The sequence below is a fragment of the Parasphingorhabdus sp. genome (assembly GCF_039939955.1).
In the GTDB taxonomy this organism is placed as follows: Bacteria; Pseudomonadota; Alphaproteobacteria; order Sphingomonadales; family Sphingomonadaceae; genus Parasphingorhabdus.
Map to the genome: position 1 here is coordinate 57,672 of NZ_JBDVHS010000002.1, position 56,923 is coordinate 114,594.

A 56,923-nucleotide genomic window follows, 5' to 3' on the forward strand; every position below is an offset into this window, starting at 1 on the left:
TCGTCTATGCAGGACGCAAAGGTGGCTTCGGCAATTATGTCAAACTAAAGCATAGCGGTGGGCTGGCTTCCGGCTATGCCCATATGAGCCGGATCGCGGTGCGAAACGGCCGGCGCGTGCGCAAAGGCCAGATTATCGGCTATATCGGATCAACCGGCCTGTCGACCGGGCCGCATCTTCACTATGAACTCTATCGCGGTGGACGGACGATCAATCCACGGTCGGTCAAATTTGTCGAACGCGCCAAATTGGGCGGCAGCGAATTGCGGCGCTTCAAGGCCGAACTTCAGAAATTGAAGCGCGTCGAACCGGGCGCAGCCTTGGGTACTCTGAAGAGTGTGTCGACGCAGGGCGAACCGGAACGCGAGATCAACCGCCTCAACAAACCGCTCGCAAGCTAACCGAAACAGTTTCACAGAAGAGTTGAGCGCCGCTGCTGGCTCCGCTAAGCCTTTCCCATGTCACAAAAAGCCTCTTTCCCGCACAGCCGATTGCGCCGCACCCGCGCCCATACCTGGAGCCGGGACATGGTCCGCGAGACCCATCTCTCGCCATCTGATCTTATCTGGCCGCTATTCATCACCGAAGGCACGGGTGTAGAAGAACCGATTGCTGCCCTGCCCGACGTTTCGCGCTGGTCGGTCGACGGCATTGTCGCGCGCGCAAAGGAAGCGCGTGACCTTGGCATTCCTTGTCTTGCCCTATTTCCCAACACCCCGACGGACAGACGCAGCGACGACGGCAAAGAAGCACTCAACCCCGACAATCTGATGTGCCGCGCGACCAAAGCGGTGAAAGACGCACTCGGCGATGAAATCGGCATATTGACCGATGTCGCGCTCGATCCATATACCAGCCATGGTCAGGACGGCTTGATCGACGACAAAGGCTATGTCGAGAATGACCGCACGCTCGATGTCCTGGCCAAGCAGGCGCTCAATCAGGCCAATGCCGGTGCCGATATCATCGCGCCGTCCGATATGATGGATGGCCGCGTTGGCGCGATCCGCGATGTGCTGGAACTGGCCCATCACCACAATGTCCAGATCATGGCTTATGCCGCCAAATATGCCAGCGCCTTTTACGGCCCGTTCCGCGATGCCGTAGGATCGGGCGGCCTGCTCAAAGGCGACAAAAAAACCTACCAGATGGACCCGGCCAATAGCGATGAAGCGATTCGCGAAATTGCCTTTGATATTGCCGAGGGCGCCGATAGCGTCATGGTCAAGCCGGGCCTCGCCTATCTCGACATCATCTATCGCGCCAAATCAGAATTCAACATTCCCGTTTTCGCTTATCAGGTGTCCGGCGAATATGCTCTGATCAAGGTCGGCGCCGCTGCCGGTGTGGGCGACCATGATGCACTGATGATGGAAAAGCTGATCGCGTTCAAACGGGCGGGATGTTCCGGCATCCTCACCTATTTCGCGGCCGATGCGGCGCGTCTTCTCAATGGCTGAGTTCAGGCTGGAAACCGAACGTCTGATCATGCGGGACTGGCGTTCCGACGATCTCGATGCTTTCCACGCCATCAACAGCGACCCCAAGGTCAGGGAAACATTGGGACCGATCATGACGCGGGATGCAGTCGCTGATCTCATTGTCCGAATGCAGAATCTGCAGCAGAAAGACGGCTGTTGTTTCTGGGCGCTGGAAAGAAAATCGGACAACCGCCTGATCGGATGGTGCGGGCTGATCCGAGGAGCCCATGCGCCTATCACCGATAAGCTGGAAATTGGCTGGCGGTTGGCATCAGATACCTGGGGCCATGGATATATCACCGAAGCCGCGAAAAAATGCATTCAGTGGGCCTCGGCCCAATATCCCGATGAAGATATCTGGGCGATCACCAGCGAGACCAACCGACGCAGCCGGGCGGTCATGGAGCGGCTGGAGATGAAATATCTGCCGGAACTGGACTTTGATCATCCCAGCGTCGAACCCGAGAGCGACCTGCTCCGCCATGTCACCTATTGTACAGAGAGAAACCAATGACCGAGCCCCTCATTTTGCCGTTCAACGGCAAGACACCCAAAATTCACCCTAGCGCCTTCATAGCGCCCGGCTGCAAGATCATCGGCGATGTCGAAATCGGCCCCGAATCGAGCGTCTGGTATAATTGCGTGATTCGCGGCGATGTGAATTTCATCCGAATCGGCGCGCGCAGCAATATTCAGGATGGCACCACCATCCACTGCGACAGCGCCACACCCGCAACGCCCAATGGCAATCCGACGATTATCGGTGATGACGTTCTGGTCGGTCATATGGTGATGCTGCACGGTGCGACACTAGAAGACCGGGCCTTTGTCGGCCTGAGTACGACAGTTATGGATAGTTGCGTCATCGAGGGCGATGCCATGCTCGCCGCCGGTGCGACCTTGACGCCGAACAAGCGCATCCCGTCGGGGCAGCTTTGGGCCGGATCACCCGCCAAATTCATGCGTGATCTGCCAGAACCCGCCATTGCCGGCATGCGAATGGGCGTTGCTCATTATGTCGAAAATGCCAAGGCGCACAAAGCGGCCATTGAGGCTTTGGCTTAGCGCAGCCGGCTCTTCATCGCGTCAATCGCGGCCTGCTGCTGGTCGACTTGCGCCTGCACCGCGTCCCGCTGCCCAATGATGAGGGCAGCACCGCCGGACCGGTTTTCGGCCGCATCGCGTTCCAGTTGGGCGGCATAAAGGGCATCAATATCGGCCATCGCTTCGACCGAAGGACTGCGTTCTGTTTCGAGCGCAGCCAGTTCCATTTGCGCAACGACCCATGGCTCGCTCAACACGTTGGAACCGCCAGCGGCATCGACTCGCGCTTGAACGGCCGGCAACATGGCCTGAAATTGATCATGCGCAGCACTGCTCGTCGCCACCGCTGCAGCTAATTTGCTACGCACATCGGCGGGCAGAGACGTAACGGCAGCAGTAGGTGTCGTTTCAACCACAGCCGATTCGGCTTCATAGGGACGCTTCTGCAGCGAAGGAAAATCGCCCTGCTGCATCGCGCAACCGGAAAGCGGAACCGTGATAATCGTCATCAAAGCGAGGAGTTTTTTCATTGCCCTGTCTTTAGGAGACGCTTATCTGCTCTGCAACGGCGAATATCCTAAGCGGAACTGGAGTCCGTCGCGCTATGTTGAATAGCCAAAATTCGCCTTAAGCTGGTTGACAGCGCCAGCTTCATCGGTTAGCTGCCCACTCTTTCCAGCGTGAGCCAAAAGACTCGCGTTTACGGCCTTGTGCGCTGGAACCACAAATTTGAAACGGAAAATAGCCATGTTCGCAATTGTGCGCACCGGCGGCAAACAATATCGGGTTGCCGCAGGAGATATTATCGCAGTCGAAAAACTAGCTGGTGAAGCTGGTGATTCGGTAACTCTGGACGACGTTTTGCTGGCCGGTGACGGTGGCGATATCAAGGACACCAAGGGTCTGACCGTTGCGGCTGAGATCGTTGCCCAGGAAAAAGGCGAGAAGGTTATAATCTTCAAGAAGCGCCGTCGGCATAATTATCGCCGGAAAAATGGCCATCGTCAGCAGCACACTGTGCTGAAGATCAGCGCCATCGGCTCTGAGAAAGCCCCTAAGAAGGCTGCTGCGAAAAAAGAAGCGGCACCTGCAGCGAAAGCTAAGGCTGCGCCGGCGAAAGAAAAGCCAGCTGCTGAAGCGAAAGCCGCACCAGCCAAAAAAGCACCTGCGAAAAAAGCGGCTGCTAAAACCGAAACAAAAGCTGCCGCCAAAAAGGCCCCGGCTAAGAAACCAGCGGCCAAGAAGCCCGCTGCTAAGAAAAAGGACTAAACCATGGCACATAAAAAAGCAGGTGGTTCATCCAACAACGGCCGCGATTCAGAAGGTCGTCGCCTTGGCGTGAAAAAATACGGCAGCGAAGCTGTTGTCGCCGGTAACATTATCATCCGCCAACGCGGAACCAAGACCCATCCGGGTCGCAATGTCGGTATGGGCAAGGACCATACTCTATTTGCGCTCATTGATGGCAAGGTGGAATTCCACAAGGGCAAACTCGGCCGCAAATATGTGTCCGTCGACGCCATGGCGGAAGCCGCCGAATAATCGGATAATCGATAAAGGGTTATCCACCAGAGGGATGACCCGGTAGGTTCAATAGAACCGCCAATTTTCAGGGAGAGGGTCATCCTCTCCCTTTTTTTTGTCTCTCCCTGTACAACGTCATGATCTTGTAATGGTCACCCTCTAGCGGGCTAATCAATCAAGACAGGGGCGTATACGTTTGATGGAGAGTCCCGATGTTTGCTGTAACACCAAGATTATTTTTGCGGCCCGGCTGGCCCGAAGATGCGGGCAACCTGTTCGCTATGATCAACGACGAAATGATCGTCCGTAATCTTGCGAACGCTCCGTGGCCCTACAGCTTGAAAGATGCCGAGAATTTCTTGTCATTGCCGACCGATCCTGTGGGGCCCCGCTGGCTGATATTCAGCCGGACAATCGCCCGTCCCCAGCTATTGGGATGCATCGGGATTGGCCGACTGGAGAACCGGGACATCGAACTCGGCTATTGGATTGCTCGCCCCCATTGGGGACAGGGCTATGCCACGGAGGCCGGGCAAGCCGTGCTGGAAACGGCCAAGGCTTTGGGGCATGAACATTTGATCGCCAGTCATTTCCTGGACAATCCGGCTTCCGGAGCCGTACTTCGCAAACTGGGGTTCAAGCCAACCGGGCAGACCATCCCGCGCTATAGCCTCGGTCGGAACCGTGAGGCCAAAACGTTGGAATATTCCCGCGCGCTGAGCGAGCCTAATGAATGTGAGGTCATGCGAAAAATCGCCGCCTAACCGTATCGGTCAGGCTACTTGTTTCAAACGATCCCGCGACGCCGAATCCGGGAACACAGAGACAGTGGTCGAGGCATCCTTGTCATCCATGATCGCGGCTTCATATTCGCTCTCGGCGAGCTGGATGAGGTCGCGGTCATCAATATCCCACGGATGAAAACCCGGTTTGAAAAACTGGGCCCACGGGCCGATCGTACGGCGAAATGGCGCTGGGCCGATGAGCGCATAATGCGCAAGCCCGATCCATGCGCGAAAGCCGGAAATACCATCTTGCCGCAGCAAGTCGAGAATACCCTTGGCCCGGTTCATCGTGAAACCGAGGGAGATTTTCGCAAAAAACATGCTCCGCACAAACCAACGTTTCACCGGATTCCAATCCTTGGTCATATATAACCAAGTATCATAGGCCACGCCTTTGTGCTCGATTTCCTCCGAAGCATGCCACAGCCATAATTTGCGCTGATGCTCATCGGCATCTGCAAAATGCTTCGGATTGGCGATTACCTCTGCGGCCAGAATTGCGGTGATATGTTCGATACACATGGTCGCTACCAGATGTGAAATTTCCGGCATCGTACGAATGCCATTCACGACATCAGCAATCGTTTGCTCCAGTCGCGAAATATCCAGATCACAACCTTCCAGATGTTGGTTGAAGCAATGATGTTCGCGACTATGGACCGCCTCCTGCTGGATAAAGGCTCGAATTTCACCCTGCAACTTGGGCGGCACCTGATTGCGAAACTTCTTGAGCGATTCGATAAAGAATATCTCACCTTTCGGAAAGGTAACCGACAAGGCGTTGAAAAAGGCAGATGCGAAAGGGTCACCACCGACCCAGCGCCGCCGTTCGATCAAAGCGCTGGCAAAATGCCGATTCCGGGATTGAATATGTAGATCCGCTGGGGTCGCGCTCTGACGGACCTGCTCAGCTTCGGTAGTCGCTTCAATATTGGATGGTGACCTGCCCATATTCGCTCGTAAACCCCTGTCCTAATTCGTATCAATATAGCCAATGATTTTGGTTAAGCGTTTTATAGAAAAGGAAGGTTAACAATAAGCACTACAACATGCTTAATTTTATGATTCAACTGCCGCCTTATGATGAGGGAAATGGCTGAATATGATAGTTAATTTGAATAAATGTGCAGCGCTAGCACCTATTTTCGCCGGTAGCGAAAATACCAAACGTCGTGGCCCTGACGGCGGGCCTTGGCTTCATAGCGTGTTTCGGGCCACCCACCGGGACGGATCATCCAGTCCTGCGGACTCGAACAGAGCCATTCAAACTCCTCGCGTTGTCCCATGATCATGCACGCCCATTCCAGATAGACCGGGTGATCGGTGCCGAAACGAAATTCTCCGCCGGGTTTCAACTTGGCCGCGATCATCTCCATCGGGCCATGGTTCATGAAGCGCCGTTTGGCGTGCCGCGCCTTCGGCCAGGGATCCGGATGAAGCAGATAGACGAAGCTCAGGGAGCCGTCGGGAATCCGTTCCAACACATCCAGCGCATTGCCCATATGCAGACGAACATTGGCCAAATGCTGGTCACGGACATGCTGCAATGCGCCTACCACACCATTGAGATAGGGTTCACAACCGATGAATCCATGATCAGGAAGCATATCGGCGCGGTTCGCTAGATGCTCTCCGGCGCCAAAACCGATTTCAAAATGCATGGGCCGCTCGCCACCAAAGAGCGATTGCGCACTCACCGGGCCTTCCGGATCGACTGCGATTTGTGGCAAAAGCTTCTCGACCAGTTCGACCTGCTGGTCACGCAAAGCATGGCCCTGCCGGCGTCCATAGAGTTGACGGATGGTCGTCGGGTCACCGTCTTTATAAGCAGTCATTTTACAATGCCTCGGCAAACAAGATCATTTAAGAGCGGCTTTCAGCGCATCCACCAGATCGGTTTTTTCCCAGGTGAAGAAATCTCCATCCGCCTTGCGACCAAAATGTCCATAGGCGGCCGTTCGACCATAGATCGGTTTGTTCAGACCAAGGTGGGTACGAATGCCTTTGGGGGTCAGACGCACGAGCTTGGGCAGAACTTCTTCCAACTTCTCTTCACTCACCGTACCGGTGCCGTGCAGGTCGACATTGATCGACAGCGGTTCCGCGACGCCAATCGCATAGGAGAGCTGGATCGCACAGCGTTTGGCGAAACCAGCTGCTACGATATTCTTAGCCATATAGCGCGTGATATAGGCTGCGGACCGATCAACCTTCGTTGGGTCCTTGCCGGAAAAGGCACCGCCACCGTGCGGACTGGCACCACCATAAGTGTCGACGATGATCTTTCGTCCGGTCAGACCAGCATCACCATCAGGTCCACCAATCTCAAACCGTCCCGTCGGATTCACGTGGATCACCGTATTATCGGTAATAAAGCCTTCTGGCAGAACCGAATGGAACACACCCATCACATAGTCGCGTAATTCCTGATAAAGCGCGGGATTATCGCTATCCTTATAATAGCCGGGTGCATGCTGCGTAGAGACCACCAGCGCAACGGCCTCTACCGGCACTTCATTGACATAGCGCAGGGTTACCTGACTCTTGCTATCGGGCTCAAGGAACGGCGCTTTGCCACTGTGGCGATCCGCAGCCATCTGCTTCAATATCTGGTGCGAATATTGCAAAGTCGCAGGCATCAGATCCGGTGTTTCATCACTGGCATAGCCGAACATGATGCCTTGATCACCGGCTCCTTCGTCCTTGTTGCCACTTTCGTCTACGCCCTGGGCAATATGCGCCGATTGGGGATGCAGGTAATTTTCGAACGTTAGATCCTGCCAATGGAAACCATCCTGCTCATAGCCAATTTTTTTGACGGTTCCGCGGACAATCTTCTCAATTTCCGCCTGTGCGCCGGGCGCCCAGTTGCCATCCGTGTCGATCATGCCTTTGCCGCGGACCTCTCCCGCAAGGATCACCCGATCAGTGGTAGTCAGCGTTTCACAAGCAACCCGGGCTTCCGGGTCTTTGGAAAGAAACAGGTCAACGACTGCATCAGAGATTTGATCCGACACTTTGTCAGGATGCCCTTCAGAGACAGATTCGGAAGTGAAAATAAATTCTGAACGCATGAGAAAATCCTAAGTTCGAGCCGGGGGATCATCGGTCTATTAAGACATAAGGAAAAGTTTATATGTGCACATTAACGAGGGCGAAGGCGAATGGCAATGGCAATGGCAGAAATCAGCAAAACCACGGCCAGACCAAGCGGTAGGGTGTTTCCATAGCGAGCGAAGACTGTCGCAGACTTGGCTGTGGGTAAGCGGCCATCAATCCGGCCTGCCTGCCCCATGGGAATGCTGTCCGTGACGGTGCCATTCGCGTCGATCACCGCCGATATGCCGGTCGGGGTCGAACGGATCACCGGTAGCCCCTCTTCGATGGCCCGTAAGCGCGCCTGCGCCAGATGCTGTGGTGGGCCCCATGATCCGAACCATGCATCATTGGATGGATTGAAAATGAAATTCGGACGGTTATCGCGGTCCACAACCTGTCCCGAGAAAATGATTTCATAGCAGACCTGCAAACCGACTTTGCCGAACTTGCCGAGATCAAGCGAGCGGGGACCGGGCCCCGGCCAGAAATCAAAATCGCCCGGAGCAAGACGCGATAGGCCGACGGCCGACAGCAAAGACCGCATCGGAAGATATTCGCCATAAGGCACCAAATGCGCTTTGTCATAGCGGCCGAGCAATTGCCGCTCTGAGTCCATAGCGAAGACACTGTTGCGCGCGCCAACTGCGCGGCCTTCTGCTTCGTCAAATTCTAGCTTTAGCGCCCCTAGCACCAGCACATCACCGGGCCGCATTAATGTTGCCAGTTGCTGACGCACAAATTCCGGCGGGCGTCCGTAATAATAGCGCGGCGGATAACCGGTCTCCAAATAGTCAGGGATGGCGGCTTCGGGCCAGAAGATGATACGCGGCCTCTCATCTTCGCGGCGCGTAAGTTCGGCCAGCTTCGCCAGATTCTGCTCCTCATAACCGGCCTTCCATTTGTCCTGTTGGCCAATATTGGGTTGAATCACGGTGATCTGGGCTTCAGCCTCGCTGCTATCCCCTCGATCCCACGTCATCGCCAGTGAGAAAGCAATATAGGCCAGCGCTGCCAAAGCCCCATAACGAAGACGATTCCGATTTCCGGTCTGCGCTTCGGCGGCGGCCCGGCGCATGATCTCGTAAAACACCCCGCCCGCCAAAAGCACCGCAAAACCGGACAAACCATAGGTACCGATCCATGCTGCCGACCAAGACAAGATCGGCAACTGCACGAGAACCGACCCAAGGGGATTCCAAATAAACCCGCTGAACACCCAACTGCGGAGCCATTCGGTGATGATCCACATGCCCGCCGTCGCCAGTATGAATGCCCAGGGCCGGTCCTTACCAATCACATAGGCGGCCAGAGCCACAATGGCGGGGAAAACGGCCAGATATAGCGACAGTAGGACCACGGCCACATAGCCGAGCCACTCCGGCATCGCCGCCTGAAAAGTGAAAGCCGTAGCAATCCAGTTCAAACCAATGACGAAATGGCCTACCCCGAACAACCAACCGATAAAAAAGGCGGATTTGCGGCTCTGTGCTTGAAACAGGACCGCCATCCACAAGCCCAGCATCACAATAGCCAAGGGCCAAAAGTTCAGCGGCGCAAAGCCTGTGGCGCTGATCCCGCCGGCGGCAAGCGCAATACCATAAGGATAGCGCGCGATCATTTCTTGGATTTTTGACACTCGCGGCTTTTGCCGTGTTCACGATCACCATTCAATTGCTAATTGCCGGGCCATGGATTTGATTGCTATTGCGTCACCATGAATTTTATATCTCTCCTGATCCTCGCGCTGGCACAACCAGCAGCAGACGAACCAGCCGCACTCAACGAAAATCAGATGCACGCGCTATCATGTGTTGGGGTCTTCGCGATCATCGCATCGGAACAGGAACGCGGCGTGACAAGTGCGCTCGCCTATCCCCTGCTCACCGAACGCGGCGCGACCTATGCCGGCCTGATCGGAGAACAAGTGATGCGCGAGAATGGAAAAACCCGCGAGCAGGTGCGGGAAGATATGTTGGCAGCGGTCGCGGCACAGCAAGAAAAAGCGCAAGATGCGGCGGACGTCGACACCGTTATAGAGACGGAGATGGCCGAATGCCTACCATTGCTCGACGCTGCCGTTCCTCCAAAACCAAAACCCGATCTGAAACAGTGCGCCGGGATGCTGCAACTGGCTTATGAAGAAGTTCATAGTCGCGAAGGCCTGTCCAAAACCGCACAGGACCTGAAAACCTTGGCCACTGTTCTGGACAGCCGCGCGCGCGATAAAATGCGCGCCGAAGGGCTGAGCGGAAATGAGAGTGATATATTGCTGACCCAGAGTCGCGAAGCCATGCTAGCCGATGCCAAACAGAAAGAAGCAACGGGCCAGGGTTCTGACCTGGATTTCGAACATTGCTTCACCCTTGCCGCTCCGGAGGATAAGCAGCGCAAATATGAACATTGACTCTCTCCAGCCATTACGGCCCTTCCATCTGGCATTTCCAGTGCACGATCTTGATGCAGCGCGCGGTTTTTATGGCGACGTGCTCGGTTGTGAGGAAGGCCGCAGCGATCAGCGCTGGATAGACTTCAACTTGTTCGGGCATCAGATTGTGACCCATTTGGACGAACAATTTGATCTCCAACAGTTGAAAAACCCCGTCGATGGCGAGCAAGTGCCCGTTCCCCATTTTGGCGTCATATTATCAATGACTGAATGGCAGATCTTGGCCGATCGGTTGACGGCGAAAAAGATGAAATTTGTTATCGAACCGACGGTTCGGTTCAAGGGGCTGGTGGGCGAGCAAGCAACAATGTTCTTCTGTGATCCCAGCGGCAATGCACTGGAGTTCAAAGCCTTTGCCAATGACGATCAGCTATTCGCCAAAGATTGATCCAACCTCGAACGTCTAGGCTTCTTGCTCCTGCCGCCATCGCCCAAGGGCATCATCCAATTGCCGTTCCGCCATGTCCCGCGCGGAATTGCGCGCCAGGTCCAGAGAAACGGACAGGCGCTCACCGATCAGAGCGTCGCCCAGAGCCATCAGCACCAGCGCCAGAGTATCTTCGTGCATTTCACGGTCTTCGTGCCCGCCCTCTCCGATATCGTCGACCAGAGTGTGAATCGCGTCCACAATCGGATCCAGCGCATCTTCGTTGCCGGTTAGCATCATCCAGGACCACAGCGCGGCTGCGCCCTGTTTATCAAACGCATCAAAGGTCAGGTCGACAATGTCGCGCACGGTCCCTTCGCCGGTACGGGATTTCAAAACCGCCTGACCGATCAGACCGCAGACTTCATCCGACAAATAGGCCGCGAGCGCTTTTTGGAGGCCGGATGCAGAACCGAAATGATGCAAGAGATTGGCATGAGTCCGGCCGATCCGCCCAGCAACCGCCTTCAACGTCACCGATTGTGGGCCTGTTTCGATCAACAAATCGCGGGCTGCGGCCAAGGCCATGCCACGACTTTCTTCAGGAGAGAGGCGTCTCTTTGCTATTGACATTTATGTAAGTAACCTTATTCTCATCTCTGTCAGCTATAGGCCGCATTTCGTATAATGGAAACATCTGATGAATATGCTTAGCACAATCGAATCTGAACCCGAGCCAATCCGGACGCCGACGCCTGCGGGCCATGAGATTACACCGCGGGACCGCCGTTTTGGACGCGAAGCCGGCCATGAAGCCGGGAAATATTGGCAAAATGGCAGTCCAGTCGCGACCGCCTTCTACAATTGCCTATCGCTTACCTTTCCACGCGGCGAAGCGTTTTTCATCGAAAGCGTGAAGGAATTCCGGGATCACACGCCAGAAAAGCTGAAAAAAGAGATCAAGGCCTTCATACAGCAGGAAGTGATCCACAGCCGCGAACATCTCGCGCTGAACCGCAGGGTCGAAGAAAGCGGCTATGACACCAGCCGGATAGAAGAGCGTATTACGGAATCGCTCAACATGACCAAGGACCGGCCCAAGATTACCAATCTTGCGGCCACGATGATCCTCGAGCATTTTACCGCGATCATGGCACAGCAATTTCTCGCCAATCCCCGCCATTGGGAAAATTCCGACCAGGAAACCGCCGATTTGTGGCGCTGGCATGCATTGGAAGAGATTGAACATAAAGGCGTAGCCTATGACACTTGGCTCTATGCGACCCGGGACTGGAGCCGCTGGCAACGCTGGAGAGTGAAAGCGCTCATGATGCTGCTCATCACCCGGAACTTCTGGGGCAACCGTTGGAATGACACGCTGGATCTGCTGGCGCAGGACGGCATGTCTGGATGGCGCGTCAAAATGAAGCTGTTCAAGTTCCTGCTCGTCGAGCCAGGTATCGCGCGGGCAATTATCATCCCTTGGATCAAATTTTTCATGCCGGGTTTTCATCCGTGGAATGAAGATGACCGGCATTTGATCCAGCGGGCCGAAAGCGACTATGAAGCGGCGATAACGGGACGCCGCGCAACCATTTAAGCCTCAGCGATCAATGGGTCGCTTCGTTCATATCGACTTTTTCGATCCATTCCGGGAAAAAGCTAGGTTCACGCGTGGACCAGCCTGGTGCGGTCGCAGCAGCTTCGCTGATCGATTGCAACAGTTGCTTCCGCTTTTTGGGATGCAGATTCGGAAGCGAGGCGGCGGCGCAAAATGCGCCGGGCAACCACGGACGCGAATCCGGCCCCAGCAAACGCTCATACAGGAAACGAAATGCCGAAAAACTGTCGATCCGCCCCTGTTCCAGATCAAAAGCAGCCAGAGAAATAAGCGGCGGCATGAAAGCTTCGATATCGTCAATGACACAATCCTGAGGGATGGCTTTGCGAATATCGTTGATCCGCCAATATAAGGACATTTGGACCTTGATTCCGGCCTCTTCGACCGCATCGCGCGACCAAGTCTGAATGGCATCCGAGCGTTTCAGACCAACATCCAGCGAACGGCGGATATAGCGCTGCGTCGCGGCACTGAAACCCGCGAATTCTTTCATCTCTGCAAGCGTCATCGCGCCCGGGATAGATTTAACTTCCTTGGTCATATTCTCGGGACTCCTTTACTGAATGATCCCACCAAGGCATTTGACCCCAACATGGTTAGCAATTGGTTAAATCGACACAGAATAATGATCCGAAGCGGCCCTGAGTTCTGAAAATTGCGCGCTGGCCTTAGAAAGTTTCGACGAACGGCAAGCCTGTTTCGACCGAGCACGATTCCACTAGAGACAATTGATACCATCTTGCCCTAAGCTCCATCGAAACGATGAATTGAATGTACATGAGAAAATTTGAACTCGGAAACCACAAGCCGTCAGTCGGACATCAGGTTGCCATCCTATCGATATTAGGATTCTGGCTTTTCTATATAATTGTGCTGACGCTGCGCGCGTCGATCGGCGACTGGCCAGCGCAAGAGCAAATGATCATACGCCGGATCGTCGTGACGATTTTCGGCATTGGCGTTACCTATCTGCTCTATCTGTTTCTCCGCCGGTTTGAGAATAAGGCGCTTTCCACCAGAATCATTACCGCGTTTGCAACCGCCATTCCCTGTGCAATCATCATTGCCTGTTGCAATCACTATATGTTCAACATCTACTATCCCGAAAACCTTTGGGATGACGCGCATGTCGAGGAAATGCGGAAATATATGGCCCAGGAAAACCTGGCCTTTAAAGCGATTTTCGAAGATGCTATTTCCCGCTTTTTCTTCATTGTCAGCTGGTCATCGTTATATTTGACTCTGAGCTATGCAGGCGAGGTCCGGCAGGTGGAACGCAAGGCCGCGCGCTTTGCCCAGGCAGCACAAGATGCCGAGCTGCGGTCGCTGCGCTATCAGGTCAATCCGCATTTTCTGTTCAACACGCTCAATAGCCTCAGCACCTTGGTGATGCGAAGCCAGCCGGAAGAAGCGGAAGAGATGATTCTCAATCTTTCCAAATTCTATCGCACCAGCCTGTCCGGCGATCCGCTCGAGGATGTGCCCTTGTCAGAAGAAGTGCATTTGCAGAATCTCTATCTTGATATCGAAGCCGTCCGTTTTCCTGACCGGCTGCGAACAATGGTGAATATTCCCGACGGCCTGCTGGGCGTGCTGGTTCCGGGCCTGATCCTGCAACCCTTGGTGGAAAATGCGATTAAGCATAGCGTTGCGCACAGCATACGCCCGGTCACGATCACGATCAGCGCCCAATCGGATGGTGACAGCCTGACCCTAACGGTTGCCGATGACGGTGATCCACGACCCGTAGAGCTGCATGATGATCACGTGAGCAGCGGCATTGGTCTGGCCAATGTCCGCGACCGGCTCGAAACGCGCTTTGGCCGACAAGCAAGCCTTCAGACCGTACGCCCGGCAGAAGGGGGCTATATTGCACAACTGACCCTACCGCTGATGCTGGATAATCCATGATCGAAGAAATTGAAGAAAAACCGCTGAACACCTTGATCGTTGACGATGAACCGTTGGCCATTGAACGCTTGCAGCTGCTCTGTGCACGGCAAAAGGAGATCAATCTGATCGGCACCGCCAGTGATGGCGACGCGGCTTTGCGCCTCACCGAACAATTGCGACCCGATCTTCTGTTGCTCGATATCGCTATGCCGGGCAAAAACGGGCTGGATGTAGCGCGCGCTTTATCGGGTAAGCCCAATGCGCCAGCCATCATATTTGTCACCGCCTTTGACCGCTTCGCGGTAGAGGCCTTTGATGTGGCAGCCATCGATTATGTGCTGAAACCGGTCGAGAATGACCGTCTGACACTGGCCGTCTCCCGGGTCCGTGAACGTACGGCAGAACCCCGAAGCGATGATGCAGAAAACTCGCCATGGGCCGATGAATTCTGGGTGCCCTATAAATCTGAACTGCGCCGCATCGTTGCCACCGAGATCGATCGGGTCGAGGCGGAACGCGACTATATGCGCCTGCATGTTGGCAAAATCAGCTATCTGCTGCACCAGACGATCACAGGGCTTGAAGAGCGCCTAAACCCGGAAGAGTTCATCCGGCTACACCGCTCTCATCTGGTTCGGCGCGACTGGATTGCCGGCCTGCGCCATGATGGCGGCGGCGTGTGGATGGCCTGTCTCAAATGCGGCACTGAAATTCGCATCGGACGAACCCATCTGGCAGAAGCAAAGAAACTGGCCGGGCGTTAGCCACGGCCCAAATCTAGAAACTGTAGCGCACCGACGCCGTCGCGCTGGTTTCGTCTTCATCGATCACCGATATACCGTCGCGTGCAATCTGCGCTTTGCGCGCATTCACGCCAAAATTGGTCGATAGGCCGCGCGCGATATCATAGCGCACGCCAAGCGAAGCGGAGCTTTCAGGCGAACCATCAAGTTCCCCATAGTGACCAGCAGCCGAGAGGCTGAGCACGCCGATTTTCGTTTGCGTGCCGCCGGAAACGAACCATCGATCTAGATTGATCGGTCCCGCCTTCAGATTCTCATAGCCGGCACCAACATCGAACAGGCTGCTGCCGAAAACAAATTCACCGACCGCACCGGCGCCAATCGTATCGAAATTGGTGATACCGTCCGCCGCCCGATAGCGGGCTTTGCTGACCCGCGTAGCGAAACGGTAGTCCTTGTTCCCCATGGGCCGCTGAAACTGGGCGCCCCATTCGAAATGACCATCAGCATCAGCAATAGCCGTCATAGTAACCGGACCAAATCGTCCGCTATAGCCACCGCTCCAACGGTTGATCCGGCCGTAAAAGTCATCAAATGCCAATCCTGCATTGCCGGCACCACGCCGTCGCCGAATGGCCTCTCGCACCAGTCCATCAACATTGCCACCGATCAGACTGCCCCAGCTCGTGCGGATATAAGCGGCGACATTGTCCTGATAGTCATCACCATTCACATCATATTGCCCGAAATAGGAGGCGCCGATATTCCAGCGATTGGCGAGCTGCATTTCGACATTGATATCAAGATTGCTAACCAAGCTGACGTCCACATCACCGTGGAAAATACTGTCATCTACCTTCAATTTCACCGGCACATCGACAACGCCGCCAACCAAGACGGTGGCATCGCCAACTTCAAAGGCCAGAGGCTCTTCAAAGGAGGACAGGCTATCATAGTTGAGGCTGATCTGCGCGTTCGCAGAACCAGCGGTCAGCGCCATTGCCCCCATAGAGACCGGCAGGCCTATTGAACGATAATATTCAAACCGCATGGTTCAGACCTTCACCCGGAAATATTGGGCATGGGCGTGATTGGCGATGGCCTTGCCAGCCTCCATCGCGGCCTGATGATCTTTCAACCAGTGAACGCCGCCATAGATCCGGCTCCAGCCATTTTCCTCTGCCATCCCGCTAAGGCTTGTCCAATGCCGGGTAACATCGCGCAATTGCGGCCACAGCACTTGGTCAGGCGATTGATGCGAGATGCGCACGGTATCGGTCCCCAAAATATTGGCGATCATCGCGGCGCCTGCATTACCAAATGTCGAATGACCGGATGTATAGGCCGGGAATTCTGGCGTCGGAATATAGCTGCGCCATTGTCTGTCTCGCTGAACTCGCGGATCGCGATTGCCAAATTTCGGGGTCCGGTGACGGATGGCAGTCTCCGGACGGATGACATCATGATGATATTTGCTGTCCCAAGCATGGATGGAAGCATCGCATTGGGTCATCCCCATCAACGCCATGGCCCGCGCCCATTCAATGAAAGACAGATTGCGGTTCTGCAGCACCTGTATCGCAATGAGCATGAAATGCCCTGGCGGGGTAATTCCCCAAGGACCATCTTCCCAAAACAGCGCAATTTCGCTCTGATCCGCGGTGCGCTCGCGACTATCGGCGCCACCCAAAATACGAACCTGATCAAACTCCCCGGCGAATTCCGGACTGTCTGGATCATGAAACGGGGCCGCTCTAAAATTTTCAACACTGCCCATGGTCCACGGTTTAATCTGCCCATGGCCGGGGAAAAGCGGACGGGAAAAGCTATCAAAGGCCGGACCTGGCTTGGCACTGTAGAGCGGACCGGTAGGCGTCCATTGCAGCGCATCATGGCGCCGCTGATAGCGGTTGAGATAATAGTTGACCTTGCTCGGCTGTGAACCGTCGCGGGTCCGCATTTTGACAATTTTCAGACCAACCTGACGCCCCCATGCGGCACCAAGAGATTTGGCTTCACTCTCGGGAATCCCATTGGCAAAATCCATCCGCTCGCCGACAAATGGCTGCTGGAACACCTCGGAAGCTGCAGTAGCAAAAGCCACGCCATAAGCCATTGCGGGATCAGCGCCGAGAGGAGCGGTGCCAATGTCAAAAGGGTCTTCATAGGTCTGCAAGATACTGTTCGCGGCCAGAAACCCGGCAACGGTCGGCATCGCCAGATTATAGGCGGCGCGGGGCGGTGGTACCCGCTGATCCCGTATCTGCTGGAGTATGATGTCACACCAATGGGTGACGACATTGTGATATTGAGGCCGCAATATTGGCGTCAAATAAGATGTCGATGTACCAAAGCGGCCCGTGCAGCCCGCCAATCCTGCGACGCCTGCAACTCCGGCACTTGCCATGAAGTGACGACGTGAAAAGATCATTGCTCTCCCCTTGAACAACTGCGTCGCCATGCTGATCAAATCAAGCGACAAACCTGCGGCTCGGCATAGTGGTAAACCAACAATAAATTGTTAATAGCGGCCAATATCCCGAAGTGACGAGAACAGCCTAAAGCGGGAGGAATCCGGTGTTCCGGTCCTGTTTATGGAACCGGTCATATTGGTCAGGGATGTAACAGTCGCTAGGCGCGACGCGAAGGGCCTACCGTCCTCGGACGCGCCTGCTTATAGGTTCCCAATATCCGCACACTATTACAGTGGAAACTCAACTCTTCCATCGCACGATCCACTGCCGGATCACCGGGAGCACCCTCTATATCGGCAAAAAATTCGGTCGCCGAGAAACTGCTGCCCTGCTGGTAACTTTCCAGCTTGGTCATATTGACGCCATTGGTGGCAAATCCGCCCATCGCTTTATAGAGCGCGGCGGGGATATTTTTGACCTCGAAAACAAAGGTCGTCATCACCGGACCGTTGGACTCCGGTTTCGCCGATTCAGGCGCCAGTATGACAAAGCGCGTGATATTATCGGGAGAATCTTCAATCGCATCGGCCAGCGGTTGCAGACCATAAATTTGCGCGGCCAGCCGTGGGGCGATGGCAGCAGCATGGGCATCATCCGCATGCGCTACAAAAGCCGCTGCCGCAGCGGTATCCGCATAAGCCACCGGAATGATTCCGCGTTCACGCAGATAATGGCGGCACTGACCAAGGGCCTGCGGATGGCTCATCGCCGTTTTGACCTCGGCATCGGACGATTGCGCCATCAGGCAATGTTTTATCTGCATGAAATATTCGTCAACGATATGCAGTCCCGATTCGGGGAGTAGAAAATGAATGTCGGCAACCCGGCCATGTAGTGAATTTTCAATCGGTATGATGGCGCATCCCGCCGTACCCTGCTTCACCGCATCAATAGCATCCTCGAAGGAAAAGCACGGAACCGGAAGACCTTCCGGGGCATAGTCGAGCGCTGCGAGATGTGAATTGGCACCCGGCGCCCCTTGAAACGCGATCGCCTGTTCCGGCATTTCAGCGGCTTTTTCGGTCATTTTTATGACCATACCCAGTGCGTTTTGCGGAAAGCTGTCCATCATGCCCCTCTTTTGTCGGGTTGCGATAGTCGAACGGAACGGGACGGGGCAAGAAAGAAGTGGCATGCGCGCATAGCCGCACTGCATTTTCTATTCACAATTGCATCTTCTGCGGCAATTGAGGCCTTGCGTTGGCCCGTCGCTCTCTTTACAGACAGCACAAATTTGGCCGGCCAACAGCCGCCGCTCACTCAGGGGTTTTGAGAGACAATATGAGCAACAACAATACCATCGCAGGCTGGGTACTGGCTGGCGGCATCGCAGCACTGGGCCTATCCATTGTCAGCGGAAAATATTTTCATGCTGGTAAGCACGAACGGCCGGAAGTCATGGGCTACGTGATTGAAGGCGTAGAAGCCGCTGGTAGCGGTGCCGACGCAGGCCCATCGATCGAAACATTGCTGCAAACAGCCGACGCTGGCGCTGGCGCAAAAGTATTTGCCAAATGTGCAGCCTGCCACACGATTGACCAGGGCGGTGCCAGTGGCATCGGACCGAACTTGTGGAACACAATGGGCAAGCCGCACGGCCATGTCGCGGGCTTCGCCTATAGCGATGCTTTGGCAAGCGTTGAAGGCAATTGGGACTGGACAGCCATGGACGCTTGGCTGACGTCGCCCCGTAGATATGCCAATGGTACCAAAATGACCTTCGCTGGTCTCGGCAAAGCCGAAGACCGCGCCAATCTCATGGTCTATATGAATGCGCAGGGTTCAAACCTGCCGCTCCCGGCTGCTCCGGTTGTCGAAGAAGTTGCGGATGCAGCGGCTGAAGCAGGCGCTGCGGAAGAAGCGCAGGAAGCAGTTGAAGCAGACGCAGCGGCGGCTGAAGAATAAGTCCGCCGCCTAGATTGCCTTAGTCGCAATCCAGCTGGTAAAATTGCTTGATAACATCCCAGGCTTCATCTGCTGTTTCGACAAATTGAAACAGCTCTAGATCGTCGCGACTGATCGTACCTTCTTCGGCCAGTGCGTCGAAATTGATCACCCGATTCCAAAAGGCCTTGCCGAAGAGCAATATCGGAAGTTTTTCCATCTTACCGGTCTGCACGAGCGTGACCAGCTCCAGAAATTCGTCCAGCGTTCCGAAACCGCCGGGGAAGACCGCGACCGCTCTTGCCCGCAGAAGAAAATGCATTTTCCGCAGCGCAAAATAATGGAACTGGAAACTCAACGACGGCGTAACATATTCATTGGGTGCCTGTTCGTGCGGCAGAACGATATTCAATCCGATTGATTCCTGGCCCACATCGGCGGCGCCACGATTCGCCGCTTCCATGATAGAAGGCCCGCCACCGGAGCAGACCACAAAATCGCGTTTCCCGTCTTCCGAAATTCCACATGCGCTGGCTAGCCGTGCCAGATTGCGGGCTTCATCATAATATTTGGCTTTTTCTTTCAACCGCTGGGCAATTTTGAGAGACTCTTCGTCAGTCGCTGCCTCGATCAGTTCATCCGCCTTGGCGGGTTCCGGAATCCGTGCCGAACCATACATCACGATCGTTGACCCAATATTGGCCTCATCGAGCAGCATTTCAGGTTTCAGCAGTTCAAGCTGGAAGCGGACGGGGCGCAATTCTTCGCGCAGCAAGAAGTCGGTATCCTGAAAAGCTAACCGATAGGCAGGATCACGGGTCTGCGCCGTTTCCAAATGCGCCTTTTCGGCGAACTCGGCTTCTTCTTTTGCGTGGTAAAAGCGGCGGTCATGGAGATCTTTATTGGTCATAGCATCACACTAAAGCAAAGTTTTGTGACTGACCAGTGACCATCTGCCTTATCGGCAATAGCCGTTTCCGCTCATATCGAGATGAAAGTGATCGCGATGGGCCGCATTGTAATTTGGGCTAAGAACGGTACCGAAGCGTTTGCAGGCACTATCGTGGATAGCCGCCAAAAACTGCCTTTCCTGACGACCGCCTTTCCAGTCATGCGCAACCGTAATCCGGCGACCATCGGTGAGCACAAAAGCGGCCACATCAATCGCATTGGCGTGCGCATGTTGCGATAATTTACCTGATCCGGCAATATTGCGGCAACTGTAGCTGCCCATGGTTTCAATACGCTTGAGATCGCTGCCCAGATATTTGCGTGCCGCGCGTTTCACGGCATATTCCGTCCAAGCGGCAAATTTGCTGGCAAGTTCGCATTTGACCGGACCCAAATTGGTCACGTCAGCGCCGACATCGAGCAATTTGATACTGTCAATCTGGCTACACCCGCCGCTGAACCGGCGGTTGGGCAAGGGCGAAAAACGGACATTGGCTCTACCAAGATCGGTATAACACTGGCGCGCCGAAGGCGTAGGATTGAAAGATCCGAGGCCTGCAGACGCCTGAGGCCGCTGCGATCCACCGCCGTTACCGGAAGGCACAGCACCACAAGCGCTCAGCAGCAGTGAAGCCAAACCCAAAAATCCGATGGTCCGCTTAGGGCGTCCAATATGCAATTTCTTTTCCATGGCGAAACCAATGGCAGAAGATGGTTAAATCTAGGCTGAAGCTCATGGTTAATAAAACCCTACCAACCCTGCCGAACGCCATCAGCGACAAATTGATACAAGTTTACACTGGACCCGAGCCGCCTCAAAATCCAAACAGCCCCCATGTCCATTTTGCGCAAATTGAATAGCCTGCCTGTCTTGTGGATTCTGCTGGCTATACCGGCCCTTCTCATGATCCGGGGATATTGGGTCGGCGATATTATTGCCATGGACATGCTGCATCCAACCGGTGAGTTGTCCGCCCGGTTCATGATCATCGCCTTGATGACAACACCATTTTCGGTGATTTTCGGAAAACGTCCATGGGTCGATTGGTTTATGAAACGCCGCCGCAGCTTTGGGCTTGCAGCTTTCGGCTATGCCGTGCTGCATCTGATTTTCTACATCATCGATATGGAAGCTCTGAAACCAATTTTAGCTGAGTTTTGGGCACCCGGCATCTGGACAGGTTGGGCTGCGCTGTTCCTTTTCGTGCCGCTGGCCATCACCAGCAACAACGCATCCATGCGTCGCCTGAAGCAGGGGTGGAAGCGATTGCAGCGACTGGTCTATATTGCGGCGATCTTAACGCTGGCCCATTGGTTGTTGATACATGACGGCGTGGGCGGGGCTCTGGCCCACTTTATTCCACTCGCACTGTTGGAAATAGCCCGATTCGCGATTATATTTAGAAAAAGAAACGACGACGTTAAGCAGCACGAAACGCTGCGAACCGAATAAACTTGGAGATAATGACAATGAAATATTCTGTGATTGCCGCTGGAGCTGCTGCTGTTCTTGCCACTGCTGGCCTGTCCTCTCCGGCCCTCGCAACCGGCAAAATGACCTGTGAAGCTGGACCAGAATCCGGCTGGAAAACGCGCGCCGAATTGGAAGCCAGCTTGGTCGAGCAAGGCTGGAAAGTGAAAAAGTCCAAGGTCGATGGCGGCTGCTATGAAGTTTATGGCACCACACCTGAAGGCGACCGGGTCGAAGCCTATTTTCACCCAGTTTCGTTAGAAAAACTGCTGGTTTCGCGCCGCGGCAAGATACTGTTCCGAAAGCAATAATCGGTTTCATCAGCAACCAAGATCACGCTTGACATGCTGCGCCGCACAAGACAAAGCGGCGTCGGGCCACGCGGTCCCAACGCCGCGCGAGCTCTCTGTAAGGAGAAGCGTTAAAATGACTGATACGACTGTACCGACGCCTGAGTTGCGTCCTGACTGCCCGAATTTTTCTTCGGGTCCGACCGCCAAATTTCCTGGTTGGTCTCTCGACAAAATCAACACCATCGCCATGGGCCGTTCGCACCGGTCGGCCACCGGCAAAGGCCGGTTGAAATATGCCATCGACCTCAGCCGTGAATTGCTTGGTATTCCCGACGATTATCTGATCGGCATCGTGCCGGCATCCGATACCGGCGCCGTCGAACTGGCGATGTGGAATATGCTGGGCGCACGACCGGTGACCGTTGCGGCTTGGGAAAGCTTTGGCAACGTCTGGATCCAAGATGCGGTCAAACAATTGAAACCAGCCGGCTTGACTGTGCTGGAAGCCGATTATGGCGAAATTCCAGACCTGACCGGAATCGACAAGGGTGATGACGTTGTCTTCACCTGGAACGGCACCACTTCGGGCGCGAAAATTGCCAACACCGACTGGATTGCCGATGATCGCGAAGGCGTGACCATCAACGATGCCACCAGCGCCGTATTTGCTCAGCCAATGGACTGGTCCAAGCTCGATGCCACGACATTCAGCTGGCAGAAGGTCATGGGTTCGGAAGCCGGTCACGGCATGCTGATCCTCAGCCCACGCGCCGTCGAACGTATCGAAAGCTACACGCCATCATGGCCACTGCCAAAAATCTTCCGCGTGAAAAAGGGCGACAAGCTCAACCGCGCGATCTTTGAAGGCGCGACAATCAACACGCCGTCGATGCTGGCAACCGAAGATTATATTGCGTCGCTCGAATGGGCGAAATCCATCGGCGGCTTGCCCGAATTGCATGCTCGTGCTGATCGCAACGCGAAAATCGTCCATGACTGGATCGAATCCACCCCGTGGATGCGGAATATGGTTGGCAATCCCGACCAGTGGACCAACACTGGTGTCTGCATGGTGTTTCAAGGCGACTGGTATGATGGCCTGAGCGATGACGCCAAAGCTGCTGTACCAAAGAAGATTGCCGGCATGCTCGATGAAATGGGCATCGGATATGACTTCAACGGGTATCGCGATGCGCCGCCAAGCCTGCGTATCTGGTGTGGCTCGACGGTCGAGGCAGAAGATGTCCGCCGTCTGCTGCCCTGGATCGAATGGGCCTTTGCGCAAGTGAAAGCCGAACTTTCCTAATTTTATATATCGCCCCGGCTGCGGCCGGGGCCCAATGACTGTCCCAAATCTCAGGACATTCATTTGGATGCCAGCAATAGCTGACATGACATTCCGAAAAGGATTCCCAACATGCCAAAAGTATTAATTTCCGACAAAATGGACCCAAAAGCCGCCGAAATCTTCCGGGAACGCGGATGCGAAGTAGACGAAATCACCGGACAGAGCCCCGAAGAACTGCTGAAGATCATCGGTGAATATGATGGCCTCGCCATTCGCTCTTCGACGACGGTCACACCCGAAATATTGGCCGCAGCGACCAATTTGAAAGTGGTCGGCCGCGCCGGTATCGGCGTCGACAATGTCGATATCCCTGCCGCTTCTGCCAAGGGTGTCGTGGTCATGAACACGCCATTTGGTAACAGCATCACCACGGCGGAACACGCGATCGCAATGATGTTTGCCCTCGCCCGCCAACTGCCCTCCGCCGACGCCTCTACACAGGCTGGCAAATGGGAAAAGTCGAAATTCATGGGCGTGGAGCTGACCAGCAAGACGCTCGGCTTGATCGGTGCGGGTAACATCGGTTCGATCGTTGCGGAACGCGCCATCGGCCTGCGGATGAAAGTTGTGGCTTATGATCCGTTCCTGACCGAAGAACGTGCCGTAGAAATTGGTATTGAGAAAGTGACGCTGGACGAGTTGCTCGCCCGTGCTGATTTTATCACCATGCACACGCCGCTAACCGATCAAACGCGCAATATCTTGTCCGCCGAAGCACTAGCGAAGACGAAGCCTGGTGTGCGGATTATCAATTGCGCGCGTGGTGGCTTGATCGACGAAGCGGCTTTGAAAGAAGCCCTCGAATCGGGTCAGGTCGCTGGCGCCGCTCTCGACGTATATGCACAAGAGCCTGCCAAAGAAAATGCGCTGTTCGGTACGCCCAATCTCATCTGTACGCCGCATCTCGGGGCATCGACCAGCGAAGCACAGGTCAATGTCGCAATCCAGGTGGCAGAGCAAATGGCGGACTATCTCGTCAATGGCGGCGTCACCAATGCGCTGAATATGCCGAGCCTGTCTGCGGAGCAGGCACCCAAGCTCAAGCCCTATATGGCGCTTGCTACCCAATTGGGTTCGCTCGTCGGCCAGCTCGCAGCCGACCAGATCAAAGGCGTTTCGGTTGAAGTCGAAGGCGCCGCAGCGGAGCTGGACCAGAAGCCCATTACCGCAGCGGTCCTGGCCGGGTTGATGCGCGCCTATAGCGACACGGTGAACATGGTCAACGCGCCCTATCTGGCGAAAGAACGCGGCCTTGATGTCCGCGAAATCCGTCATGAGCGTGAGGGTGACTATCACACATTGATCCGCGTTTCTGTGACCACCGACGAAGGCGAGAAATCGGTTGCGGGCACCTTGTTCGGGTCTTCCGGGCCACGGCTGGTCGAGATGTTCGGCATCAAGGTAGAAGCCGATATGGAAGGCGATATGCTCTATATCGTCAACCGTGACCAACCCGGCTTCATCGGTAGCGTTGGCTCCACCCTTGGTACCGCCGGCGTCAATATCGGTACGTTCCATCTGGGCCGCCGTAGCGATTCACCGGGCGGCGAAGCCGTTCTACTTCTCTCGATCGATTCACCGGTAGAAGAGCCTGTGCTTTGGTCCGTTTGTCAGCTGGAAGGCGTCAAAACGGTCAAGGCGCTGAGCTTTTAATCTGCTGGGTCGAAACTCAAGAAAAATGATGGCCTGAGCCTTTGCTTGGGCTATGGAGCAAGTCCATGCAAAAGCCATCTAATCTCTTGCCGGAAGGATTCCACGACGCGCTGCCGCCTTTTGCCGAGGCGGCGTCGCGACTGGAGCGCGACGTGCTCGATACGCTCGCCAGCCATGGCTATGCCCGGGTGACACCGCCACTGGCGGAATATGAAGACGGCCTGACCCAAAGAATGCAGGGCGCATCAAGAAGCGACCTGATGCGCTTTGTCGATCCGATTTCCCAGCGCACATTGGCGCTGCGGCCGGATATGACCATGCAAATTGGCCGGATTGCGACAACAAGCCTGGCCGATCAGCCGCGCCCGCTTCGACTGAGCTATTCGGGACAGGTTTTGAAACTGCGCTCGGGACAATTGCAGCCAGAGCGCAGTCGTCTACAAATCGGCGCAGAATTGATCGGGAGCGACAGCGTCATCGCCGCCAGCGAGATTGTCTCGGTTGCGATTGAGGCACTCGAACGCGCGGGTGTTTCTGGAATCACCGTGGATTTCACCCTGCCCGACCTGATCGACATATTGGCCGCAGGGCCGTTGCCGTTGAACGAAGCCCAGATTGCCGAAGTGCGCAGCGAGTTGGACATGAAAGATGCCGGCGGCCTGAACGCCATGGGCGCGACCGGCTATTTGCCGCTGATCGAGGCAACCGGCCCGTTTGATGACGCGATGGCGCGGTTGCGTGCATTTGATAGCGGCGGCCTGCTTGATTCACGACTGGATGGCGTGTCCCAGATTGCCGAAAGCATCAAAGGAAAAGCGAGCCTGACCCTGGATCCGACCGAGCGGCACGGGTTTGAATATCAAAACTGGTTCGGCTTCACCCTTTACGCCGATACATTTATCGGCGCGCTCGGACGCGGTGGTAGTTATGAAATCGTCCACCCGGATGGAAGGTCCGAAGCCGCGGTGGGCTTCTCGCTCTATCCCAATCCGCTGATCGACGCAGGCTTTGGAGCGAAAGACAAAGACCAGGTTTTCCTGCCCTTTGGTCATGATAGCGAGGTCGCGGCAAAGCTGCGCAATGAGGGTTGGCGGACCGTTGCTGCGCTATCGGATACGGACGACGCCAAGACATTGGGCTGCACATATATTCTGACTGGCGAAGAGATTCAGAAACTTTGATCTTCGTGAAAGCCATGTGGCTTGACGCACCTATTTTGAGTCGGTAACGACCGCTGCGCACAAGGGCTGTCAAAGCCCTTAGTTCCATCCGTACGTCGAGTCCTGTCGAAGGACGTTTCGGATCCACTCTGGCAGGGTGGAAAGGTATATCCATGGCAAATGTAACGGTAATCGGCGCGCAATGGGGCGATGAAGGCAAAGGCAAGATAGTCGACTGGCTATCCGAACGCGCCGATGTTGTTGTCCGATTTCAGGGTGGCCATAATGCGGGCCATACGCTGGTTGTCGACGGTGCCGTCTACAAGCTTTCCTTGCTCCCATCCGGCATTGTCCGAGGTGCGCTATCGATCATCGGCAATGGCGTGGTACTCGACCCTTGGCATCTGCGTGACGAGATTGAGAAACTGACCGGACAGGGTGTGGCCATCAACACTGATAATTTCGGCATTGCCGAAACCTGCCCGCTAATCCTGCCGATCCACCGCGACCTTGATGCCATGCGCGAGGACGCCAGCGGCAAAGGTAAGATTGGTACAACCCGGCGCGGCATTGGCCCTGCCTATGAGGACAAGGTCGGACGCCGGGCGATCCGGGTTTGCGATCTGGCCCATCTCGACGATCTGGGGCCACAACTAGACCGGCTGTGCGCGCATCATGACGCGCTGCGCGCCGGCTTTAGCGAACCGCCTGTCGACCGCGAACGCCTGCTCAATGACCTGAAAGAAATTGCCGATAGCGTCCTGCAATATGCGCAGCCGGTTTGGAAACGCCTCAACGAAGCGCGCCGCGACGGCAAGCGCATCCTGTTTGAAGGCGCACAGGGCGTGTTGCTGGATGTCGATCACGGGACCTATCCGTTTGTGACCAGTTCCAACACGATTTCCGGCACCGCTGCGGGCGGCTCTGGCATCGGGCCATCGGGCACCGGCTATGTGCTCGGGATTACCAAGGCTTACACAACGCGCGTTGGCTCGGGCCCATTCCCGACAGAGCTGGACGATGATATCGGCCAACGGCTGGGCGAACGCGGGCATGAATTTGGTACCAACACCGGCCGGCAGCGGCGCTGTGGCTGGTTTGATGCAGTGCTCGTCCGCCAAGCCCTCGCGGTTTCGGGCGTCCACGGCATTGCCCTGACCAAATTGGATGTGCTCGACGGGTTCGAGCAATTGAAAATCTGCGTTGGCTATAAGCTCAATGGTACGACCTATGATTATTTGCCGCCCCATCATCAGGATCAATCGGCCGTCGAACCCGTTTACGAAACGATGGACGGGTGGAGCGAATCCACCGCCGGTGCCCGTAGTTGGGCAGACCTGCCAGCTCAAGCGATCAAATATATCAAACGGGTCGAAGAATTGATCCAATGCCCAGTGGCTTTGGTGTCAACGTCGCCGGAGCGCGAAGATACGATATTGGTGACCGATCCGTTTGCCGATTAGTTTTTTCCACTATGGTCAATGCGATGGAGCCTGGTAAAGTTATAGTGCTGAACGGAACTTCCAGTTCCGGGAAATCCACACTGGCTCGGTCACTTCAACGAGCTTTGGACGATATTTACCTGCATTGCTCTCTGGATATGTTTTGGCACATGACGCCAGAATCTGTACCCGCAAATTCGATAAACTTTCCGAAATTGAAATTGGCCTTGGGCCATTCCGTAAGCGCCTTGGCAACGACCGGTCACAATGTGATCGTCGATATCGTCCATAGCGGACTGCAATCTCATCAGGAACTTTCTGCCGCACTAGATGGAATCGAAACTCTGACAGTCAAAGTCGATTGTAGCCTAAAAGAACTGGAAATCCGCGAATTGGAACGCGGCGACCGCAGACTAGGCTTGGCCAAATCTCAATATGATGCAGTGCATCAGGGAATAGCCTATGATTTGGAGATCGACACGTCTCAGCTAACTCCCGCAGAATGCGTAAGCACCATTATTCAGAAACTTGAAACGGTAAATCCGACAAATTAAACATCGTCCGCCGAGATCATTTCGGCGCGGTCGATCTCATCGGTCATTGATGCCACCGTCACCGCTACCGCAGCATCGCCCGAGACATTGGTGGTCGTGCGCATCATATCCATGATCCGGTCGACACCAGCGACAAAGGCGATGGTTTCCAAGGGAACGCCTACGCTACCAAACACCAATGCCATCATGATCAAGCCCGCACCGGGAATACCCGCCGCGCCGATCGCACCCAATGTCGAAGTGATCGAGATCAGCACATAATCGCCGAATGTCAGGTCGACACCAAATATCTGCGCGCCAAACAAAGTAGCGAGACCGAGATACATGGCCGTGCCGTTCATATTGATCGTCGCGCCCAAGGACACGACGAAACTTGCCACCGAATTGCTGACGCCGAGGTTCCGCTCCACACAGCGGAGGGTCACCGGCAGAGTCGCATTGGACGAAGCGGTCGAATAGCTGACCGCTATCGCGTCGATAATCCCGCGGAAGAAATCCACCACAGGCAGCTTCGCGATAAATTTGATCAGTCCGGAATAGATGATCCCGATAATCAGCAAGCAACCTAGATAGTTTAGCCCGACCAACTGTGCCAACGAAATCAGAGCATCTGTACCCAGCGTGCCGGCAACCCACGCCATCAGCGCGAACACGCCAAATGGAGTCAGTTCCATCACAATCATCGTGACTTTTTGCATCACGATAGCGCCGCTATCGAAAATCTTGGCGAGCGGCTTACCATCTTCTTTGGCCATCAAGATGCCAATGCCGATCAACAGCGCGAAGACAATTAGCGGCAACACGCGAACATCTGCCATCACCTGAACCGGACTGTCCGGAACAATCGACAGGATCATATCAATCGCACTGGTATCATTGGGCACCGGCGTTTCACCCTTTTGGATCGCGTCAGTGTTCACGCCTTTTCCGGGCTGAAAAAACGTGCCGAGGGCTAATCCCAGCCAAGCGGCAATCTGACCGGTGATGACAAAAAGAACCATCGCCCGTCCGCCAACACTGCCCAGTTTCTTCAGATCACCAAGCGCGGCCACACCTGCGACCAGCGAGAAGAAGATCAGCGGCACGACCAGCATCTTGATCGACTTGATGAAGAAATCACCGATCCATTTGATGGTTTCGGATTCAGGGCCCCATATCAGGCCGGTGATGACACCGAGAATCAGGGCCGCGATCACCCGCTGCCAAAGCGGAATCTTGAACCAAAATGCCATCATGTTATTTCCCCCGATAATTCTTATGCCCATGCCTATCGTGAGCAACTGGACGCGGCAAGCCTTTAGGGTTTCCCTACATCCAGAAGCTAATCGCGAGACAGGTCGATAGTCCGACCCCAAAGGTCAGCGGAATGCCGGCCTTGAAGAAATCGGTGAAGCGATAATTGCCCGCTGCATAGACCAACGTGTTGGTTTGATAGCCGATCGGAGTGGCAAAGCTGGCGGAAGCGGCAAACATAACCGCGATGACCAAAGGTCGCGGATCGACGCCCAGATCAGTGCCGAGTGCGATCGCGATGGGCGTGATGATGATCGCCACGGCGTTGTTGGTCACAATTTCCGTCATAATCACCGACAAGACATAGATTGCGAAGACCAATCCCCAAGGCGGTATATCACGCAAATAGGGCGTTAGTTCGGAAACCAGCAAGTCGACACTACCAGCCTGCTGGAGGCCAAGACCCACCGCAAGCATGCCGAATATCAAGACCAAGACATTGCCGTCGATGGACCCCCAAGCTTCTTCCGCATCAATACAGCGGGCCAGCAAAATGGCGCCGACGGCTAGAATAGCGGCAACAGCCAACGGGATGATATTAAGCGCCGCCAGCAGCACCACCGCAACCAGTGCGCCAATGGCAATCGGCGCGCGATCCCGGCGAAAGGCGCGGATTTTCGTCTGCCCGACGCCCAGTAGATTGGGGTTTTGATACATGCGATGGATATCTTCGCTGGAGCCGGTCACCAACAACCGGTCAGCCGCATGAATGCGCGCATTGGTCAGATCAGAACGCGGCAGATTGCGATAGCGGGTCATGCCCAATATCCGCACGTCCAGCTGGGACAGGAAGGGAATATCATATAGCCTGTTACCGATGCTGGGGTGACTTGGCGCGACCGTGGCCTCCACCAGCTCTTCGCCCAACGGGCCGGCATCGCCTTTTCGCACGATACCAATTTTGAAATCTTCGGATTGTCGCAGGGAAATCAATTCTGCCAGATCCAGTTGCACGACAATTCGGTCGCCAGCTCGCAATTCATGAAAATCAAGATCATGGCGAATATAGCTGCTCAACCGTTTGACCGCCGTGACCTGCAGACCAGCCCGATTCAATTCCGGCACAGCGGAGAGTTTCTTATCAATCACCGAAGCTCTGCGGCGGACCGTCAGCTCGGTGAGAAAGTCACTTTCGTCACTGCTGTCAAACTGACCTTCGACCTGTCCGCCGGGCAGCAGCCAGCTGCTGAACAAAACCATCATGATCGTTCCCGCTACCGCGGCAATCAAACCATAGGGTGTGATTTCAAAAATCCCGAAACCGGCCAGCCCCTGTTCCCGAGCGACCGAATCCACGATCAAGTTGGTCGAGGTACCGATCAATGTGGTTGTTCCGCCCAAGATACAGATGAAACTCAGCGGGATCAGCAATTTCTTGGACGAAAAGCCGGTCGCCCGCGACAGACGCAGGATGATCGGTATCAAGACCAGCACAACCGGCGTGTTGTTCATGAAGGCGGACGCAACAAAAGCGCCCAGGAACATTTCCGCGACGGCCAATTTAGGACGGCGCTTGGCCCGCTTGATGATGAAGCCCGCGACCGCATCAATCGTCCCGGTTCGCAGCAAGGCTCCCGATAGAATGAACATGGCCGCAATGGTGATCGGCGCTGTGTTGGAGAAGACCGAAAACAAACCATCGGAATCGATGATCCCGAGGAACAGGAACATACAGGCCCCAAGCACGGCAACCACCGCTGCGGGAAAACGCTCCATGATGAAACCGGCGAACAGAAAGCCCAAGATGACAAGGCCGATGATCGCCTTATGCTCTTGAATATATTCGTCAATGATATGAAGGATCAGATCAAGCATGGATCATGCACAGCCTTCAATAAAGCGAACATAGTCCGCCAAGCCTGCTCGAAAATCAGTGATATGTTGGACTTGGGTCTTTGCGTCGACCACGTTACCGGTCATATCTTTGGCCGATGTTTCAAAGATCATGGCATATTGGCCGTCGCTCGACGTCAGTGTCAGATAGGACCCCGCATCATCGAGATAGGGATGCCGCGATATCTGCAACCAATCCCCATAGATGGCTTTCACGTCGGTTTGCGACATGCCGATTTTTGCACCAGACAGGCTTTGCCAATTCTCCGCTGCGCTGCGGAAACCGATATCAATACGCACCACTTGATTGTCGCTCATCATCACCGCGACGCCCGGAAAGCTTAGCGAACTATCGAGATAGTGACAGGCAACAAACTCAGGATCGCCAATTTTTTCCCATGGGCCGCTGCTGGTGAGACGAAACCCCAATGCCTTGACCTGATCGGATGTCATGCCGATTTGGATGTCGCCAAGGCCAGCGAATGTCAGTCGGGGTCGTTCCTGTGTATTGGCCCCGAGCAAAAGAAGGAGCAGCGGAGCAACGCAAAATGAAAACGCTCTGCTCATCCGCATTGCGCCCGGTGTAGCAATTTCTGATCAGCGAGCACCAGGGCCATCATCGCTTCGACCACCGGAACACCGCGAATCCCGACACAGGGATCATGACGGCCTTTGGTCGATATTTCGGTCGCTTCCCCTTCGGGACTGATGGTTGGCACCGGCGTCAAAATAGAACTGGTCGGTTTGAACGCCACGCGGCAGAAAATCGGCTGGCCGGTGGATATACCGCCTGCCGTTCCGCCCGCATGATTGGACAAGAAACGTGCCCCTTCATTACCGGGGCGCATGGCATCGGCATTTTCTTCGCCGCGCAGGCGTGCAGCGGCAAAGCCGTCACCGATTTCAACGCCTTTCGTGGCATTGATGGTCATCATCGCCGCAGCCAGTTCGCTATCCAGCTTTGCATAGATGGGGGCGCCCCAACCCGCCGGCACGCCGGTCGCTTCGCAAGCAATGATCGCGCCGAGGCTGCTGCCATCTTTGCGCGCGCCATCAACCAGCGCTTCCCAGCGCTTGGCCGCGACCGCATCGGGGCAGAAAAACGGATTATTACCTATTTCACCGGCATCGAAATTCGCCATATCAATCGCGTCGCCGCCAATTTCGGCAACCCATGCCCGAACGGACACCTCGGGAATGGCCAGCCGTGCAACCGCACCCGCGGCCACACGTGCCGCAGTTTCGCGCGCACTGGACCGTCCACCACCGCGATAGTCGCGAAAACCATATTTCTGGTCATAGGCATAGTCGGCATGGCCCGGGCGATAGGCTTTGGCGACTTCGCTATAATCCTTCGACCGCTGATCGACATTCTCGATCATCAGCGAAATCGGCGTACCGGTGGTTTTTCCTTCGAAAACGCCCGAGAGAATTTTGACCTGATCCGGTTCCTGGCGCTGGGTCGTATATTTCGACTGGCCGGGCCGCCGCGCATCGAGAAACGGCTGGATATCCGCTTCGCTTAACGCCAGTCCGGGAGGGCAGCCGTCAACCACCGCGCCCAGCGCAGGTCCGTGGCTTTCTCCCCAGGTGGAAAAGCGAAAGGCATGGCCAAAGGTGTTAAAACTCAAAACTCGCTCTCCGCATTCATAACTATAATATTGTGCCCGGAAGGATCATTGACGAAAAACCGGGAATGATCAATCCAGCGCTATATCGGGCGCATCTTCCTGCTTCATGCCGACGGTATGATAGCCGGCATCAACATGATGGGTTTCACCGGTGACGCCAGAGGAAAGATCGGACAGAAAATAGAGCGCCGAACCACCAACGTCATCAATCGTCACATTGCGACGAAGCGGCGCATTATATTCATTCCATTTCAGAATATAACGGAAGTCGCCGATACCGGAGGCTGCCAATGTTTTGATCGGTCCAGCGGAAATGGCGTTCACTCTTATGCCATCGGGGCCAACATCATTGGCCAGATATTTGACCGACGTTTCAAGCGCCGCTTTGGCGACACCCATAACATTATAATGAGGAATGACCTTCTCGGCGCCATAATAAGACAGGGTGAGCATCGATCCACCTTCGCTCATCAAGGCAGCAGCGCGTTTGGCCACAGCGGTGAAGCTGTAGACGCTGATGTTCATGGTCATCAGAAAATCGTCCAGGGTCACATCGAAATATTTGCCGCGCAGCGCTTCTTTGTTGGTGTAGCCAATTGCGTGAACGACAAAATCCAACTTGCCCCAGCGTTTTTCAATCTCGGCAAAGGTCGCGTCGAGTTGATCCATATCACTGACGTCGCAATCCAAAAGAAAATCGCAACCCAATTGCTCAGCAAGCGGCTTCACCCGTTTGGCCATTACCTCGCCTTGATAGCTGATCGCCAGTTCGGCACCATCAGCTGCCAGACGTTGAGCGACACCCCAAGCCAATGACTTGTTGTTGGCAAGCCCCATGATCAAGCCGCGCTTGCCCTTCATTAACTCACTCATCGTTGATGTCTCCTGCAATCAAATCAATATCGCCAATAAACGGTATCTAGGTGATTTTCCAGCGGATCATTCGCTAAGTTCGTTTCGAGAAGGCCCTTCGGCCAGAGCCGCGTTAATCTCCGCACCAATCACCATGCCGAGTCCGATCAGATAGAAGAAAATAAGCGTGATGATAACCCCGGCGAGGCTGCCATAGGTCAGTTGATAATTTGCGGCATATTTGAGAAAAATCGGCAGCAATCCGGTAATCAACAACCACCAGCCACTGATGAACACAGCGCCTGGCCATTTGGGATATTGACGAGACCGATATTGCCGCGGGGTCAGCAGGCGAAACAACAGGTAGAGCGTTAGAAACAGAATGAAAAATGGGATTGCGTTGGAAAGCGAGACCCAGAGTGCATCGCTCTCGAACACCGGAAAATATGTGCCCAGAAATTCGCTGATTCCGGCCACCACAAATTGTGCGCTCAGCGCCAGCATGGCAAAGAATACCGAGAAGAGAATGAGCATGATCGACGTCAGACGATATTCCCAAAATGCGCGTTGAGCCTGAACGCCATATGCCCGATGCAGAATCTCCCGGATCGTCTCGATCAAGCTCGTTGTCGTCCAAAGACCAACAACCGCACTGAACCAGAGCAACGGACCGGTCCGCGCCGTCATCGCATCACGAATGGGGTCATGCAGCGCGCCGGCGACCGAAGGCGGCACGGTCACCAAGAAAGCCTCGACAATATCCGTGCCGACGGCCGTCTGGCCAAAGCCACCAACAATGGCGGCGGCGACTATGAAGAAGGAAAATACCGCGAGGAGCGACAGATAGGCGAAATTTCCGGCAAAAGTGAAACCGTCATAATAGACGCCAACCGCAGTGCGCTCGACGATGGTGAACAACCGACGAACCGCGCCTTTGTCCGTTAGATTTTTACCAGCACCGGCAGACGACACCCCTGAATCGCCCTGCACTTGGCGCCGGGCTTCAGGAGAGAGGTCAGACATAGAGGTTCCGGGTCAAGCCTACACACCCATGTTGAGGCGGGGATTGTCTTCGGGATCCCAGTCTTTCACAAATTCCGTAAGCTTTTCGTCCTTTTCCGGCAGGGTGATCATCAGCGTGACCAGTTGATTACCCCGAACACCGGACTTGCTATGAAAGCCCTTGTTTTTCAACCGCAACGTCGTTCCCGAGTCCGATCCGGCGGGAACGGACAGCATCACCGGTCCATCCACTGTGGGGACCTTGATCTTCGCGCCTTCGACAGCCTCTTTCAGACTGATCGGCAGTTCCAGCGTGATATTATTGCCATCGCGTTCGTAAAAGGGATGGGCATTGATATGGATGGTGACGATCGCATCACCATCGCCACCCGGTCCCGAACGGCCTTTGCCGCTGAGGCGCATTTGGGTGCCCTCTTCGACGCCTTTGGGAAGGCTGAGATCGATAGTCTTACCATCTTCCAGAGTAATGCGCTGTTTCTGCAAAGTAGCGGCGGCTATGAATTCGACTTTCAATCGATAGGTTACATTGGCGCCCTTGGGCGGTGGTGCGCTGCGCTGGCGGCCACCGAAAGGAGAGCCACCTCCTCCGCCACCGCCAAAAAGTCCTTCAAAAATGTCACCAAAATCCGCACCGGCGTTACCGAAATCATGCTGCTGACCCGCCGGGCCGCGTTGATATCCACCGCCGCCGCCAAAGCCAAAGGGTCCGGTAGGATTGCCTTCCGCATCAATCTCGCCGCGATCAAATTGCGCGCGCTTGTCCTTGTCCAACAACAGATCATAGGCCCGAGTGACGTCGGAGAAGCGCTCCGTCGCCTTCGGATTATCTTTGTTCTTGTCGGGATGCAGTTCCTTGGCGAGCTTGCGATAGGCGCTCTTGATCTCTTTCTCGCTCGCGCCCTTGGCAACACCCAATGCTTGATAGGGATCCTTCATTCTTTGCCCTTTTTCAAATCCTTACCATGCATAGATTGGAATTTTCTGCAGATTTTCAATCTCTACTGTCTTATTCGGGTATAACGGCATCTGCAACCTTGTTATGCCGCGTGAAACGCAAAAACAGGTAAACAACAAGCCCCAACGGTCCCAGCATCAAAACCAACAGCAAGACCGGTATCTGCAGCCAACGCGCGAACCCGTATTTATCCGCATTGCGGGCAACCCAAATACCAACGAACAGATCAAAGGCCAGATAATGAATCCAGCCGATGGTTGCGCCACCGGGGCTTGATAGGGTTTGCTGGACGCCGGCAAGGCTCGAAAAATCCATTGCCGCACCCGCTCCGCTATCGACCAGTCCAGCCATTAATGGGATCATAAGCACCGCATAGCTTGCAACGAGCAGGCCAACCCCGCCATAGAATAAGCCAGTCATGATGGGCGTCGCGCGCGGCGCCAATAGCAGAATGATCCACATCACTATCGCGTAGATATTGGTAACGGTAAAAATCAGGTCCCAGTTCATCATACCCCCCTTTTCTTTTGCTTTTAGCAGAAATCTGAACCTTGTCGCCGGGCAATTTATTGTTTGTTTGCCGCCCGCTTCACCGCTGGTAAAGAGGGACTATGACCGACCCATTTTCCTTATTCGACAGCTGGTTCACCGAAGCGCGGACTACCGAGCTCAATGATAGCAATGCCATGACTCTCGCGACCGCCAATGCCGAGGGGCAGCCTTCGGCGCGCATGGTCTTGTTGAAGGGCCATGGGCCGGAAGGCTTTATCTTCTATACCAACCAACAGAGCCGCAAGGCGGGCGATATCTTGGCGAACCCAAAGGCCGCGATCTTGTTTCACTGGAAAAGCAAACGCCGTCAGATCCGGATTGAAGGCCAGCTTTCAACCGTTGAGGAGGCCAAGGCAGACGCCTATTTTGCTTCTCGCAGCCGGGATTCACAGCTTGGTGCCTGGGCATCCGATCAATCACAGCCGCTTGCCGACCGCGCCACCTTCATCTCTCGGTTCGAGGAAATGAAGCAGCGGTTTGATGGCCAGGATGTCCCGCGTCCGCCGCATTGGTCAGGCTATTGCCTAACCCCGGATTGCTTTGAATTCTGGCAAGACGGCGCGCACCGGCTGCACGAACGACGCACATTTACCCGTAACAATGATGAATGGACGGAAGGACTGCTCTACCCATGACAAATCTACCTTATTATCATGTCGATGCTTTTGCAGACCGCCCTTTCACCGGCAATCAGGCAGCAGTGATGCCGCTGGATAGCTGGCTAGATGATTCCATTCTGCAGGCAATTGGCGAGGAAAATAACTTTGCCGAGACCGCCTTTTATCTTCCCGATGAAAGCGGCGACGCGGACTATGAACTGCGCTGGTTCACCCCGACGGTCGAAATCGCTCTGTGCGGGCATGCGACACTAGCGAGCGGGCATATCATATTGTCGCAGGCCCCAGAACGGCAGCAGGTAACTTTCCGGACCCGAAAAGCGGGCATTTTGACCGTCATGCGTGACGGAGAGGGCTATGCATTGGACCTCCCGGCCTACGCGCCCGCACCAAAAGCGATGCCCGAAATTGTGGCCTTGATTGGTGGCAGTCCGACCGAAACCCAATTTCACGAAGGGCGCTACAATGTGCTTCGCTATGAAAATACCGACGATGTTTTGGCGCTCAAGCCAGATATGAAGGCGCTTGCTGCGCGCGGCAATGAGCAGATTATCTGTACCGCACCCGGGAAAGATACCGATGTTCTGAGTCGCGTATTCGTGCCCGGTGCCGGGGTCGATGAGGATAGCGTCACGGGATCGGCGCATGCAGTACTCACCCCCTTCTGGGCCAAGCAATTGGGCCGCGACAGCTTTACCGCCTATCAAGCAAGCCAACGCGGGGGTTATGTCAATTGCCGGTTAGACGGCGAGCGGGCCTGGCTGGGCGGGCGATGCGTTACCGTCGTCGAAGGCACGTTCAACCTATAGCTTCACAATGGTCGGCGGGATTCAGCTTCCAATCGGAAACAACGCCATGATCCGGCCAATCTGTGCGCTCATCGGTGCAAGCACATCATCCTGTGTCTTGCCAAGCCGCACCACCGTCAGCTTTTGTTCGGGCGAGACCACAATCTGTTGTCCCAAATGGCCCAACGCCGCGAATATCGTTTCTGGACCATTGTCGGGGAACAAGACCTGATTGCGGCCTTCGGGCCGCTTTTTGTTCAACCAGAGGTGCCCGCCATAGGCCGGATCATTATCCGACGATGTTTTCATGAACCGCACCCAGCTCACCGGCAAATGCTGCGCACCTTTGCGCGCGCCATTGTGACGCAGAAACTCTCCGAATTTGCCATAATCACGCGCCGTCGCCTGGATGATACTGCCGCCCAGAAATGTACCATTGGGGTCGAATTCCGGGTAGGTAGCGTCCATTCCCAAAGGCTCGAGCAGCCGTCCACGGATGAACCGCGACGTCACGTCTCGACGCACTTCCGGATCACTATTGTTGGTCAGCGTTCGCGTGATAATGTCGGAAAGAATGATGCTGGTCGCGGTGCTATATTCAAATTTCTCACCCGGATTGGCCTCCATCGGACGCGCTTCGGCATAGGCCGCCGTATCTTGGGCACCATCCAGAAACAGCATCCGGTTGGTATCCGCTTCGAAGAGGGTTTTGCCGTCCGGCTCACCCACTTCACTGTGATCAAGACCGGATGACATGTGAAGCAAATGCCGAAGGGTGATACCCCCGCGTGGATCACCGGGCCTTTGCCACGCCGGCACAGGGGCGGGATCATCGAGCACCAGCCGGCCATCAGCCACCAAAAACCCGATCAATGCCCCAATGAAGCTTTTCGCCATCGACCAGCTGATGAACCGCGTGTCCTCATCATAGCCTTCGCTATAGCGTTCGGCGATAATTTCCCCTCGGTACATGACCAGAAAAGCCCGCGTCTCGGACATTGCCGGATCTTCAAACAGCGGCGCAATGGCGGCATCCAGACGGGCCTTGGCGATGGGGCTATCATCCGCAATATAGGCCAGTTCCTCGGCCGTTTTCTGCGGTGTTCCTTCGGACTCGTTCGTCGCTTCACAGCCGGAAAGAACAAGTGCGAAAGCCGATATCAATGCGAGTTTGGTCTTGTGCATAAGGCAACGTTGCACCAATAGAAGCCACCATGGCAACTGGAAAAGGCACAACTAGCGTTCCGTGGACCAGGAAACGGGCTGCCCTATATATTGGGGCGCTCTTCCTGCTCATTCTCATCGCAATATTCACCTATAACTTCAGCTTCATCAAAGGGCAGTTGAATGTCGGTACGGCTTATGGTGCCCGGGTCGCCTGCTCGTGTCACTATATCGGTGGACGCGATATCGAAGATTGCCGCAAGGATTTTGAACCGGGCATGGAGTTGATCGGCCTATCGATCGATGACACTCGCAAAAGGGTGACGGCTTCGGCACTGCTGATGGAGTCGGCAACAGCCGAATTTCGTGAAGGCTGGGGCTGTGTGATACTGACCGACGCGCAGCGGAACGCGGACTAGGCTAGACTTCGGCGCCGGCGAGCCATTGCTGTTCAACCGCAGCGGTGCGTTCGATCCAACCGCCACCCAAAACCCGTTCTTTGTGATAGAATACCGCCGCCTGGCCGGGAGCCACACCAAATTCCGGGTTATGAAATTTCAGTTCTTTTCCTTCCAGCCGGGCAAGGGTTGGTTTTGACATAGAGCGAACCTTCACCTCAACCGCGCCAGCATAATCACCGCCGATCCAGTTGATATCCCGCAAAGTGGCCGACGCAACTGCCAAGGCAGATTTCGGACCAACGACAACGCGTTTCGCATCGGGTTCTAGCCGAATCACATAGAGCGGTTCTGCCTGACCACCAATTTCGAGCCCTTTGCGCTGTCCCACCGTATAATGGATCAGACCTTTATGCCGGCCCATTATTCTGCCGTCGATGTGGACAATCTCACCATCATCATCGGCTTCCGGCCGCAATTTGCGCACGACACTGGCATAATCGCCATTGGGCACGAAACAGATATCCTGACTATCGGGCTTAAAGGCGACCGCCAGCCCCATGTCTTCCGCAATTTCACGCACCTGTGTCTTGGGCATATCGCCCAACGGGAAGCGCAAATAGTCTAGCTGATCTTGGGTTGTTGCAAATAGAAAATAGCTCTGATCACGGGCTGGATCGAGAGCGCGATGCAATTCTGCGCCATCTGGACCAGCGGCACGGCGCACATAATGACCGGTGGCGAGACAGTCAGCGCCCAGCTCCCGGGACAGTTGCAACAGGTCAGTGAATTTCACCCCCATATTGCATTGCACGCAAGGAATCGGCGTTCTGCCCGCCATATATTCATCGGCGAAAACATCCATGACCGAATCCTTGAACCGGCTGGCGTGATCAAAAACATAATGTGCGATGCCTAGACGGTCGGCCACCGCGCGCGCATCGCGGATATCCTGTCCCGCACAACAGCTGCCGACACGGCCCACAGCTTCGCCATGATCGTAGAGTTGCAAGGTAATGCCGATGGTTTCTGCACCGGTTCGCGCCGCGAGCGCGGCCACAACACTCGAATCCACGCCACCGGACATAGCCACGACGATTCGTTTGCCTGTCAGGTCATCGCCCAGCTGGAAATTTCCGTTAATTCTATCCGTCATAATAATTCTACGCCCTAGAGAAATCCCATCGCTTGCGCCAGTGCAGCGAACATTTCTTCTTTTCAGAGCCAATATGGTCCATTTTGATACGAAATGCGGCGATACAAGAAACGGTTGCTTAACAAATCCTAAGTTTTTGTGAACGCCACTTTCACACTCGCTTATACCTTCGCTGCTAGAACAGCGTCTATGGAAATGAACTTTCCCCATACAGGCCTCGAATGGGCTGAGCTGAATGAAGGCAATGACCTGTCCGCACAACTGGCGGATCAACAGGCTTTATTCGCTCGTGCCATCGCCCGTCAGGCCGCCAGTCAATCTGCGCAGATTTTTGTCGCAGCTAGACAGGGCCTACTCGGTACCAAACCGGTAGCGCGTAGCTCTTTTATGGAAGATAGAATGGCTTTTTTTGCCGGAAAGGAACGATCAAACATGACTGGGCGCAAAACACGGACATTGTTTAAAACCGGTTGTTTCCGGCCGGATATAGCAGGCCAAAATATAGACGGAATATATGGATAATCCAATTTATGAACACTGCGTTTACCTTAGCAATTTAGCTAATCGAAAAGCTCTGACTGTACGAAGACAACACGTAACAAAAACAGGGCCAAACGCCGAAAGACACAATTGAGGGTAGTATGATTGAGAACCAAAAAATAAAACCAGCGCAAGTTGTCGGCCCATTGGGTGAACCGCTGACCATTAATGATTTGCCGAAACCCGGAACTACGCGCTGGGTGGTCCGTCGCAAAGCGGAAGTCGTTGCAGCTGTTAACGGCGGCCTGCTGACCGTTGATGAAGTTTGTGACCGCTATGATCTGTCGCTAGAAGAATTTGCCTCTTGGCAACGGGCCGTTGACCGGTCCGGCATGCCAGGCCTGCGTGTGACCCGTATCCAGCATTATCGCGACTTATATGAGCGTCAGCAAAAATATTGATCGCGATTTATCATAATGTAAAATCCTATCCAAGCCGCCGGGCACGTCCGGCGGCTTTTTTTATGCCTTCAATTCAAGGAAATAATCCTCTATGAATGGCCTATTGGCGAGTATAAATATGCTATATTCGCGTATAAGCAGGAGGAACATATGGGTTGGATTATTGCATTGGTTGTTGGCGGCGTTGCTGGTTGGCTAGCGAGCATGGTGATGGGACGTGACGCGTCCATGGGCGTTTTCTGGAATATCATCGTCGGTATCATCGGGTCCGTACTCGGAAACTTTGTTGGTCGCTATTTCGGATTTGGCGGCAGCATTCAGGAATTCTCAATTTCCGGGTTGTTCACCGCCTTCGTCGGCGCGGTCGTTCTATTGCTGATCCTGAACCTCATTCAGCGCGGCAAAGTTCGCTAACTTCCTCTTTTAAGAGGAAAATTAGATTTTTTGGGAGGGCCGGTTCGTACGCGAGCTGGCCCTTTCATATGACGATATCGTTCGTTGGTCGAACCTCAGCTTGTAAAACCGACAAAATTCTGTTCCAGCTTGCCGCCAGTGCCATATCCATGTAATACAGTAGATGGAAACCCAAATTGGCCGAAAAATCCGCGATTCTTTTGTATATTGCAGTATAGAAATGCGATAAGAGCCCGATTGAAGAGTAAAAAATGAACTATGAATCAACCATCCCCAGCGATGATCTCGCAAGGCTGAACGATCAAGACGGCCGCTCAACAAACCGGCGGCGCCTGATCATCGCGGCTGCGGTCGCTGTCGTTCTGTTGTTGGCATATGTCGGCTATCATTATTTTACCGGCAGCGGAAATGAAGATGATTCTGTGAGCCAAGCGCCTACCGTCACAGTCATGGTTCCTGGCAAACAGCAAGTAACGCGCACGATCAATGCAACGGGAACGCTAGCAGCTCGACGGGAAATCCCGGTCAGTGTGGTCGGAGAAGGCGGGCGAGTCACGAATGTCTATGTCGACGCCGGCGACTGGGTCAAACAAGGCCAAGTCATGGCCAGTATCGATCGTTCGGTTCAATCACAGCAAGCGGCCAGCCTGCGGGCGTCGGTTGGCGTTTCGCAAGCCGATCTCAATCTGGCGCAAGCGAATCTGGATCGCGCCGAAAAGTTGGTGGATCGGGGCTTTATTTCCAAAGCCGATATTGATCGTTTGACGGCAACGCGAGATTCTGCTGCCGCACGCCTGAAAGTATCGCAGGCTCAACTCAATGAAACGCAGGCGCGCAACAGCCGCTTGAATATTGTGGCACCTAAGGCCGGCTTCGTTCTGGAACGCAATGTCGAGCCAGGACAAACCGCCACCCAGGGCAGCGGAGTTTTGTTCCTGTTGGCGCAAAATGGTGAAATGGAATTGCAGGCTCAGCTCGGTGAAAATGATTTGGCCAATATTTCCGTAAACACGACCACGCAAGTCACGCCGGTTGGCACCGACAAGGTGTTGACTGGAACGATCTGGCAGATTTCGCCGGTGATTGATCCACAATCCCGTCAAGGCATTGCTCGCATTTCTTTGGGCTTCGATCGCGCCTTGCGGCCCGGCGGTTTCGCAAGCGCACGTATCCAGAGTGGTACTTCTGAAGTAGCGGTTTTGCCCGAATCTGCTTTGCAAAATGATAGCAAGGGCAGCTTTGTCTATATTATCGGACCGGATAATAAAGCGATACGGCGCGATGTCGTAATAGGCGCAGTATCAAGTGCGGGCCTGTCCATCGCATCCGGCTTGGTTGGGACCGAACAAGTGGTACTCCGTGCAGGTGGTTTCCTGAGCCCCGGCGAAACGGTTCAGCCGGAAGTCCAAAAAGCCAGCGGTGCGTGAATCGCGCACAAATTTGAGGCCTGATCGATGAATCTTCGCAACATTTCAGCCTGGAGCACACGCAATCCGGTGGCACCTTTGGTGCTCTTCGCCGGGCTATTATTTGCTGGTTTGCTAAGCTTCAACCGGATGGATGTCGTGAACAACCCCGACGTCGAGTTCCCGGCCGTGTCCGTCAGGATTTCACAACCGGGTGCCGCCCCCACAGAAATTGAGAATCAGATCACCCAACGGATCGAGGCAGCGGTCCGTTCGATCAGCGGCGTCAAGAATATCAGCTCAACGGCTAGCGAAGGCAGCAGCAGTACGTTCGTCGAATTTGAAATTGGCGCGGACGTGAATAACGCCGTCAACGAGACAAAAAATGCGGTCGACCAGATTCGCGGATCCTTGCCAGACGGCATTCTCGAACCGCAAGTGTCGAAGGTTGATGCTGTCGGCGGCCCGATCGCGTTTTTTGCCGTCAAAGCCGATGATATGACTGTCGAGCAGCTCAGCTGGTTCGTCGATGACACCGTGGCGAAGCGACTTCTGACCGTCAACGGGATGGCGGAGGTTGACCGGTTTGGCGGGGTTGACCGGGAGATCAGGGTCATTCTTCGGCCCGAGCGTATGCAGGCGCTTGGCGTTACAGCCAATCAGATCAATAATACGCTCCGTCAAATCAATATCAACGCAGCTGGCGGCCGAGCAGAAGTCGGGGGCACCCGGCAATCGGTCCGCGTATTGGGCAATGCCGATGACGCCTATGCCCTGTCCCAGCTTCAAATATCCTTGGGCAACGGGCAAACTATAAAACTCAGTGACGTGGCCGAAGTAACCGACTCTTTTGGCGAACGCAGCTCCATCAGCAAAGTTCGCGGCGTTGAGGTCGTTAACTTCTCTATGTCCCGGGCGCGCGGTGCATCTGACGTTACCGTCTTTGATGACGCAATGGTCATCATGAACAAGATTGAAGCCGAGGTTCCGGGGGTTGAGTTCATCCCGCTCTTCAACAGCGTCAGCTACACCAAATCACAATATAAGAGCTCGATGCTGGCGATGATCGAAGGCGCGATTCTAGCCGTCGTTGTCGTTTTCATATTCCTGCGTGATTGGCGAGCGACCGTTATCTCAGCCATCGCTATTCCTTTGTCCGCAATACCGACCTTCTGGTTCATGGACCTGTTGGGATTCAACTTGAACTTCCTTTCGCTGCTCGCACTGGGCTTGGTTGCAGGTGTGCTGGTCGATGATGCGATTGTGGAGATCGAAAATATCGTGCGCCATATGCGCATGGGGAAAACCGCCTATCAGGCGTCCATTGATGCAGCCGACGAGATTGGTCTCGCGGTTGTTGCAACCTCATTCTGTATTGTAGCCGTCTTCCTTCCGGTCGGACTGATGCCCGGCATATCCGGTCAGTTTTTCAAAAATTTCGGCATCACGGTTGTCGTTTCAGTGCTGATGAGCCTTGCGGTCGCCCGCATGATAACTCCGATGGTGGCCGCCTATTTCCTCAAAGCCAAAGGCGAAGCTGAGCATGGCGGTGGGGTCTGGATGGACCGATATATGCAGTTGCTGGAGTGGATATTGGATCGTTCAGATTCCGATCGTATCCGGCAATCGCTGACTCCCGCCAAAGCTGCATGGTGGCAATATCTGATCGGCTTTATCCTGTTTAGTTTGATTGTGGTCGCATTCGTCGCCCTCGCGCAAATAGTCGGCTTCATGATCTACGGCCTGCTTTCCGGCTGGATCCCAAGCGACTTTTTGCGGGCGATATTAAGTCTGATTGCTGGTCTAACCGTCGGTTTTTTCGCGGCAGCCTTTCTGACCACGATATTGCGACGGATAGTGGATGCAATCGGCGGCCGCTTTGCCGACTGGTACGCATATCGCTCCGGTCGTTTCTGGGCCCGTGGCCACGATCACCGTGTATTGATGATGGCAGTCGGCCTTGTCTCTTTTGTTTTGACGGTGATATTATTCGGGATCACCCCCGCAGAATTTCAGCCGTCGATCAATGAAGACAACAGCCGCATCCAGATTGAGGTGGTTCCCGGCACTACGCTTCAAGAGACCGAGAAAATCGCGGATCGGGTGTCGGAGCTGATGTATGCCCAGCCTGAAGTCAAACGCGCTCTGACGCGCGTTCGCGAAACCAACGCCACCGTGTTCGTCAGCCTGAACGAAGATCGCGAAAAAACGTCGATTGAGTTTGAACGTAGCCTGTCACCAGAGCTCCAGAAAATTCCTGATGCCCGGATTTCGTTTCAGTCACAAAATGGCGGCGGCGGAACCGGTCGCGACATTTCTATCATGCTGACCGGGTCCGACCCAGAATTGCTTGATAGCACTGCTGCTGAGCTGGTTGAACAAATGAAAGGCGTCGCCCTAGTGCGCGCGCCGCGTATCGCGGCCGACCTTAGCAGGCCGGAAATCATCATCACGCCTTATATGGATCTGGCATCCCAGCTCGGCGTAACCACCGCATCGCTCAGTCAGACAATCCGCATCGCAACACTGGGTGAAATCGATCAGAATGCCGCAAAATTCTCCCTAGCGGATCGACAAATTCCGATCCGGGTCATGTTGCCGCTAGAATCACGGAACGATTTGACGACCATCCAAAATCTGCCGATCCCGGTTGCCAGTGGCGGTACGGTGCCTCTCAGCCGGGTGGCTTCGGTAAGCTTTGGTTCCGGCCCAACATCAATCCAACGCTATAATCAAAATCGCCGGACTTTTGTCGGCGCCGATCTATCACCCGATGTCATCAAGGGTGAGGCGATGACGAAAATTTTCGAACTGCCTATCATGCAGAATTTGCCGACCGGCGTCTCCAATGAAGCCTTTGGCGAAGACGAATGGCAGCAGGAAATGATCGTCAATTTCATGATCGCTTTGATCGCTGGCGTTCTGTTGGTGTTTGCAACACTTGTCTTGCTTTACAAGCGGCTGATGTCGCCATTGGTCAATATGGGCTCGCTCGCACTGGCCCCGCTCGGCGGTATGTTGCTGGTCTGGGCTGCGGGCGCATCTCTCTCGATGCCCGTCTTGATCGGGATGCTGATGCTGCTTGGCATTGTCAGTAAAAACTCCATCCTGCTGATCGATTTTGCGATTGAGGAAATGCAGAAAGGCGTACCCAAGTTTGATGCGATCATGGATGCCGGACATAAGCGTGCCCAACCGATTGTCATGACCACAGTGGCGATGACGGCCGGCATGGTACCAACCGCTCTATCCTTGTCGGGTGATGGCGCCTGGCGCGCTCCAATGGGCATTGTGGTGATCGGTGGCCTGATCGTTTCAACCTTGCTGACCTTGATCATCGTTCCCGCAGGCTTCAGCCTAGCGGACGGCTTCGAACGCCGAGCGGGTCCATGGTTGCGCAACAAAATGCTGACCTACAAGCCCGGCGATGACAGCCTTGATCGGCCCGATGCAGAGGTCCAGCCCGCCGAGTGAAGCCAATATCCTCACAGACCGGTACCCAAGGTGGACCATTATCTGCCGCCAAACCCAATAATGCTGGCCGCGATATGAAAATCATCGCCACCGGAATGCTGGTGGTGATGGCGATCATCTATTTCACATCGAAAAGCTATGAATCAGTACATCCGGCGCTGGGGTTCGTCCGGGCCTTTGCCGAGGCGGCGATGGTTGGCGGTCTGGCAGACTGGTTTGCCGTAACCGCACTGTTCCGTCACCCGATGGGCCTGCCGATACCGCATACTGCGATCATTCCGCGCAACAAAGACCGGATCGGCAATACGCTCGCCAATTTCCTCAAAGATAATTTCTTGATTTCCAAATTGGTGGCGCAGCGGATGCGAAATGTCGATCTTGCCAGCGGTATCGGACGTTTTCTGAAATCACCCAGCGGTGAAGAAGGGCGTCTCAAGTCCGGAGCATCACGACTATTGGGCGATGCGATCGCATCGCTCGACAAGGATCGCCTCGGCACCATGTTCAAAGGCGCCGTCAAAACCCAAGCCATCGGCCTCGACATCGCGACACCCATGGGGCAGATTTTGGAAGCTATCATGGCCGAAAAACGCCATGGTCCGCTGATCGATTCCACCATTAGATGGGCCTATCGTACGCTCGACACCAACGAGCCCGTGATCCGCAATATCGTGACCGAGCGCGCCAATACCGTGATGCGCTGGACCGGTCTGGACGACCGGGTCGCCAACGAAGTTCTCGATGGCCTCTACAAGCTGCTGGCCGACATGGCCGCCGATCCCAATCATCCGGTCCGCGCCAAAACAGAAGAGACCCTTTCCGAGCTTGCGATTGAACTGAAGCACGATCCAGAATTGCGCCAGAAGGTCAATGAGTGGAAACTCGAGATGGTCGACAATCCGGCCATCGCGTCATGGCTTGACGGCATTTGGGAACAAGGCAGAGAGGCATTGCTCAAGGCGGCCCGTGATCCCGATGGCGCTATGGCCGGTCAATTTGGTGACGCGCTTATGCAACTGGGCAATAGCCTGCAGCAGGACAAGCAGCTCAATCGTCAGATCAACCGGTTTGGCAGGCGTGCTATCGTCGGTGTGGTCGCCAGCTATGGCGACAATATCGTCAAACTGGTGTCAGACACGATCCACGGTTGGGATGCCCAGACCATCACCGATCGGGTTGAAAATGCCGTCGGCCGCGACTTGCAGTTCATCCGGGTGAACGGCACGCTGGTGGGCGGGCTGGTTGGGCTATGTCTCCATACGCTCGGATATTGGATCTAGCGCGAGAGCAACAGACGCGCTTGCCCGGCAATTTGCGCCAACATGGCAATGGATGGCCTTGGCGTCTGCTGCGCCCCGTCCATGATCTTTCTGAACTGCGCCACCCGATCGATGTTACGGTCGGCCCAACTCTCGACAAATTGCTGCATATCCTTGCCCCGGGTCCGGCGCAGAAAATCGAGGCGCATCTGCTGAAAGTCACGCGCTAGACCGGCGACCAGCAAGCGGTCCCACGGATCAGATGGATTGATCCGCGTCGCTGTCATTTGCGCCCAGTCCAGGCCCAGCTGGCTACCCAATTGGGTAAAGGCCGTCGCCACATCCAAGGCATCAATTTCCCGGCTATGGGCCAGATAGGCAATGCCTGCCGCTCCATCATTTTTGTAGATATTGGCAATCTTGTTCGCGATTTCGGGCGTGGCGCCTGCCTCAACCAGCAATTTCATCTGCTTCGCTGCCTGCAGGCGGCCTTCAGCGGTGATCAGATTCTCGACATTCTCGTTGAGCACCGTCACGCCAGGGGCCAACATATGAACCGTATCGTCAATCCGGTCATCGGAAACCCCGATCCGCATCAAGTCGGCCATATGTGAGCGCAAGACGTATGCCAGGCGGTCAAACAAGACTATTCTGATATCTTCAGCAATCGCGGCATTTTCTAGCGCTTGCCATAGGCTGTCGGCATGGAACAGCCGCTCTGCCATTACGAAGGCGCGAGCGACCTCTCCCAAAGTGCAGCCTTCTTCTTCCGCCAATTCAAACGGGTCGATCAACCCCAACCGGTTGATCATCCGGTTCGCCAATTTGGTGGCAATAATCTCACGACGCAGCTGGTGATTGAGGATAGCTGATTCATGCTCCTCCTGCATCGCTGCAGGAAAGGCTTGCAACAATTCGTGGTTCAACCCGGGGTCGTCGCCCAGATCACTATTCTCGATGGCATCCTGCAGCGCCAGCTTCGCGGTCGAAATCAGCACCGCCAGTTCCGGTCGGTATAATCCCTTATCTTCCTGACCCCGGCGGATCAGGTCTTCATTGCTGGCGAGGCCCTCAACGGCTCTGTTCAACAGGCCCTGACCTTCAAACTGATCGATCAGGCGAATATAGGATGGGAGCGTTTTCCGGCCGCCCATTTCAGCGACCGAAAGGCCCAATGCCTGAAGCCGGTTATCTTCGAGCACTAGCGCCCCGACGTCATCGGTCATCGATTCAAGCAAGGCGTTGCGCGCGGCGGGTTTTAGCTTGCCGCTAGCCAGTTCGGCATTGAGCGCGATCTTGATATTGACCTCGTTATCCGAGCAATCGACGCCAGCGCTATTGTCAATAAAGTCGGTGTTGATCCGACCGCCTTTCGCGGCAAAGGCGATCCGCGCAGCTTGCGTAATGCCCAAATTGGCGCCCTCACCAACAGCTTTGACCCGCAATTGCTCCGCATTGACGCGGATCTTGTCATTGGCCGGATCACCAACCTCGATATGATTTTCAGAACTGGCCTTCACATAAGTACCAATTCCACCAAACCATAATAGGTCCGCATCGCAGGCCAATATCGCCGTCATTAATGTCGATGGGGTGCTGTCCACATCATGGGGCAGATCAAGCATGTCGCCAATCTGTTTGGAGATTTTGATGGTCTTCGAGCTGCGTGAAAATACGCCGCCGCCCTTGGATATCAATTTCGCGTCATAATCTTCCCAGCTCGAGCGGGGCAGGTCGAACAGTCTTTTGCGCTCGACCCAGCTTTTTGCCGGATCGGGGTCGGGATCAATGAAGATATGGCGATGATCAAAAGCAGCGACGATCTTCAAGCTTTTCGACAATAGCATACCATTGCCAAACACATCTCCCGACATGTCGCCGACACCGACAACGCGGATCGGGTCGGCTTGAACATCGACGCCGGTTTCTGCAAAATGGCGCTGCACGGATACCCATGCACCGCGCGCGGTAATCCCCATTGCCTTGTGGTCATAGCCGTTGCTGCCACCGCTCGCGAAGGCATCACCCAGCCAAAAACCGCGATCAATGGCAATCTGGTTGGCGATATCGGAGAAGCTGGCCGTGCCCTTGTCGGCCGCCACCACAAAATAGGGGTCATCTTCGTCCAAGCGTTCGACCCGCGCAGGGGGAACGACTTTGCCGTCGACTATATTATCCGTCACGGACAACAGCGCGGCGATGAAGATTTTATAGGCTTCAATACCCTCTGCCATGAACGCATCGCGATCGTCGCCCATCGGTAACTGCTTGGCAAAAAAACCACCCTTTGCACCGGTTGGTACGATGACGGCATTTTTGACCCGCTGGGCTTTCATCAGTCCCAATATTTCGGTCCGGAAATCATCTCTTCGGTCCGACCAGCGCAGGCCACCACGGGCTACTGGCCCTGCACGAAGATGAATGCCTTCAACCCGCGGGCTGTAGACGAATATCTCGCGCCAAGGCACCGGAGCAGGCAGCTCTGGGAGCTTGGCGCTCTCGATCTTGAAGGCAAGCGCTTCTCCCGCCTGATAAGCAAAAGCATTGGTACGCAGAATGGATTCGATGACCGCTCGGAACAATCGCAAGATACGGTCATCATCAATCGAGTGAACACTGACCAAAGCGCTATCCATATCCCGCGTCGCAAGGCGCACGGCTTTTGACCGCTCTCCTTCAAAATCCGGATCATGCAGCGCGCGGAACAGCGCGATCATTGCAGCGGTGACTTCCGGTGCTTCCGTCAAAGCCTCTACCGCAGTAATCAGGCCATAGCTCAAGCCTGTCTGACGCAAATAACGGAACCAGGCCCGCATCCACACCGTTGAGCGGGCATCAATGCCAGCGGTCGTGATCAACTGGTTAAACGCATCATTTTCAGCTTCGCCATCCAGCACACTGGTGATCGCTTCCTCAATTTCATCCGCCCGGGCAATCAAGCTGTCACACCGTTCGACCGAACGCAGTTCGAGGAGGAAATCGTGAATATAGCCCAACCGGCCATCCTCGAGAGGAGTCGGAACAGACTCGATCACGGTAAATCCAAAATTCTCCAGCGTCGGAACCGCGTCCGACAAGGGGAGCGCGCCGCCAAGATGATAGATTTTGAGGCGCAGCAGATGGTCGGGATCACTGGCAAGCCGGTAGAGCCGGGTTGACCGCTGTCCGCCGCGCTCCAGCCGGAACAGGCGCATGATGTCCTTTGCTGCCTCCAAGGCGCCATAGGTCGATTGATAGGTGCCGGGGAAACAATCGGCGTAGCGCTGCGCGAGAATTGCTGCCCGGCTTTCCTGACCGGCCTGCCGCAAATTGCGTTCAACTTCCGGTTTCCAACCCCGGACCATATTTTCCAATTCTTGATCAAGCAGGTCGGGATCCGGAATCTTGCCGTCCGGGCCCATATCCAGCGTGTACCGCAGAGAAGAAACGCCGCCTTCTTCCAACGTATTGGACCAGCTTAATATTTTAGCACCAGTGGCCTTGATCAGCATATTCTCGACATTCCGCCGCCGCTCGGTCGAAAGCTGTTCGCGCGGGAGCCATATGAAGGCAAAGAGATGGCGGGCCAGCGGTGATATCACGCTATGCAATTTCGGTCGTGGCCGATCGATCAGTGACATCGAAATCAGCGCGAGCTTTTCGAGATCGTCATGCGCAAAGGTAATCAACAGGTCATGCGGCAACGCGGTCAACGCATGGGTAAGGCTTTTGCCAGCATGGCCCGCTTCAGAAAATTCAAATTTGTCAAACAGGCGGGTCTGCTGGGTGCGCAATACCGGAATATTTTCTGGCGTCGCGGCCAGCGCCGCACTGGTCCACATTCCAGAAATGATCGACAGAGCAGCCACCTTGCTCTTGTCGCGGACCGGCACGATGATCAAGTCCATCAGGACATGGCGATGCACGGTAGAGAGTTGATTGGATTTGATGATCAGCGGTGCTTTGCCGCCATTTTCGAACCATTCAAAAGCGCGCCTCTGGCTCTCCTCGGACAGAACCGGTTGCGACCGCATTCGCGCCAGGCCGAGCTGCTGCGTGCGCTCACCTTTGAGATTGACCATCTCATGCCCCAACAACGTCAGATTTCGGTCGAGGAACCAACGCAATAATGTCGCGCCTTCGCCTTCCGGCAGCCCGTCAGCATTGTCGCCCAGTACGATCTGCAATTTCAGCCAATCGGCGACAGCAGCGGCAACATCCTTCAGGTTGGAACGCAGCGCTGTGACCAATTCCCGGCGAATACGGGCATCGGTTCTTTCAAGCTCGATATAGATGACCGATTCGCGTTTCTCGCCGCTGGTCGGCTGCTCGATAATTTCTGCCAACCGGCCATCGCTGTCCCGTCGCACGGCCACGACCGGATGGATCAGTCGCTCCACGGTCAACCCGAAACCGGCAATCGTGGCGCAAACAGAGTCGACCAGAAACGGCATGTCATCGTTGATAATCGCAAGACGCAAATGCCGGTGGCTAGGCGTATCACTGACGCTTTCTAAAGACAGGCTCGCTTCGCCGGCTTGGCGATTCTCGGCACATCGCAGGGTGAATTGTGCGGCCTCTTTGCAGGCTTTTTCATCAAAACCACTGTTTTCGCCTGGCAGTGCGCTTTCGCGAAACGCCGCCACCAGCACTTTTTCAAGGCTGCCGGTTTTTGTACTTTTGCGAGTGGTTTTTCGTTCTCGACTGGCTGCCATTTGCCCCCCAAGTGGATCAAGACAAGCCCGAAGCCCGTCAGCATCACAATGCTATGCGCCTAATCCGGCACACGCTCAAGAGGCTAGCCGATCCTTTTCGGATGCGGTTTCACGAATATTGTCGATAGTGGTATTTTAGTTACATATGCAACTATTAGCCTTGCAGCGGACAAATTGCCGCAACACGCTCAGTCAAACTGCATATGTTTCAGCGCCTGACTGGTCAGCTTTTCATTGCCCCGAACGGGACCAACAATGTCCAACCCGCCCTTCGGATCCTTGCGGGCCACCAGCACCACAAATTCGGAATCTCCGGCGTCTATATCCTTCAGATTCCGCGACGGTGCCGAACGCAGTTTCACCAACAGGTCTTCACCGACCGCTCGGGCCTTGGAGAGAATATTCGCCGGTCGGTTTGCTTGCCGCTCAGCACGAACGACCGCCTTTAAACCACCGTCATATTGGCTGAGAAAATCAGGAAGCGCCCCTTGCTCGACAGCATGACGCTTCGCATATTTGAGCGCGGTCGCATATTCGGTGAGTCGTGTCTTGTCATATTGGGCGCCAAATACCAGCTTCACAATCGGCGTCATCGGCGCGCGCCGTTGAACAGAAAGCCCGGCATCCTCAAGCAACATCTCATAATCCTCGGGATGTTGCTCCGCCATCAGATAGAAATCATAAGCCTTTCCGATCGCTTGATAGAGCGCCGCCCGGCTCCGTTGGTCGCAATGCAGCGCATTGTCCGCGCTGGTCCGCGCCGTTGCCAGCCAATCGGCCAAGCTGGCATCATCCGCCAGCGGAACGGCAACTTCCATTTCAGCTTCATCCAGCACAGGGGCGGATACCGGTTGCAGGTCATCCAAGTGCGCCGAATTCGGTCCGTCATCCCAGACAGGTCCCGCCGCTGTCCGCGTTGGGGCAGACAGCATCGCAGTGGATACTTCGCTTTCAATTTCTTCCCGCACCACATCAGCGGCAACTTCTTTCCAGTTGATCACGCCATAGATGAAATCAATATTGTCATCATCGGTCGAGAAGGGCAGCAATATGCCGCGATACATGATCGTGACGCCACGCTGGTTACAAAATTCGGCTTCAAAACCAATCGGTGCCTGGTTGGCGATAATCTGCAGATAATGATCAGTGATCCGCGAAAGCAAAGAGCGTCCCGGCACATCCTCTATCGACGCAATGGAGGATTCAATATCGCATTCCTCACGCAACGCGCGACCGAGAAACTGGATTGCTGGATTTTCTACGTCACTGGTGAAGTCGAGCAGAACACTATTCGGTCCAAAATCATCATCGGATTCGGGAGACAGGTCTTCTACGGACGGAAATTGGCGTTCGCCGAGCAGGCCAGCCCAGAAATTATAGGCACGAACGTGCATCCGGCGCTCGTCCTGACCGATGGCAGGCGGCGCTTCTACCGCGCCGTCGTCATCTTCATAGGCGATATAGTCAGATACTGTAGCCACATCCGGACCGCTAATATCGGTGTAATTCCGTAGGTTTTCCATGCTGCCTCATCGCAATTGCATCAATTCCACCCTAATGTGCACCATGCGCGGTAAAGATATGGTAAATCCCCTGATAATGACCGCCGAGCCCGATAAGCGATAAAAGGCCGTTGCGGAGGCAAGTACGGCAGGAAATATCGACCACACGGACTTGTCACGGCAAAGCTCTGCTGGTAATGGCCCGCGATCAATGAAAAGCATGGAGCCATGGCCCATCCCTTTCATCGATGCCGCTTTAGCTCAGTTGGTAGAGCATCGCATTCGTAATGCGGGGGCCAGAGGTTCGAATCCTCTAAGCGGCACCATCACTTTCTCTTCGATTTCAATCCGACGTTCAACGCCCCCGGTCTCTTAAGCGATTGCCGATACCAGCCAGGCTTTGCCTTGCATCATAACGCCTTTTTCCGGCGTATAATATTGGGCGAATAGATCGGTTAGTTCTTCGCTGGCTGCCTGGACGATCGCGTCGCCTTTGTCGCTCAGCAAACGGCCGACCGCCATGGAGGCAAAGGCAAATTTGACGGCTTGTTCGGGCGTTGCGCCAGCACCGCCAATCGGTTGCATGCATTCAAATGCAACCACGTCGACATCGGTAAATCCGCTGCCGTCCATGATCTCTCCAAGATATTCCAGATCCTCAAACGCAAAGGGCCCCGGCGCGCGCGGCGTCGCTGGTGGAACTTCGATATGGTTTCTGACAACCCCCATCATCTCCATGATCCAGAGATTCTCGCGCGGCGGTCCCCAAACCGCCAGATCCATGCGCCCGCCCTTGCGGACAAGACGGTGCAGATTGGAAAAGGCATGGATCGGATCTTCAAAAAACATGCTACCGAAGCGAGAGAAAAGGCGATCATAGGGGGCATCCGGCAGCATCACTGTCGACGCATCCGCGCAGGTGAACGCTGCGTTTGTGGCTCCACTTTCTTTCGCGCGTTTCTGAGCAACCGCAATAAGGTCGGGGGAAATATCCACCCCCATGACTTTACCGGAGGACCCAACCGTTGCCGCAAGCGCAAGCGTCGTGGCCGCCCCACCGCAACCAAGATCAATGACCGTCTCGCCATGTTTATAATCCGCCCTAGCAAGCAATGCGTCCCCGATGGGCGCGATCATTTCTTCAAACAGGGAAAGGCTCTCCAGCCATTTCAAACCCATTTCACCGGCCCAGTCTTCCGGTTTTAACACATCGGATTTCTGATCTTGCTTGGAACTATCATGGCTCATCGCGCACTTCCTATTCTATGGATTTTTACCCCGTCGACAGAGCTGGATTCTTTAATGCGCCTCGTCCCAGTTATTACCGGTCCCAATATCCACATCCAGCGGCACCGACAATTTGACCGCAGGCTCGGCTGCACCCGACATGACCGACCGAATCACCTCACTGGCGGCCGCGACATCACCTTCGGGCAGTTCGAAAACCAGTTCATCATGCACCTGCATCAGCATTTGGACATTATCCAGACCAGCCTCGGCCAGCGCAGGCAGCATCCGCGCCATGGCGCGTTTAATGATGTCCGCGCTGGTGCCCTGAATCGGCGCGTTGATCGCGGCGCGTTCGCTGCCTTGCCGCTCCGCCTGGTTTTGCGATTTCAGTCGTTCAAACCAGGTTTTCCGGCCAAAGAGCGTCTCGGTATAGCCGGCTTCTCGCGCAGCTTGCAAAGTCGTGGAGATATATTGATTGATGCCAGGAAATCTCTGGAAATAGACATCGATCATATCCTGCGCTTCATCCGGTTCAACCTCCAGACGCTTGGCCAGACCCCAGCGGGAAATACCATAGAGGATCGCAAAATTGATCGTCTTGGCGCGAGCACGGGCATCACGGTCTTCGCTGCCAAATAGTTCGCGCGCGGTGCGGTTATGGATGTCTTCGCCGGCCGCAAAAGCCTCTTTCAGCGTATCAACATCGGCGATATGCGCCGCCAGCCTGAGTTCGATCTGGCTATAATCGGCAGCCAGAATGACATTGCCGGGTGCCGCCACAAAAGCCTGCCGGATCTGCCGCCCGATCTCGGTGCGGATCGGTATATTCTGGAGATTCGGTTCGGTCGAGGACAGCCGCCCGGTCTGAGCGCCGCTCAGCGAGTAGGACGTATGGACGCGACCCGTTTTCGGGTTGATCTGTTCCTGCAACGCATCGGTATAAGTGGATTTCAGTTTGGACAGCTGACGCCAATCGACCACTTTCTGAGCAATCGGCTCGCCATCGCCCGCCAGCCGTTCGAGCACGGTCACATCAGTCGAATATTGCCCAGACTTGCCTTTTTTCCCGCCTTTCAAACCCAGTTTTCCGAACAGGATTTCACCCAATTGTTTGGGACTACCAATGGAAAAAGGTTCCCCGGCAAGCTCATGGATTTGCTTTTCCAGCTTGTCCATTTCCTCGGCGAAAGTCTTGGACAGCCGCGCCAGTTCCTCACGGTCAACCAGCACGCCAGTTTCTTCCATCCCGGCGATCACCGGCACCAATGGGCGATCAACCATCTGATAGATGCGGGTCGCCCGTTCCGGGACCATACGCAGACGCAATATTTCCCAGAGACGCAGCGTGACATCAGCATCTTCCGCACCATATTCCGTCGCCTTGTCGAGCGGCACTTCGGCAAAGCTGATCGCTTTTTTACCCGTGCCGGTCAGGCTTTTGAAACTGATACATTCATGGCCCAAGTGCAACTTCGATAGCTCATCCATGCCATGGCCATGCAGACCGG

Annotated in this window: 55 protein-coding genes and 1 tRNA gene (2 of these 56 only partly in view); 30 read left to right on the forward strand and 26 right to left on the reverse strand. The window is 54.9% G+C overall.

All coding sequences use genetic code 11. The features are described from left to right. The 4 genes in view from ABJG22_RS00485 to ABJG22_RS00500 are tightly spaced (at most 57 nt apart) and all read left to right on the forward strand, a layout consistent with a single transcriptional unit that may run on beyond the window. Positions 1-401 carry the final stretch of a M23 family metallopeptidase gene (locus tag ABJG22_RS00485; protein WP_348018274.1) on the forward strand. It extends 1,168 nt beyond the left edge of the window, so 401 of the gene's 1,569 nt are visible here — the last part of the coding sequence; its start codon lies off the left edge, out of view; it ends in the stop codon at positions 399-401. A gap of 57 nt (positions 402-458) precedes the next feature. Continuing rightward, a complete protein-coding gene (gene hemB / locus ABJG22_RS00490) occupies positions 459-1,460 on the forward strand; it encodes a porphobilinogen synthase (protein ID WP_348018275.1) in 1,002 nt (333 codons plus the stop codon). Next, a complete protein-coding gene (locus tag ABJG22_RS00495) occupies positions 1,453-1,995 on the forward strand; it encodes a GNAT family N-acetyltransferase (protein ID WP_348018276.1) in 543 nt (180 codons plus the stop codon). The genes hemB and ABJG22_RS00495 overlap by 8 nt, the downstream gene beginning before the upstream one ends. Then, positions 1,992-2,546 carry a gamma carbonic anhydrase family protein gene (locus ABJG22_RS00500; RefSeq protein WP_348018277.1) on the forward strand — a complete coding sequence of 185 codons (555 nt, stop codon included), beginning with the start codon at positions 1,992-1,994 and terminating at the stop codon, positions 2,544-2,546. Before ABJG22_RS00495 ends, ABJG22_RS00500 begins: the two co-directional genes overlap by 4 nt. Here the strand turns inward: ABJG22_RS00500 and ABJG22_RS00505 are convergent. Further along, positions 2,543-3,055 carry a hypothetical protein gene (locus ABJG22_RS00505; protein WP_348018278.1) on the reverse strand — a complete coding sequence of 171 codons (513 nt, stop codon included), beginning with the start codon at positions 3,053-3,055 and terminating at the stop codon, positions 2,543-2,545. The two genes, ABJG22_RS00500 and ABJG22_RS00505, sit on opposite strands and share 4 nt — an antisense overlap. 217 nt (positions 3,056-3,272) lie before the next feature. On the opposite strand from ABJG22_RS00505, the gene rplU reads away from it, so the two are divergent. The 3 genes from rplU (at position 3,273) to ABJG22_RS00520 (ending at position 4,813) form a co-directional block, all read left to right on the forward strand. After that, positions 3,273-3,794 (forward strand): 50S ribosomal protein L21, encoded by a 522-nt coding sequence (gene rplU, locus ABJG22_RS00510; protein WP_348018279.1) that lies wholly within the window; start codon positions 3,273-3,275, stop codon positions 3,792-3,794. A 3-nt stretch (positions 3,795-3,797) separates the two neighbouring features. Continuing rightward, on the forward strand, positions 3,798-4,067 hold the full coding sequence (rpmA, locus tag ABJG22_RS00515; RefSeq protein WP_348018280.1) for a 50S ribosomal protein L27: 270 nt from the start codon (positions 3,798-3,800) through the stop codon (positions 4,065-4,067). A 194-nt stretch (positions 4,068-4,261) separates the two neighbouring features. Further along, positions 4,262-4,813, forward strand: a complete 552-nt coding sequence (locus ABJG22_RS00520; RefSeq protein ID WP_348018281.1) for a GNAT family N-acetyltransferase — start codon at positions 4,262-4,264, stop codon at positions 4,811-4,813. 9 nt (positions 4,814-4,822) lie between these two features. On the opposite strand, the gene ABJG22_RS00525 is transcribed toward ABJG22_RS00520, so the two are convergent. The 4 genes from ABJG22_RS00525 to lnt form a co-directional block, all read right to left on the reverse strand. Further along, on the reverse strand, positions 4,823-5,785 hold the full coding sequence (locus ABJG22_RS00525; protein WP_348018282.1) for a metal-dependent hydrolase: 963 nt from the start codon (positions 5,783-5,785) through the stop codon (positions 4,823-4,825). A 188-nt stretch (positions 5,786-5,973) separates the two neighbouring features. Continuing rightward, positions 5,974-6,669 (reverse strand): tRNA (guanine(46)-N(7))-methyltransferase TrmB, encoded by a 696-nt coding sequence (locus ABJG22_RS00530; RefSeq protein ID WP_348018283.1) that lies wholly within the window; start codon positions 6,667-6,669, stop codon positions 5,974-5,976. A 24-nt stretch (positions 6,670-6,693) separates the two neighbouring features. Then, the gene (gene metK / locus ABJG22_RS00535) at positions 6,694-7,908 is read right to left on the reverse strand and encodes a methionine adenosyltransferase (RefSeq protein ID WP_348018284.1); all 1,215 of its coding nucleotides are present in this window, start codon (positions 7,906-7,908) and stop codon (positions 6,694-6,696) included. A 71-nt stretch (positions 7,909-7,979) separates the two neighbouring features. Beyond that, positions 7,980-9,569: an apolipoprotein N-acyltransferase gene (lnt, locus tag ABJG22_RS00540; protein WP_348018285.1), complete on the reverse strand. Its 1,590-nt coding sequence runs from the start codon at positions 9,567-9,569 to the stop codon at positions 7,980-7,982. Positions 9,570-9,647: 78 nt separating this feature from the next. Here lnt and ABJG22_RS00545 point away from each other — a divergent pair, with 78 nt between their 5' ends. After that, positions 9,648-10,337 (forward strand): hypothetical protein, encoded by a 690-nt coding sequence (locus ABJG22_RS00545; RefSeq protein ID WP_348018286.1) that lies wholly within the window; start codon positions 9,648-9,650, stop codon positions 10,335-10,337. Then, positions 10,327-10,767: a VOC family protein gene (locus ABJG22_RS00550; RefSeq protein ID WP_348018287.1), complete on the forward strand. Its 441-nt coding sequence runs from the start codon at positions 10,327-10,329 to the stop codon at positions 10,765-10,767. The genes ABJG22_RS00545 and ABJG22_RS00550 overlap by 11 nt, the downstream gene beginning before the upstream one ends. Before the next feature lie 15 nt (positions 10,768-10,782). Here ABJG22_RS00550 and ABJG22_RS00555 read toward each other — a convergent pair whose 3' ends face one another. Continuing rightward, on the reverse strand, positions 10,783-11,379 hold the full coding sequence (locus ABJG22_RS00555) for a helix-turn-helix domain-containing protein (RefSeq protein ID WP_348018288.1): 597 nt from the start codon (positions 11,377-11,379) through the stop codon (positions 10,783-10,785). Positions 11,380-11,446: 67 nt separating this feature from the next. On the opposite strand from ABJG22_RS00555, the gene ABJG22_RS00560 reads away from it, so the two are divergent. Beyond that, a complete protein-coding gene (locus tag ABJG22_RS00560) occupies positions 11,447-12,346 on the forward strand; it encodes a metal-dependent hydrolase (RefSeq protein WP_348018289.1) in 900 nt (299 codons plus the stop codon). Positions 12,347-12,356: 10 nt separating this feature from the next. Here ABJG22_RS00560 and ABJG22_RS00565 read toward each other — a convergent pair whose 3' ends face one another. Continuing rightward, the gene (locus tag ABJG22_RS00565) at positions 12,357-12,908 is read right to left on the reverse strand and encodes a hypothetical protein (protein WP_348018290.1); all 552 of its coding nucleotides are present in this window, start codon (positions 12,906-12,908) and stop codon (positions 12,357-12,359) included. 236 nt (positions 12,909-13,144) lie between these two features. Here ABJG22_RS00565 and ABJG22_RS00570 point away from each other — a divergent pair, with 236 nt between their 5' ends. Together ABJG22_RS00570 and ABJG22_RS00575 are read left to right on the forward strand one after the other, a co-directional pair. Further along, positions 13,145-14,278, forward strand: coding sequence for a histidine kinase (locus ABJG22_RS00570; RefSeq protein ID WP_348018291.1), 1,134 nt, complete (start codon positions 13,145-13,147; stop codon positions 14,276-14,278). Further along, positions 14,275-15,024 carry a LytTR family DNA-binding domain-containing protein gene (locus ABJG22_RS00575; RefSeq protein ID WP_348018292.1) on the forward strand — a complete coding sequence of 250 codons (750 nt, stop codon included), beginning with the start codon at positions 14,275-14,277 and terminating at the stop codon, positions 15,022-15,024. Before ABJG22_RS00570 ends, ABJG22_RS00575 begins: the two co-directional genes overlap by 4 nt. A gap of 13 nt (positions 15,025-15,037) precedes the next feature. Here the strand turns inward: ABJG22_RS00575 and ABJG22_RS00580 are convergent, their stop codons facing one another. From ABJG22_RS00580 to ABJG22_RS00590, 3 genes are all read right to left on the reverse strand, one after another. After that, positions 15,038-16,054, reverse strand: coding sequence for a hypothetical protein (locus ABJG22_RS00580; RefSeq protein WP_348018293.1), 1,017 nt, complete (start codon positions 16,052-16,054; stop codon positions 15,038-15,040). A gap of 3 nt (positions 16,055-16,057) precedes the next feature. Next, positions 16,058-17,434, reverse strand: a complete 1,377-nt coding sequence (locus ABJG22_RS00585; RefSeq protein ID WP_348018294.1) for a vanadium-dependent haloperoxidase — start codon at positions 17,432-17,434, stop codon at positions 16,058-16,060. A 200-nt stretch (positions 17,435-17,634) separates the two neighbouring features. Then, a complete protein-coding gene (locus ABJG22_RS00590; RefSeq protein WP_348018770.1) occupies positions 17,635-18,546 on the reverse strand; it encodes a prephenate dehydratase in 912 nt (303 codons plus the stop codon). Between the two features lie 212 nt (positions 18,547-18,758). Between ABJG22_RS00590 and ABJG22_RS00595 the strand changes: the two genes are divergently transcribed. Next, complete coding sequence (locus ABJG22_RS00595) at positions 18,759-19,382, forward strand: cytochrome c family protein (protein ID WP_348018295.1); 624 nt, start codon at positions 18,759-18,761, stop codon at positions 19,380-19,382. 19 nt (positions 19,383-19,401) lie between these two features. Here the strand turns inward: ABJG22_RS00595 and ABJG22_RS00600 are convergent, their stop codons facing one another. Next, positions 19,402-20,271, reverse strand: a complete 870-nt coding sequence (locus tag ABJG22_RS00600; RefSeq protein WP_348018296.1) for a TIGR00730 family Rossman fold protein — start codon at positions 20,269-20,271, stop codon at positions 19,402-19,404. A gap of 48 nt (positions 20,272-20,319) precedes the next feature. Beyond that, the gene (locus ABJG22_RS00605) at positions 20,320-21,003 is read right to left on the reverse strand and encodes an extensin family protein (RefSeq protein ID WP_348018297.1); all 684 of its coding nucleotides are present in this window, start codon (positions 21,001-21,003) and stop codon (positions 20,320-20,322) included. 144 nt (positions 21,004-21,147) lie between these two features. Between ABJG22_RS00605 and ABJG22_RS00610 the strand changes: the two genes are divergently transcribed. From ABJG22_RS00610 to ABJG22_RS00640, 7 genes are all read left to right on the forward strand, one after another. Then, entirely contained in the window at positions 21,148-21,765 is a 618-nt protein-coding gene (locus ABJG22_RS00610; protein ID WP_348018298.1) for a ferric reductase-like transmembrane domain-containing protein, read from the forward strand. Between the two features lie 17 nt (positions 21,766-21,782). Beyond that, a complete protein-coding gene (locus tag ABJG22_RS00615) occupies positions 21,783-22,094 on the forward strand; it encodes a PepSY domain-containing protein (protein WP_348018299.1) in 312 nt (103 codons plus the stop codon). Positions 22,095-22,209: 115 nt separating this feature from the next. Beyond that, positions 22,210-23,382 (forward strand): phosphoserine transaminase, encoded by a 1,173-nt coding sequence (locus ABJG22_RS00620; RefSeq protein ID WP_348018300.1) that lies wholly within the window; start codon positions 22,210-22,212, stop codon positions 23,380-23,382. A 111-nt stretch (positions 23,383-23,493) separates the two neighbouring features. After that, positions 23,494-25,077 carry a phosphoglycerate dehydrogenase gene (gene serA / locus ABJG22_RS00625; protein WP_348018301.1) on the forward strand — a complete coding sequence of 528 codons (1,584 nt, stop codon included), beginning with the start codon at positions 23,494-23,496 and terminating at the stop codon, positions 25,075-25,077. Positions 25,078-25,142: 65 nt separating this feature from the next. After that, on the forward strand, positions 25,143-26,258 hold the full coding sequence (locus ABJG22_RS00630; RefSeq protein ID WP_348018302.1) for an ATP phosphoribosyltransferase regulatory subunit: 1,116 nt from the start codon (positions 25,143-25,145) through the stop codon (positions 26,256-26,258). 152 nt (positions 26,259-26,410) lie between these two features. Beyond that, a complete protein-coding gene (locus ABJG22_RS00635) occupies positions 26,411-27,700 on the forward strand; it encodes an adenylosuccinate synthase (RefSeq protein WP_348018303.1) in 1,290 nt (429 codons plus the stop codon). Between the two features lie 11 nt (positions 27,701-27,711). Then, positions 27,712-28,233 carry an AAA family ATPase gene (locus ABJG22_RS00640; RefSeq protein ID WP_348018304.1) on the forward strand — a complete coding sequence of 174 codons (522 nt, stop codon included), beginning with the start codon at positions 27,712-27,714 and terminating at the stop codon, positions 28,231-28,233. Here ABJG22_RS00640 and ABJG22_RS00645 read toward each other — a convergent pair. From ABJG22_RS00645 to ABJG22_RS00680, 8 genes are all read right to left on the reverse strand, one after another. Continuing rightward, on the reverse strand, positions 28,230-29,468 hold the full coding sequence (locus tag ABJG22_RS00645) for a dicarboxylate/amino acid:cation symporter (RefSeq protein WP_348018305.1): 1,239 nt from the start codon (positions 29,466-29,468) through the stop codon (positions 28,230-28,232). The two genes, ABJG22_RS00640 and ABJG22_RS00645, sit on opposite strands and share 4 nt — an antisense overlap. 73 nt (positions 29,469-29,541) lie before the next feature. Beyond that, positions 29,542-31,341, reverse strand: a complete 1,800-nt coding sequence (locus tag ABJG22_RS00650; protein WP_348018306.1) for an SLC13 family permease — start codon at positions 31,339-31,341, stop codon at positions 29,542-29,544. Between the two features lie 3 nt (positions 31,342-31,344). After that, positions 31,345-31,926, reverse strand: coding sequence for a hypothetical protein (locus ABJG22_RS00655; RefSeq protein ID WP_348018307.1), 582 nt, complete (start codon positions 31,924-31,926; stop codon positions 31,345-31,347). After that, positions 31,923-32,990 carry a chorismate synthase gene (gene aroC / locus ABJG22_RS00660; RefSeq protein ID WP_348018308.1) on the reverse strand — a complete coding sequence of 356 codons (1,068 nt, stop codon included), beginning with the start codon at positions 32,988-32,990 and terminating at the stop codon, positions 31,923-31,925. Before aroC ends, ABJG22_RS00655 begins: the two co-directional genes overlap by 4 nt. Before the next feature lie 69 nt (positions 32,991-33,059). Then, positions 33,060-33,863 (reverse strand): enoyl-ACP reductase FabI, encoded by an 804-nt coding sequence (gene fabI / locus ABJG22_RS00665; RefSeq protein WP_348018309.1) that lies wholly within the window; start codon positions 33,861-33,863, stop codon positions 33,060-33,062. Between the two features lie 66 nt (positions 33,864-33,929). Next, positions 33,930-34,865: a YihY/virulence factor BrkB family protein gene (locus ABJG22_RS00670; protein ID WP_348018310.1), complete on the reverse strand. Its 936-nt coding sequence runs from the start codon at positions 34,863-34,865 to the stop codon at positions 33,930-33,932. An 18-nt stretch (positions 34,866-34,883) separates the two neighbouring features. After that, positions 34,884-35,801 (reverse strand): DnaJ C-terminal domain-containing protein, encoded by a 918-nt coding sequence (locus tag ABJG22_RS00675; protein ID WP_348018311.1) that lies wholly within the window; start codon positions 35,799-35,801, stop codon positions 34,884-34,886. 70 nt (positions 35,802-35,871) lie between these two features. Beyond that, entirely contained in the window at positions 35,872-36,333 is a 462-nt protein-coding gene (locus ABJG22_RS00680; protein ID WP_348018312.1) for an ABA4-like family protein, read from the reverse strand. A gap of 98 nt (positions 36,334-36,431) precedes the next feature. Between ABJG22_RS00680 and pdxH the strand changes: the two genes are divergently transcribed. Both pdxH and ABJG22_RS00690 read left to right on the forward strand, forming a co-directional pair. Continuing rightward, positions 36,432-37,007 carry a pyridoxamine 5'-phosphate oxidase gene (gene pdxH / locus ABJG22_RS00685; RefSeq protein WP_348018313.1) on the forward strand — a complete coding sequence of 192 codons (576 nt, stop codon included), beginning with the start codon at positions 36,432-36,434 and terminating at the stop codon, positions 37,005-37,007. Beyond that, entirely contained in the window at positions 37,004-37,798 is a 795-nt protein-coding gene (locus ABJG22_RS00690) for a PhzF family phenazine biosynthesis protein (RefSeq protein ID WP_348018314.1), read from the forward strand. Before pdxH ends, ABJG22_RS00690 begins: the two co-directional genes overlap by 4 nt. Before the next feature lie 21 nt (positions 37,799-37,819). On the opposite strand, the gene ABJG22_RS00695 is transcribed toward ABJG22_RS00690, so the two are convergent. Continuing rightward, a complete protein-coding gene (locus ABJG22_RS00695; protein WP_348018315.1) occupies positions 37,820-38,962 on the reverse strand; it encodes a serine hydrolase in 1,143 nt (380 codons plus the stop codon). Between the two features lie 29 nt (positions 38,963-38,991). Between ABJG22_RS00695 and ABJG22_RS00700 the strand changes: the two genes are divergently transcribed. Beyond that, positions 38,992-39,360, forward strand: coding sequence for a hypothetical protein (locus tag ABJG22_RS00700; RefSeq protein WP_348018316.1), 369 nt, complete (start codon positions 38,992-38,994; stop codon positions 39,358-39,360). 1 nt (position 39,361) lies between these two features. Here the strand turns inward: ABJG22_RS00700 and mnmA are convergent, their stop codons facing one another. Further along, positions 39,362-40,495, reverse strand: a complete 1,134-nt coding sequence (gene mnmA, locus ABJG22_RS00705; RefSeq protein ID WP_348018317.1) for a tRNA 2-thiouridine(34) synthase MnmA — start codon at positions 40,493-40,495, stop codon at positions 39,362-39,364. A gap of 189 nt (positions 40,496-40,684) precedes the next feature. Between mnmA and ABJG22_RS00710 the strand changes: the two genes are divergently transcribed. The 6 genes from ABJG22_RS00710 to ABJG22_RS00735 all read left to right on the forward strand — a co-directional run bounded on the left by ABJG22_RS00710 (position 40,685) and on the right by ABJG22_RS00735 (position 48,010). Further along, on the forward strand, positions 40,685-41,017 hold the full coding sequence (locus ABJG22_RS00710; RefSeq protein WP_348018318.1) for a hypothetical protein: 333 nt from the start codon (positions 40,685-40,687) through the stop codon (positions 41,015-41,017). A gap of 119 nt (positions 41,018-41,136) precedes the next feature. Then, a complete protein-coding gene (locus tag ABJG22_RS00715; protein WP_348018319.1) occupies positions 41,137-41,436 on the forward strand; it encodes a DUF1153 domain-containing protein in 300 nt (99 codons plus the stop codon). Between the two features lie 150 nt (positions 41,437-41,586). Next, positions 41,587-41,850: a GlsB/YeaQ/YmgE family stress response membrane protein gene (locus ABJG22_RS00720; protein ID WP_348018320.1), complete on the forward strand. Its 264-nt coding sequence runs from the start codon at positions 41,587-41,589 to the stop codon at positions 41,848-41,850. A gap of 251 nt (positions 41,851-42,101) precedes the next feature. Beyond that, complete coding sequence (locus ABJG22_RS00725) at positions 42,102-43,277, forward strand: efflux RND transporter periplasmic adaptor subunit (RefSeq protein WP_348018321.1); 1,176 nt, start codon at positions 42,102-42,104, stop codon at positions 43,275-43,277. Positions 43,278-43,304: 27 nt separating this feature from the next. After that, a complete protein-coding gene (locus ABJG22_RS00730; RefSeq protein WP_348018322.1) occupies positions 43,305-46,730 on the forward strand; it encodes an efflux RND transporter permease subunit in 3,426 nt (1,141 codons plus the stop codon). Positions 46,731-46,804: 74 nt separating this feature from the next. Further along, complete coding sequence (locus ABJG22_RS00735) at positions 46,805-48,010, forward strand: DUF445 domain-containing protein (RefSeq protein WP_348018771.1); 1,206 nt, start codon at positions 46,805-46,807, stop codon at positions 48,008-48,010. Here the strand turns inward: ABJG22_RS00735 and ABJG22_RS00740 are convergent. Continuing rightward, positions 48,007-52,683 (reverse strand): NAD-glutamate dehydrogenase domain-containing protein, encoded by a 4,677-nt coding sequence (locus tag ABJG22_RS00740; RefSeq protein ID WP_348018323.1) that lies wholly within the window; start codon positions 52,681-52,683, stop codon positions 48,007-48,009. The genes ABJG22_RS00735 and ABJG22_RS00740 overlap by 4 nt on opposite strands. A 188-nt stretch (positions 52,684-52,871) precedes the next feature. Next, positions 52,872-54,206 carry a hypothetical protein gene (locus ABJG22_RS00745; RefSeq protein ID WP_348018324.1) on the reverse strand — a complete coding sequence of 445 codons (1,335 nt, stop codon included), beginning with the start codon at positions 54,204-54,206 and terminating at the stop codon, positions 52,872-52,874. Between the two features lie 229 nt (positions 54,207-54,435). Between ABJG22_RS00745 and ABJG22_RS00750 the strand changes: the two genes are divergently transcribed. Continuing rightward, positions 54,436-54,511, forward strand: a tRNA-Thr gene (locus ABJG22_RS00750). Positions 54,512-54,557: 46 nt separating this feature from the next. Here the strand turns inward: ABJG22_RS00750 and ABJG22_RS00755 are convergent. Beyond that, a complete protein-coding gene (locus tag ABJG22_RS00755) occupies positions 54,558-55,433 on the reverse strand; it encodes a class I SAM-dependent methyltransferase (RefSeq protein ID WP_348018325.1) in 876 nt (291 codons plus the stop codon). Between the two features lie 51 nt (positions 55,434-55,484). Then, positions 55,485-56,923, reverse strand: the 3' portion of a protein-coding gene (gene polA / locus ABJG22_RS00760; RefSeq protein ID WP_348018326.1) for a DNA polymerase I. Its footprint extends 1,366 nt past the window's final position; 1,439 of the gene's 2,805 nt are visible here — the last part of the coding sequence; its start codon lies beyond the right edge, outside the window — the gene reads right to left on this strand; the stop codon is at positions 55,485-55,487.

Bases quoted from the DNA above. Each gene is read 5' to 3' on its own strand.
- hemB (WP_348018275.1), top strand. From the start codon at position 459: ATGTCACAAAAAGCCTCTTTCCCGCACAGCCGATTGCGCCGCACCCGC.
- ABJG22_RS00495 (WP_348018276.1), top strand. From the start codon at position 1,453: ATGGCTGAGTTCAGGCTGGAAACCGAACGTCTGATCATGCGGGACTGG.
- ABJG22_RS00500 (WP_348018277.1), top strand. From the start codon at position 1,992: ATGACCGAGCCCCTCATTTTGCCGTTCAACGGCAAGACACCCAAAATT.
- ABJG22_RS00505 (WP_348018278.1), bottom strand. From the start codon at position 3,055: ATGAAAAAACTCCTCGCTTTGATGACGATTATCACGGTTCCGCTTTCC.
- rplU (WP_348018279.1), top strand. From the start codon at position 3,273: ATGTTCGCAATTGTGCGCACCGGCGGCAAACAATATCGGGTTGCCGCA.
- rpmA (WP_348018280.1), top strand. From the start codon at position 3,798: ATGGCACATAAAAAAGCAGGTGGTTCATCCAACAACGGCCGCGATTCA.
- ABJG22_RS00520 (WP_348018281.1), top strand. From the start codon at position 4,262: ATGTTTGCTGTAACACCAAGATTATTTTTGCGGCCCGGCTGGCCCGAA.
- ABJG22_RS00525 (WP_348018282.1), bottom strand. From the start codon at position 5,785: ATGGGCAGGTCACCATCCAATATTGAAGCGACTACCGAAGCTGAGCAG.
- ABJG22_RS00530 (WP_348018283.1), bottom strand. From the start codon at position 6,669: ATGACTGCTTATAAAGACGGTGACCCGACGACCATCCGTCAACTCTAT.
- metK (WP_348018284.1), bottom strand. From the start codon at position 7,908: ATGCGTTCAGAATTTATTTTCACTTCCGAATCTGTCTCTGAAGGGCAT.
- ABJG22_RS00545 (WP_348018286.1), top strand. From the start codon at position 9,648: ATGAATTTTATATCTCTCCTGATCCTCGCGCTGGCACAACCAGCAGCA.
- ABJG22_RS00550 (WP_348018287.1), top strand. From the start codon at position 10,327: ATGAACATTGACTCTCTCCAGCCATTACGGCCCTTCCATCTGGCATTT.
- ABJG22_RS00555 (WP_348018288.1), bottom strand. From the start codon at position 11,379: ATGTCAATAGCAAAGAGACGCCTCTCTCCTGAAGAAAGTCGTGGCATG.
- ABJG22_RS00560 (WP_348018289.1), top strand. From the start codon at position 11,447: ATGAATATGCTTAGCACAATCGAATCTGAACCCGAGCCAATCCGGACG.
- ABJG22_RS00565 (WP_348018290.1), bottom strand. From the start codon at position 12,908: ATGACCAAGGAAGTTAAATCTATCCCGGGCGCGATGACGCTTGCAGAG.
- ABJG22_RS00570 (WP_348018291.1), top strand. From the start codon at position 13,145: ATGAGAAAATTTGAACTCGGAAACCACAAGCCGTCAGTCGGACATCAG.
- ABJG22_RS00575 (WP_348018292.1), top strand. From the start codon at position 14,275: ATGATCGAAGAAATTGAAGAAAAACCGCTGAACACCTTGATCGTTGAC.
- ABJG22_RS00580 (WP_348018293.1), bottom strand. From the start codon at position 16,054: ATGCGGTTTGAATATTATCGTTCAATAGGCCTGCCGGTCTCTATGGGG.
- ABJG22_RS00585 (WP_348018294.1), bottom strand. From the start codon at position 17,434: ATGATCTTTTCACGTCGTCACTTCATGGCAAGTGCCGGAGTTGCAGGC.
- ABJG22_RS00590 (WP_348018770.1), bottom strand. From the start codon at position 18,546: ATGGACAGCTTTCCGCAAAACGCACTGGGTATGGTCATAAAAATGACC.
- ABJG22_RS00595 (WP_348018295.1), top strand. From the start codon at position 18,759: ATGAGCAACAACAATACCATCGCAGGCTGGGTACTGGCTGGCGGCATC.
- ABJG22_RS00600 (WP_348018296.1), bottom strand. From the start codon at position 20,271: ATGACCAATAAAGATCTCCATGACCGCCGCTTTTACCACGCAAAAGAA.
- ABJG22_RS00605 (WP_348018297.1), bottom strand. From the start codon at position 21,003: ATGGAAAAGAAATTGCATATTGGACGCCCTAAGCGGACCATCGGATTT.
- ABJG22_RS00610 (WP_348018298.1), top strand. From the start codon at position 21,148: ATGTCCATTTTGCGCAAATTGAATAGCCTGCCTGTCTTGTGGATTCTG.
- ABJG22_RS00615 (WP_348018299.1), top strand. From the start codon at position 21,783: ATGAAATATTCTGTGATTGCCGCTGGAGCTGCTGCTGTTCTTGCCACT.
- ABJG22_RS00620 (WP_348018300.1), top strand. From the start codon at position 22,210: ATGACTGATACGACTGTACCGACGCCTGAGTTGCGTCCTGACTGCCCG.
- serA (WP_348018301.1), top strand. From the start codon at position 23,494: ATGCCAAAAGTATTAATTTCCGACAAAATGGACCCAAAAGCCGCCGAA.
- ABJG22_RS00630 (WP_348018302.1), top strand. From the start codon at position 25,143: ATGCAAAAGCCATCTAATCTCTTGCCGGAAGGATTCCACGACGCGCTG.
- ABJG22_RS00635 (WP_348018303.1), top strand. From the start codon at position 26,411: ATGGCAAATGTAACGGTAATCGGCGCGCAATGGGGCGATGAAGGCAAA.
- ABJG22_RS00640 (WP_348018304.1), top strand. From the start codon at position 27,712: ATGGTCAATGCGATGGAGCCTGGTAAAGTTATAGTGCTGAACGGAACT.
- ABJG22_RS00645 (WP_348018305.1), bottom strand. From the start codon at position 29,468: ATGATGGCATTTTGGTTCAAGATTCCGCTTTGGCAGCGGGTGATCGCG.
- ABJG22_RS00650 (WP_348018306.1), bottom strand. From the start codon at position 31,341: ATGCTTGATCTGATCCTTCATATCATTGACGAATATATTCAAGAGCAT.
- ABJG22_RS00655 (WP_348018307.1), bottom strand. From the start codon at position 31,926: ATGAGCAGAGCGTTTTCATTTTGCGTTGCTCCGCTGCTCCTTCTTTTG.
- fabI (WP_348018309.1), bottom strand. From the start codon at position 33,863: ATGAGTGAGTTAATGAAGGGCAAGCGCGGCTTGATCATGGGGCTTGCC.
- ABJG22_RS00670 (WP_348018310.1), bottom strand. From the start codon at position 34,865: ATGTCTGACCTCTCTCCTGAAGCCCGGCGCCAAGTGCAGGGCGATTCA.
- ABJG22_RS00675 (WP_348018311.1), bottom strand. From the start codon at position 35,801: ATGAAGGATCCCTATCAAGCATTGGGTGTTGCCAAGGGCGCGAGCGAG.
- ABJG22_RS00680 (WP_348018312.1), bottom strand. From the start codon at position 36,333: ATGATGAACTGGGACCTGATTTTTACCGTTACCAATATCTACGCGATA.
- pdxH (WP_348018313.1), top strand. From the start codon at position 36,432: ATGACCGACCCATTTTCCTTATTCGACAGCTGGTTCACCGAAGCGCGG.
- ABJG22_RS00690 (WP_348018314.1), top strand. From the start codon at position 37,004: ATGACAAATCTACCTTATTATCATGTCGATGCTTTTGCAGACCGCCCT.
- ABJG22_RS00695 (WP_348018315.1), bottom strand. From the start codon at position 38,962: ATGCACAAGACCAAACTCGCATTGATATCGGCTTTCGCACTTGTTCTT.
- ABJG22_RS00700 (WP_348018316.1), top strand. From the start codon at position 38,992: ATGGCAACTGGAAAAGGCACAACTAGCGTTCCGTGGACCAGGAAACGG.
- mnmA (WP_348018317.1), bottom strand. From the start codon at position 40,495: ATGACGGATAGAATTAACGGAAATTTCCAGCTGGGCGATGACCTGACA.
- ABJG22_RS00710 (WP_348018318.1), top strand. From the start codon at position 40,685: ATGGAAATGAACTTTCCCCATACAGGCCTCGAATGGGCTGAGCTGAAT.
- ABJG22_RS00715 (WP_348018319.1), top strand. From the start codon at position 41,137: ATGATTGAGAACCAAAAAATAAAACCAGCGCAAGTTGTCGGCCCATTG.
- ABJG22_RS00720 (WP_348018320.1), top strand. From the start codon at position 41,587: ATGGGTTGGATTATTGCATTGGTTGTTGGCGGCGTTGCTGGTTGGCTA.
- ABJG22_RS00725 (WP_348018321.1), top strand. From the start codon at position 42,102: ATGAACTATGAATCAACCATCCCCAGCGATGATCTCGCAAGGCTGAAC.
- ABJG22_RS00730 (WP_348018322.1), top strand. From the start codon at position 43,305: ATGAATCTTCGCAACATTTCAGCCTGGAGCACACGCAATCCGGTGGCA.
- ABJG22_RS00735 (WP_348018771.1), top strand. From the start codon at position 46,805: ATGAAAATCATCGCCACCGGAATGCTGGTGGTGATGGCGATCATCTAT.
- ABJG22_RS00740 (WP_348018323.1), bottom strand. From the start codon at position 52,683: ATGGCAGCCAGTCGAGAACGAAAAACCACTCGCAAAAGTACAAAAACC.
- ABJG22_RS00745 (WP_348018324.1), bottom strand. From the start codon at position 54,206: ATGGAAAACCTACGGAATTACACCGATATTAGCGGTCCGGATGTGGCT.
- ABJG22_RS00755 (WP_348018325.1), bottom strand. From the start codon at position 55,433: ATGAGCCATGATAGTTCCAAGCAAGATCAGAAATCCGATGTGTTAAAA.